The organism is Pedobacter faecalis (genome assembly GCF_030182585.1).
Taxonomy (GTDB): domain Bacteria; phylum Bacteroidota; class Bacteroidia; order Sphingobacteriales; family Sphingobacteriaceae; genus Pedobacter; species Pedobacter faecalis.
Genome location: NZ_JARXOW010000001.1, coordinates 749,727 through 807,397, shown reverse-complemented (window position 1 = coordinate 807,397; position 57,671 = coordinate 749,727). Strand labels below are relative to the sequence as shown.

Genomic DNA, 57,671 nt, shown 5'->3' with positions numbered 1-57,671 from the left:
GGGTTTATTTTTGCAGTTCGCTGGTGGATCGTATCGTGCCTGGTAAACCAGACGCGGCTACGCTGGCCCGGCTGGAAGGGCAACTGGGCTATAGCGATGATCTCCTCATTATTTGCGAACCTTATCGCCTGTGGGCCATAGAAGGCGATGCGCAGGTGGCCGACCTGATTGGGCTTACAGGTGTGGATGATGGTTTTATTGTGACTTCAGATATCGAGATTTTCCGGGAGCTTAAGGTGAGATTGCTCAACGGGACGCATACGCTATCCTGCGGGCTGGCGGTACTCTCTGGCATCCCAACGGTGAGTTCGGGCATGACGGACCAGTCGCTCCGCAACTTCATTTCTGTTGTGATGCAATCGGAGATCGTTCCTGCAATCCCGTATGCCGTAGAGCCGGAAGTGGCTATGGCCTTTTCGGCATCGGTCATTGACCGCTTTGCTAATCCGTATATTGAGCACCTCTGGATCAATATTACTTTTCAGTATACCATGAAGATGAAGATCCGCGTGGTTCCGATCATCCTGGAATATTATCGCGTGTTTAACCGGGTGCCTGAAAATATTGCGTTAGGCTTTGCGGCTTATTTGCATTTTGTGCGCCCGCGGGAGTTTCGCGATGGCAAGTATTACGGCACTGCCAGTGGGCATGCTTATGTGATTACAGATGATGCAGCTGCCTACTTTTTTGATAAGAGGGAGCTTGCAGACCAGGAATATGTGCATACGGTGATGGCTGATGAGGTCTTGTGGGGCACAGACCTGACCAAATTAAATGGCTTTGCCGGGGCAGTTGAGGCAAAATTTTCTTATATTTCGGAAAAGGGCGTGAAAGCTGCGCTCGCCGGTGCGAACAGCGTTTAAACCAAACAACCAAATAATACCCAATGAAAGGAAAAAAAGCATCTGGCTACAGGTGGACCATCTGTGCTTTATTATTTTTTGCGACGACCGTTAATTATCTGGACAGGCAGGTATTGAGTTTGCTGAAACCCCGGCTGGAAGAGATTTTCGGCTGGTCGAACAGCGACTACGCCAATATTGCTTCTGTATTTCAGTTTACTTATGCCATCTCTATGCTGTTTGCCGGACGTATTATTGACCGGCTGGGCACCAAAAGCGGTTTTGCCTGGGCGATCGTGATATGGTCGATAGGTGCTATAATTCACGCTTTCGCTGTTCCTATCGGTCAGAGTATCGCCACAGTACTGGGTTTTGTAGGTATCGCCTCTGTTTCTGTATCGGTAGCCGGATTTATGTTGTCCAGAGCGGTGCTAGGTTTTGGAGAGGCGGGCAACTTTCCGGCGGCTATTAAGGCTACGGCGGAGTATTTCCCCAAGCGGGAACGTTCGTTTGCCACAGGCATTTTCAATTCAGGGACTAATGTGGGCGCCATTCTGGCGCCGCTGACCGTGCCTTTTATTGCGACGGAATTGGGCTGGGAGGCGGCGTTTATCATCATTGGAGGGGTAGGCTTCTTATGGCTTTTCTTCTGGTTCCGCTTGTATGATCGTCCGGAGCACCAGAAACGCCTATCGAAAGAAGAGCTGGCGTTTATCCGTGACGGTGAGGCAGAATATGAACTGCCGCAAAAGGAATCGGTAGTTCCGGAGGCGAAGATATCCTGGATTAAATTATTAACCTACCGGCAGACCTGGGAGTTTACGGTGGGCAAATTTATGACCGATGGCGTGTGGTGGTTTTTCCTTTTCTGGCTTCCAGCCTATCTGAAAGATCAGTATGGCATGGTGGATACACAGATTATGCTGCCCCTGGCGGTATTGTATAGTATGACGATGTTTGGAAGTATAGGCGGGGGATGGTTTCCGATGTATTTCATTAAAAAAGGACTTGAGCCTTATGACGGCAGGATGAAGGCAATGCTGGTCATTGCAGTGTTCCCGCTGGTGGTATTGGCTGCGCAACCGCTCGGCCATCTTACGTTCTGGGTTCCGGTGATCCTGATCGGTATCGGTGCCTCAGCGCATCAGGCCTGGTCGGCCAACCTCTTTACCACGGTGTCTGACATGTTTCCGAAAAAAGCAGTCGCCTCTGTGGTAGGTATTGGCGGTATGGCAGGCGGACTGGGCGGCGTGCTTATTACCAAGCTTGGGGGAGCGCTATTTGACAAGTACAAGGCCTTGGGGCATATTGAGACGGGTTATACCATCATGTTTACGATTTGTGCGCTGGCTTATCTGGTGGCCTGGGTCATCATGAAGGCTCTGGTTCCGAAGTACAAGCCGATTACTGATTTGTAATTTGATCTGAAGGGTTGGTTATGAATGGGTTTAGCCGATTGATATGCTTTTTGTTTGCGCTTCTGCAGGTCACTGTCTGTTCCGCGAAGCAGATCATCATTCCTTTTGGCAGCGAAGGCAAAATTGTTTACCACTCGGAATCTGGTCTGTATGATGTAATGGCTGGCGACAATAAAGTAATCTCTTCGGCACGAGGCGCAGCTAAGAATGGCGGGTTGCTGCTGAACAGTACAGACTATATGTATGCTGGTCACCGCCTGACAAACATTACTGACGGGTTTGGACGCGGACTTAAATACGTGTTTAATCTGCGGCGTGACGGCCAGCCTGACATGGAGCAGGTGTTCTATGTGTACCCCGGACATGACTATTTTTTTACGGAACTGGCGATAAGAGGCAAGCGCCTGGTGAGCAATTATTTATCGCCCATACAGGCCGGGGCAGTTCAGGTTTCCGCCAGCGGCGGGAATAAAGTACTGTTTGTGCCTTTTGACAACGACGCTTTTGTAAGATATCACACGGAGGCTTTGCGTCGGGGCCTGACAACGACGAGTTCGGAGGTGGGCGTAATATTTGACGATCGAAGCAGGGCAGGACTGGTGGCTGGTTCTGTGGCGCACACGGAATGGAAAACGGGAGTTAAAACGGCGGGCTTGAATGATAAACAGGCGCAGTTTGAAGTCACCGCCGGGTACACCGATCCGCAGGTAACCCGCGATCAGTTGGAGCATGGTAGTCTGACCGGCAGTGTGATCCGTTCACCAAGAATTTTTGTAGGCTATTTTGACGACTGGCGGGTGGGTATGGAGGCTTACGGTAAGGCCAACAGGATTCACGAAAAGCCCTTTGTGTTCAACTGGGACAAACCAGTGCCCTTTGGCTGGAACAGCTGGGGGGTGATACAAACCAAACTGAGCTATGAAAATGCGACTGGTGTGGCGGACTATTTTGCGGAGGAGCTTTCTGGTTTCAGAAATGACCATACGGCTTACATCGACCTGGATTCCTTCTGGGACAATATGACCGGCGGGATGCGCGGCGACTATACCAAACTTAAAGCGTTTGCGGATCACTGCAAGCGGAAAGGCTTGCAGCCTGGCGTGTACTGGGCGCCGTTTACCGACTGGGGTTTTGCCTCAGGAGGTAACAGGACAGCCGAAGGCAGTAAGTACAGGTTTGCCGACATGTGGACCAAGGTGAAGCAAGGCTATCATGATTTTGACGGTGCCAGGGCACTGGACCCTACACATCCCGGGACGCAGAGGCGGATTGACTTTATTGTCGATAAGCTTAAAGGCTGCGGATTTACCATGATCAAGATCGATTTTCTGGGGCATGCCGCGGCTGAGTCGGACGCCTTCTATGATAAATCTGTAACCACTGGAATGCAGGCCTATCGTGTAGGCATGGAATACCTGGTGAAGCGGCTGGATGGACAAATGCTGATCTACGCGGCCATATCGCCCAGTATGGCTACGGGCCGCTATGCGCACATCCGGCGGATTGCCTGTGATGCCTGGAAGAGCATGAAAGATACGGAGTACACGTTGAACAGCGTGACGTATGGCTGGTGGCAGACGTATGTATACAATTTTATCGATGCTGATCACGTTGTATTTGGAGATGAAGCTGAGGGGGTTAACCGGGCAAGGCTTGCTTCGGCGCTTGTTACCGGTACTTTGATTACGGGAGATGATTTTGCCTCGCCAGGCAAATGGGATTTGACGGCGAAAAAGTTGCTGCAAAATAGTGAACTTCTGGACATCGCACGGCATGGGGTAGCTTTCAGGCCGGAACCTGCGGAAAGTGCAGATGGTGCTGCTGAGGTGTTTACGTCGAAGCGAAACGGATATATGTATGTGGCCGTGTTTAACTATACGGGCAAGGTAAAACGTGTTGTGATTCCGCTTGGGGATATAGGTTTAAAACGCGACAAGTACGAGGCTGAACCTCTTTTTGGTGTTGTGGCTTCGCCGTTGAAGGCATCTGGCAGACTGGAGTTTGCGCTTGCCGCTTCAGATGCGGAAATATTTAAGATAAAGTTATAAACAGGATGATTTATAAAGGATTGTACAAATGAATAGACGTTTAGCGATAAAGCAGATCATGATCTTTGGCGGGGGACTAGCCCTGTTGCCTTCAGGATTGAAGGCTGCAGGAAAGGCTTCTGTGTGGCTTAATCATGTGCGTATGGATGCGGCTGAAGAGAAGTTGCTCGGAGAGATCGCGGAGATCATTATTCCGAAGACGACGACCCCGGGGGCGAAAGATTTGGGGCTGCATCTGTTTGTCATGAAGATGGTGGATGACTGCTACAAACCGCAGGACCAGAAGCGTTTTATGTCGGGTTTGGCCGCTTTCAAAGGTCTGGACCCCTCGGCGCTGAACGAGATGGTGGTTCAGGTGAATGCTGGCAAAGCGGAGTCTGATGATATTAAGGCGTTTTTCCGCATCATGAAACAACAGACGATCAATGGTTATTTGAATTCTAAGTATGTAATGACCAACCTGGTGAAATGGGAGCTTGTACCAGCCAGGTATAATGGATACTTTCCAGTAAAATCTTAACGAATATGTCAAACCTTAATATAAATAGCGTAAAGAACAATACTTACGATGCGATCGTTATCGGTTCGGGTATAAGCGGCGGCTGGGCCGCTAAGGAGTTCACCGGCAAGGGCCTGAAAACGCTTGTGCTTGAGCGGGGAAGGGACGTAAAGCATATTGTCGACTATCCTACCACAAATAAATATCCATACGATTTCGAACATCGTGGGGAGCCTTCTTTGAAAATAAGAACGGAGAGTCCGATTGTAAGCAGATGCTATGCCTTCAGGGAGGATGCCATGCATTTCTTTGTGAAGGACAACGAGCACCCTTATGTTCAGGAAAAGCCGTTTGACTGGATAAGGGGTTATCAGGTAGGGGGTAAGTCGTTGTTGTGGGCGCGTCAGACCCAGCGCTGGAGCGACCTTGATTTTGAGGGGCCTATGCGTGATGGTTTTGCGGTGGACTGGCCCATCCGGTATAAGGACATTGCTCCGTGGTACAGCTATGTGGAACGCTTTGCGGGGATATCGGGAAACCGTGACGGTTTGGCCGAACTGCCGGATGGGGAATTCCTGCCTGCTTATCCGCTGAATGCTGTGGAGGATCATTTTAAAAAATCGCTTATCAGCAAATACGGGAACCGGCACGTGATCAGCGCCCGCGGCGCACATATCTCCAAGGGCAGCGACGTGTTTTATGAGCAGGGAAGGGCGCAGTGCCAGAACCGCAGGCTTTGCCAGCGCGGGTGCCCATTTGGAGGTTATTTCAGCAGTAATGCTTCTACCTTGCCCTGGGCGCAGAAGACCGGCAAGATGACGCTAAGACCGAATTCTGTGGTAGAATCGATCCTTTACGATGATAAAGCAGGTAAAGCTACCGGGGTTAGGGTTATTGATGCCAACACGAATGAGGTGATGGAGTTTTATGCCAAGGTGATCTTTGTGAACGCCGGGGCGATCAATACCAACCTTATATTGCTGAATTCTAAGTCGGCCCGCTTCCCCAACGGTTTGGGCAACGACAATGGCTTGCTTGGGAAATATGTCGCTTTCCATAATTACAGTGCACGTATAAGTGCACAATATCCTGGTTTGAAGCAGTTTACCACCGATGGACGCAATCCGGTAGGCGGAGGGTATATTCCGCGGTTCCGGAATCTGCATAAGCAGGAAACAAATTTTATGCGAGGTTATGCGGCCGGGTTCAGTGCATCCAGAGGCTCTGATTCGGATACCTCAGGGATAGGAGCGGAATTGAAAATGCAGCTGCAGCATAAAAAGCTTGGTCCGTGGCGGGTAGGTTCTCACATGATGGGAGAAACGATTCCGAAGGAAAGTAACTATGTGCAGCTCGATAGTGAGCAAAAAGATAAATGGGGCATTCCTCAGCTGAAGATTTCGGTTGACTACGACGACAACGATGTAAAAATGAAGAAAGATTACATTGAGCAGCTATCGGAGATGTTTACCGCTGCAGGGTTTACTGACATTCGGGTAAACGCTGCAAGCCAGGCCCCTGGGCTGGACATTCATGAAATGGGTGGTGTAAGGATGGGACACGACCCAGGCACATCGCTCCTGAACAAGTGGCACCAGCTTCATCAGTGCAAGAATGTTTTTGTAACTGACGGCGCCTGCATGACAAGTACCTCGACACAGAATCCATCGCTGACTTACATGGCTTTTACGGCAAGGGCGGTTGACTACGCCGTGTCGGCCATGAAGCGCTTGGAGCTTTGATCGGGAAGCAGTAGTTTAGCGGTATGTCATAATAATGCAAAATAATTGCTGAAAATTATCTTATTATTTAAATCGCGTAAAAAAAAGTCAATTCCATTAGCTTTTTTAATACGATTTACCTTAAATTTATTTCCAATATAATTGAGGGATTATAAAAAGCAAAATTATGAAGACATTAGGTGAGAAGTTTAAAATCTTACGACAGCGTAAAGGCGTTAATCAAAAGGCTATGGCCGACCTGTTGGATATTTCGATACCCGCATATTCTAAACTGGAAACAAGTATTACTGACCCGAACTTTAGCAGGATTAATCAGATCGCCGAGGTGCATAACATTACGTTAAGGCAGCTGCTGGATGTGGGGGAAGAGGACGCTAATGAGCAAACTGTTCTTGTTGACCAGTTGAAAAGCCGTATCGCCGAACTCGAAAGTACGGTGATCCGTTTACAGGGAAAACTTATTGAACTGTATGATCAGGAAGATAACCGGAGAAAAAACGCATAGTTGCTAAAAGCATTAAGGTAAACAGGTCTATTTCCTGTTTACCATCTTTAACAGTTCCTGACATCTGCTGCTAAGCCAGGCAAAACCTGGTGTTTCGCTGTCTGGTCGGGCAAACAGCTTTGAACCAAAGCCTATAGCCGAAACACCTGCATTCAGCCAACTGCTGATGCTTTCATGAGTCAGCTCTACCCCGCCGGTAGGCATGAACTTCAAATCCGGGAACAGAGGTTTTATCGATTTCAGGTATGCGGGACCGAGAATGTCTCCCGGGAATAATTTGATGAGTGTGGCACCGAGCTCTTCTGCCAGGGATATTTCGGTGGGTGTCATGCAGCCGGGAATCCAAAGCTTATTTTCTTTTTGTACAGCCTCCGCTATTTCGGCTTTTACTATAGGGCTTACCACGAAGTCGGCCCCTTTTTCTAAAAACGTCCTGGCCTGATCTGCTGTTTTGATGGTTCCGATACCTAATTGGAGGTCGGGATACTGCTCGTCGCGGAGCCTCATCAATATGCTGAAATTTTCAGCTGCATTGACGCCGCGATTGGTGAATTCAAAGATCCTTATACCGCCTTCATAGCAGGCTTTGAGTACTGAACTACATACTTCCGGGTCATCATGATAATATACGGGAATGACCGGATACTGTTCTATACTGGATATGGTGCTTAAATGTGCTTTCATATACATTAGATTGTGCCGTTGCCGAAATCGCCTTTTACGAATAACTTCTGGTACCCGGCATTTGTTGCGTATTCCGCTATTTTTTGTCCACCGGCATTACTTAATAAGGCCGCAATAAACCCGGCCATAAAAGCGTCGCCGCTTCCGATCCGGTCTACCACCCGCTGTGTTTCATGAACAGGGGAGTGATAATGTCCTTCACGATTATGGTAGGTGCCGTGGAAAAGGTTGTGTGTGGGTTGGTCCATAAACCGGAATGTTTGTGCGATATGTTTGCAGCGCGGGAAAAGGTCAAAGATCTCGGTGGCGCATTTGGCAGCTTCCATACGCAGATCATCTACGCTGGTATGTCGCCCCACAGAACTGTTGATGCTTGTGCCAAGCATTTTGCTGGCCGCCCAGATATTGCCCATGACCACATCGCAATGATCCACAAGGCCGGGCATGACCACTATGGGTTCTTTTCCGTAATCCCAAAGCCTGCTCCGGTAGTTGAGATCGACCGATATGGTAAGATTATTGGCCCGGGCAGCCTGAAGCGCCTCCTGACAAAGCAAGGCAGCATGTTCGCTTAGCGCCGGGGTAATGGCGGTCCAGTGAAACCATGTATGCCCCTTCATCACCTCGTTCCAGTCGATCGTTCCAGGTTTAAGGTTACTGAATGAGGAGTGCTTTCTGTCGTACACCACCTCACCGCTGCTGAGCCCGTTGGCCGACAGCAGAAAATACAGTCCCAGCCTTCCTTCAGCTTTAATGGTTTTGGAGATGTCGACATTCAGTTCTTCCAGATAGCTGAGGACGTTGGAGGTCAGTGGATTATCCGGAACACAACTCAGGTAGGAGACGGGAATACCCCACTGTCCGAGTGATGCCGCGACGTTTGCTTCCGATCCGCCGGGATAAATCGAAACCGCCTGGTCGGACGCAATGAAGTGTTCTGCGGCAGAGCTAAGACGAAGCAGTAATTCGCCAAAAATAAGTACGTTATCTTTCGTTTGCATCTATTGGTGTCTCCCGATACAATTATACAAGATTATGCGTAGCTTTCTGCATCTGCCTGCAGCGATTCACGAAATCGTTTTCGGGTGGAGGGTTCCCTTCAGCTTGAATTCCGAACCATCAGAACGGTGTCTAAAACCTTAGTTTCGTGGGATATCTCACCTGATTTGTGTTCAATCAGTGCGATAAGCTTTTCGGCAGCAAGTTGTCCAATTTCGAACGCAGGCTGGTGAACAGTGGTTAGCGCCGGGTTTAATGCATCGGCCAGATCTGTGTTGGTGAAGCCTACCAGGCCAAGATCAGCGGGAATTTTTATACCTCTCTTATTGAGGATAGCGAGGCACTGTGTGCTGATCTGATCCCCCGCAGTGAAGATGGCATCGGGCGCGGTATCAAGTTTCAGCAGCTCGTCTATCGCGTGCTCCAGATCTGTCCTTATACTGGAGGAATCTGAATAGCTGCAGTATTTGACAAGCTCGGGGCGGTAGGTGATTCCTTGATCCTGTAAGGCTTGCTTATAGCCGTTCAGGCGATCGGTGGAAATGCTTAAAGTGGTATTTGTAGTAATATGCGCAATATTACGGTAGCCCTGGTCTAACAAGTGAGTTGTCGCTTCGTAGGCTCCCTTAAAGTTGTCGGCCCCAACCTTGTCGGTATGCATCTGCTCACTGAGCCTGTCGAAAAGCACGATAGGCAATCCGCCCGCCTGCAGGGATTTCAGGAAACTGAAGTCGCTCGTTTCGCAGGCTGGTGAAATCAATATGCCGTCGACCCCGCCGGCATGAAGCAGTTCGAGACAAGCCCTCTCCTGTAGGTACGATTCCTTGCTCTGCATAATGATGGTCTGATAGGCGCGGGCAGTGCTCACCTGATCGATTCCATCGAGCATCTGTGCAACAAAATTGTTGTTCAGCGAACAAACAACCACACCGATGGATCTGCTCTTTCCTTCCTTTAAGCCTTTAGCCAGGCGGTTTGGGGAATAATGATGTTCGCGGGCGTATTCCAGTACCCTGGCCTTGGTATCTGTGCTGATCTCATAACTGTCGTTAAGAGACTTTGATATGGTAGAGATAGATAAATTAAGCGCCTTGGCAATATCTTTAAGGGTAACGCTGCTTTTCATTCTGACTCTTGTTTGGTGCTACCTGGCGAAGTTGCAATTATTAAACCTGAATACGATATTTTTTCGGCACTTTTTGAAATGACAAATAGATGATAGGGATTTTAAAAAACGTATTTACATTTGCTTAACAGTGTTAAATTATTTACAGGTTTAGCGAAAAGGTCATGGGAAGTAAGGAGCGAATTGCACGACTTAAGGAAGAAACAAGGTTGAATATTCTTGATGCCTCACTTGATATTGTGAAGGAGGAGGGCTGGCAGGCGCTTAGCATGCGGAAGATAGCGGATAAGATTGAGTATACCGCGCCGATTATCTATGAATATTTTCCGAACAAGGAGGGGATCCTTCTGGAGCTTACCCGCAGAGGCTACTTGATACTGGCTGGTGAAATTAAGGATGCAAGAGCCAGGTTTAACACGCCCGAAGAGCAGTTGGAGGCTATGTGGATTGCATACTGGGATTTCGCTTTCAAATATAAGGAGCTTTATCAGCTGATGTACGGTGTAGATATGAACTGCTGCGAGATGAAAAAAACCATGCCGGAAGCAGAGCTTGCCGACGATCCTATATACGAGGTGATTGAACAGCTGGTGACACGCGAAAACCCTTCGGAAGATTTTATTTGTACAAAGTTCTATACGTTCTGGTCGATTATTCATGGTTTGATTTCGATCAACCTGGTGAACAAGGGACGGAATGAAGAAATGAATCAAAAGATATTAAGAGATGCTATTAAAGGTATTACTCGGTATATAAACGACTGACCAAGGGGTTAGCGCCCTTTTTTTATCGCTATCACTTAACGACGTTAAACGGATTAAGGCCGTTATTTTTTGCCCATTATTAATAATTATATATGAAAACTCAAGTCAATTACACACATCTACTTAACAGTGTTAAACGGTATAATGTTGTTAATTACGTTATGCTTAGTCTGTTATCGGTTGCATTATATGGTTGTGCCAGCGGCGATGCGGCACCGACGGCGCCACCCCCGGTAGCACTTCCGGTGGCAGAAGTGCAGAAAACTAATGAAACCACCTACGTGGAATATCCTGCAGCTATAGAAGGTGCTGTGGATTTAGAAATACGTCCGCAAATATCTGGCGCACTGGAGAAAATCTATGTGAGCGAAGGCGCACTGGTTAAAAAAGGTCAGCCATTATTTAAAATCAATGAGCAACCTTTTATCCAGGCACTAAACAATGCGAAAGCATTGTTACAGTCGGCCAAAGCAGCCCTTTTGAACGCTTCGCTCGAGGTAGACAAGCTTACCCCGCTCGTTGCAAATAAGGTGGTTTCAGATTTCCAGTTGAAAAGTGCCAAAGCGGCATATGCAGTGGCATTGGCAAATGTTGAGCAAGCGAAGGCGGGCGTGGGTGCAGCCAGTATCAATCTGGGCTATACGCTTATAAAGGCGCCTGTGGGCGGTTATGTAGGTCGCCTCCCTAAAAAGCCGGGAAGTCTGGTTAACCCTTCTGATCCGCAACCGCTGACTCTATTGTCGGACGCTCACGACGTGCATGTCTATTTTTCACTTGGCGAAGATGACTTTATAGACTTTAACAACCGCTATCAGGGCAAAACCCTGGCTGAACGGGCGAGGCAGATTCCGGAGGTTTCACTTTTGCTGGCCGATCAAACCGTGTATCCTTATAAGGGTAGGGTGGATATGGTAGACGGACAGTTTGACAAACAAACCGGTTCAATATCGATGCGGGCAACTTTTCCGAATGCGGAGGGACTGCTGAGATCGGGCAATACCGGGAAAATCCGTCTGGGCGTTTCACACCGCGATGCCATCCTGGTTCCGCAATCGGCCACCATAGAGATGCAGGACAAAATATTTGTTTTTGCTGTAGCCGACAGTAACAAAGTGAAAAAAGTGCCGATCACTGTTGCTGCAAAGAGCGGTACAAATTATTTGGTAAAGGAGGGGATCAAGACCGGCGATCAGATCGTGCTGAGCGGCATTGACCGCTTGCAGGAAGGGCAGGCGATTAAGCCAGAAAAGGCTGCCCAGAAGGTTGCGAAACTCTAATAATGCATATATAAAATAGAAATAAGATGTTTAAAATATTTATACAAAGACCTGTACTTGCTACGGTGATCTCCATCCTACTGGTGATTCTGGGCGTATTGGGTTTAACACGATTGCCGCTTCAGCAATTTCCCGATATCGCGCCGCCCTCCGTGTTGGTTACCGCGATGTATCCAGGCGCAAGCGCCGAGACCGTGTTGCGGTCAGTTGCCCCCTCCATAGAAGAATCCATAAACGGGGTGGAGAATATGAGCTATATGAGTTCTACAGCCAGTAACGACGGCTCGCTGGCTATAACGGTGTACTTTAAGCTGGGCACCGACCCGGACCAGGCGGCTGTAAATGTGCAGAACCGTGTTGCCCAGGCTACTTCGCAATTGCCCGTTGAGGTGGTACAGCAGGGAATCACTACGGCAAAGCAGCAGAACAACTTTATTATGGCGATTGGGCTGTATACGAACGATGAAAATAAGTATGACCAGACGTTTGTAGCTAACTATGCGCAGATCAATATTATTCCTGAAATAAAACGTATTCCTGGTGTAGGCGCAGCCAGCATTTTTGGTGGTGTTAAGGACTATTCGATGCGGGTGTGGCTAAACCCTGCGCAGATGGCTGCTTATAAAGTGACGCCTAATGAGATCATGATGGCGATTCAGGATAAAAGTCTGGAGGCAGCGCCGGGCAGGTTCGGCGAGAAAAGTAAGGAGGTGTTTGAATATGTGATTAAGTACAAAGGCAAGCTGAACAAGCCGGAGGAGTACGAGAATATTGCCATAAGGGCCAATGATGATGGTACGATTCTGCGTTTGAAAGATGTAGCCAGGGTGGAGTTTGGTGCATATTCATACTCAAGTCTGACGAGTTTGAACGGAAAGAAAGGCGTGGTTATCGGTGTGGTTCAGCTCGCAGGATCAAATTCAAACAATATCCAGATCGCGATCAATAAACTGCTGGAAAAGTCGGCCAAAGATTATCCGTCGGGCATTGAACATAACGTTTTCTACAGTACGAAAGTTGCGCTTGACCAGTCGATTGACCAGGTGAAGCATACCCTTATTGAAGCCTTCGTGTTGGTATTTGTTGTGGTGTTTCTTTTCCTTCAGGATTTCCGGTCGACACTCATACCCGCGATTGCCGTTCCGGTGGCCATATTGGGCACGTTTTTCTTCATGCAATTGTTCGGCTTCTCCATTAACCTGCTGACATTATTTGCCCTGGTTCTGGCCATCGGTATCGTGGTGGATGACGCTATTGTGGTTGTAGAGGCCGTGCATGCGAAAATTGAACGTAAGGGGCTTTCCGCAAAATCGGCCACCACGGAAGCCATGCATGAGATTACCGGTGCCATCATTTCGATTACCTTGGTGATGGCAGCTGTTTTTCTCCCCGTGGGATTTATGGAAGGCTCTACCGGCGTATTTTACCGTCAGTTTGCCTTTACGATGGCAATCGCCATCGTGATCTCAGCAGTCAACGCCCTCACCTTGAGTCCGGCACTCGCTGCCTTATTTTTAAAGGACGGGCACGCGGGGCATGGCGATGAGGGTTCGCAGCCACAAGGCAAAAGAACCTTCAGCCAGAAATTCTTTACCGGATTTAACCGGAGTTTTGATGCGATGACCAAACGATATGTAGGGAGCTTGAAATTCCTTATCCGCAATAAATGGGTGAGTCTGGGTGGACTTGTAGTGATCACCCTGGGTACCATTTGGATGGTACGGTCGACACCCACCGGTTTTATCCCGACTGAGGACCAGGGTTTTATTGCTATTGCGGTAAACACCCCTTCAGGTACTTCGCTGGAAGGCACCTCTAAAGTAATGCAGGAGGCGGAAAATGCGCTCCAAAAGATGGGGACCTTTAAGTTTGTGACTTCAATACCTGGATTTAACCTATTGACCAACTCGACCAGTCCCTCGGCTGCCATATGCTTTGTGTTGCTGAAACCGGTGGAAGAAAGGGGCGAAGTGAAAGATATCAATGCCATTATGGGGCAGGTGAACGCCACCCTGAGCACAATAAGCGGCGGCACGTTTTTCGCATTCAGTTTCCCAACTGTACCAGGGTTCAGCAATGTGGAGGCGCTCGACCTTGTGCTGCAGGACAAAACAGGCGGTAAACTGGATAAGTTCAGCGGTGTTGCTAACGGATTTTTAGGCGAGCTGATGAAGCGTCCTGAGATCGCCGTGGCTTTCACCACATTTAAAGCGGACTATCCTCAACTGCAACTGGACGTTAATGAACAGAAGGCAGATCAGCTTGGTGTCTCTGTTAGGGATATCCTGCAAACGATGCAGACTTATTTTGGAAGTGCACAGGCTTCAGACTTTAACCGTTTCGGAAAATACTATCGGGTTATTGTCCAGGCTGATGTGGCAGACCGTGCAGAACCGTCGACCATTGACCGTGTTTTTGTGAAAAACAAGAATGGTGAAATGGTGCCGATCAATACGCTGGTAAAACTAACCCGCATCTATGGTTCAGAGACCGCATCGCGTTACAACCTGTTCAACTCCATCCAGGTCAACGCAATACCAAAGCCGGGCTTCAGTTCAGGTGATGCCATTAAAGCTATACAGGAGGTGGCGGCAGAACAGCTTCCGCAGGGATATGCATATGAATTCTCCGGCCAAACCCGGGAGGAAATATCTTCCGGTGGCCAGTCGACCATCATTTTTCTCCTGTGCCTGGTGTTCATCTACTTTTTGCTCGCTGCCCAATACGAGAGTTATATTCTGCCTCTGGCGGTTATCCTTTCTATTCCTACCGGTATTTTTGGCGTGTTTGTAGCCATCGGGCTGACTGGTATAGAGAACAATATTTATGTGCAGGTAGCGCTGATCATGCTTATTGGTTTGCTCGCTAAAAACGCGATCCTGATCGTTGAGTTTGCTGCGCAGCGCCGCCGTGCCGGTCAGCCACTTGTAGCCGCGGCTCTCGAAGCGGCCAAGCTCAGACTGCGTCCGATCATCATGACCTCATTGGCTTTTGTCGTCGGATTGTTTCCGATGAGTATCGCCACCGGGCCATCTGCACAGGGCAACCATTCCATCAGTATCGGTGCGGCCGGTGGTATGCTGTCGGGCGTAGTACTCGGCCTGTTCATTATCCCTGTCTTGTTTGTTGTTTTCCAATACCTGCAGGAGCGGGTAAGGAGAAACCCGGCACCTAAAATTCCAAGAGAAAACCATGTTAAAGAACTTATTCATGAAATTGCCTGATTATTCATATGTATTTTTGCTGCTGCTTGCCTTATCTGCAGGTTGCAGCGTTTCAAAAGACGTAGCGCTTCCGAGAGACGCTGTGCCTAGCACTTATCGAGGTGCAGCACAGCTCGGCGATACAGCTGGTGTTGGATCATTGTCTGTGACAGACTTTATAACCTCGGCGGAAATCCGTCGACTGATAGACACAGCCCTGGTCAGAAATTACGATATGCAACTTGCGCTGAAAAATATCGAAGCTGCCGATCTGCTTTTCAGGCAGGCCCGGTTGGGTAATCTTCCCAGCCTGGGCATGCAGGTGTCGGCCAATTCTACCCGGCCGTCAGACAATAGTCTGAGTGGGCTGAGTACCGGTCAGTTTTTAGGTACCCGGCACATTGAAGATTTTAATGCGAGCCTGAACCTTGTCTGGGAGGCGGATATCTGGGCGAAGATTAAAAACCAGAAGCAGGCTGCACTGGCGGGATATCTTCAAAGTGCCGAAGCAAGAAAGGCAGTTCAGACCCGACTTGTAGCCAACATAGCGAAAGGCTATTATCAATTGCTTATGATGGACGCCCAACTTGAGATCGCCCGTAAAAATCTGTCGCTGAATGACAGCACGCTTACGATCATCAAATTGCAGTTTGAGGCTGGTCAGGTTTCTTCATTGGCCGTGCAGCAGGCAGAGGCCCAACGCCTGGTAGCCGCCCAACTTGTACCTCAACTGGAGCAACAGATTGTGATCCAGGAGAACGCGATCAAGTTGCTCACCGGTAGCTTGCCTGGCCCCGTAGAACGGCTGTCTGATCTTGATCAGATCAGCATCCCGCCAGCCTTTAGTGCTGGTTTGCCCTCCAGTATGGTAAGCAGGAGGCCTGACGTCAAAACTGCTGAACTCTCGCTGGCCATCGCCAATGCACGCGTAGGCATCAGTAAGGCAAATATGTATCCTACCCTGAGTATTTCGGCCAGCGGCGGACTTAACTCTCTAAAGGCGAGCAACTGGTTTAACGTTCCGGCCTCGGTGTTCGGTATTGTGGGTGGCAGTATCACCCAACCCATTTTTCAGCGGAAGGAATTGAAAACGCAATTTGAGCTTGCCAAAATTGATCGAGAAAAGGTGGTCATACAGTTCCGGCAGTCGGTTTTGAGCGCCGTAGGCGAAGTGTCGGACGAGTTGGTGAAGCTGGAAAAGCTGAAGGACCAGTATGATATCTCGGCACAGCGTGCGGAAACTTTATCGCGTGCAGTTAAAAATGCTGGCCTGCTGTTCCAGAACGGCATGGCTACATATCTTGAGGTGATCACCGCGCAAAGCAATGCCCTTCAAAGTCAGCTGGAATTAACCGCGCTTAAAACCGCCAGATTGAATGCTTCGGTGGAATTATATCGCGCTTTGGGCGGAGGTATTTAAGCTTGATGCTTACCTGTTGTAGAAGGCTGGCCGATAAGGGCCAGCCTTAGTATTTTAGGATTCTGTCTAGAGTGGATAGGCAGTATCACTTTTGGTTTCTGATAAGACGAAAAAGCTTTGTACTGTGCTTACGTTTGGGAGGGTAGCAAGTTTATTGCGCAGAAACAGGTGATAAGCATCCATATCGCTTGTTGCAATGCGCAGGATAAAGTCGTATGCACCAGTCATCTGAAAGCATTCCATGACTTCGCTGAACTTCGCGACTTCAGTTTCGAATTCGCCCAGCGTTTCTGCCGTGTGTTCTTTCAAAAATACGTGGGAGAAAGCGATCAGGCTCCGGTTGACCTTCTTCCTGTCGAGAATCGCGACGATCCGCTTAATATATCCCTGTTCCTTAAGCCTGCGCACCCGTTCATGGATGGTAGCAATGGACTTGTTCAGTTTGAAAGCAAGTTCCTTGTTTGTTAAGGTAGCGTCCCTCTGCAGGAACTTGAGAATTTGAAGGTCTGTATGATCTAAATCTGTTTGCGTACTCATCTGCTTAATGGAAAAAAGTCATCATTTGGTGCTATCAGCATGCTAAAATAGAAAAACACACAATAATATTTAAGTTTTCCGAATAATTTCTTGTTTTTACCGCTATGTATTGATAATACGTCTAACTGTGCTGAATTTTGTTATTGATATTTAAAGGCAGACTATGTTAGTGGAAACCAAAGTTGCTGAAGCTTTCAGCACAGATCTGGAGAAGAAATTTGCGCACTTGTGGCACCTGGTGGGAAATACGCCGATGCTGGAATTGCAGTATACCTACAAGGGAAATCCCGGAAAAATATATGTCAAGTGTGAACACTATAATCTCACCGGAAGCGTTAAAGATAGAATGGCGCTCAATATTATGTCTGAAGCTTATAAAAGCGGAGTAATTAATCCAGGTGATACGATTATAGAGGCTACCAGTGGAAACACAGGTATTGCGTTTGCCGCTATAGGAAAGGCCTTAGGCCATTCTGTTAAAATCATTATGCCCAACTGGTTGAGCAAAGAGCGTATCGATATTATAAAAAGTATGGGTGCCGAAGTTATTCTTGTAAGCAGGGAAGAAGGTGGGTTTCTGGGCAGCATACGGATGTGTGAGGAAATGGCTGCTAAGGGTGGTGTGTTTTTGCCCAGACAGTTTGAAAATCGCTACAACGAAGAGGCTCATGAGAAAACGACAGGAAGGGAGATCTGGGAGCAGCTTAAAATGAATGGGATGACACCTGATGCGTTCGTGGCCGGAGTAGGAACGGGAGGAACAGTAATGGGCGTGGGCAAGGGATTGAAGGCACGCAATCCGAAGATTAAGATACATCCCCTTGAACCGGCTGAAAGTCCGACGCTTACTACCGGTTATAAGGTAGGCAGTCACAGGATACAGGGAATCTCTGATGAGTTTATTCCTGCTATCGTTAAATTGGATGACCTGGATGAGGTTATCCAGGCTAACGACGGAGATGCTATTATCATGGCGCAGAAGCTGGCGAAAGAGCTGGGGCTGGCTGTAGGTATCTCGTCGGGCGCAAATGTGATCGGTGCAATTAAACTAAAAGAGGAAATGGGAGTCGAATCTGTTATAGTAACGTTATTGAGTGATAGTAATAAAAAGTATCTTAGCACCGATTTAGTGAAAGAGGAACCAGTAAAAGACAATTACATCTCGACGGATACTGTTTTCACCGGGTATAGTACCATTTGTAGATTATAGAGAGAATAAACTTAAACAAATCAACTAACACATAAAAACATGAAAAATCTATTTTTGTTAGCCGTTGGATTACTTTTCAGCATTTCAGCGAGTAGTCAGATCCAAAAACCTGTAAAGTGGAGTTATGCTGCAAAGAAAACTTCTAAAACTGATGCGGTAGTTTTAATTAAAGCTACTATTGAGGATGGCTGGCATATTTATTCACAAAATATGGCTGATGGGGGTCCTGTGAAGACCAGTTTCACCTTAGCCCCTTCGAAATCTTTCAAGCCAGTAGGTCCGGTGACTGAACCAAAGCCGATCACAAAGTTCGAGAAGACCTTTGATATGAATGTGAGCTATTTCGAGAAGTCGGTTGTGTTTCAGCAGAAAGTTAAGCTCACAGGTGCTAACCCTGTTGTGAAAGGATCTTTGGAATACATGGTATGCGACGACCAGAGCTGCCTTCCGCCAGAAACTGTAGAGTTTTCAATTCCTGTAAAGTAATCGATAATGTTTCTTAAGAATTTTAGCACAGGCATCATGGTGCTTGTGCTAACTATAGGTATTTTTTTCGCCGGTACAACTGTTGTATTTGCGCAGGATCAGGATACCACGTTTGATGATATTGAGTTTACGGAGATCGTGGCCGACACGAGCTCTGTTAGCGATTCTGCTGCCGTGGTTGCATCTGACAATACAAGTACCGATTCGTCTGTGGTTAAAGCAGAAGCCGCGAAGGCTGGTGCTACAGTTGAAAAGGCTGAACAAAAGAAAAATCTTTGGGAAACATTTATAGCCGGCCTTGTGGGCGGGTTCTTAGCATTTTTAATGCCATGCATTTTCCCGATGGTACCATTAACCATCAGTTACTTTACCAAAAAAGCGGGCAGTAAAGGGAAAGGAACCGGCCTGGCTTTAATATATGGACTTTCGATCATTGTAATTTATGTAGCTTTCGGGTTGCTGATCACTGTGCTGTTCGGCTCGGCAGGATTGAATGCGTTGAGCAGCAGCGGGTTGTTCAATTTCTTTTTCTTTGTTCTGCTGGTGGTATTCGCAATCTCGTTCTTCGGGGCGTTTGAGATCACACTTCCAAGCTCGTTTGTAAATAAAATAGACCAGAAGGCGGACAACAGCAAAGGCTTAGGCGGTATCTTTTTTATGGCCGCTTCGCTTGCCTTAGTTTCGTTTTCATGTACTGGACCAATTATCGGTACTTTACTGGTAGACGCAAGTTCTAAAGGAGAGCTGCTGGCCCCGGCCATTGGTATGTTCGGCTTTGCGCTGGCATTATCGCTTCCGTTTACATTATCGGCCATTTTCCCGGGCTTCTTGAGCAGCATGCCGAAATCAGGTGGCTGGCTTAACAGTGTCAAAGTTTGTTTAGGCTTCCTTGAACTGGCGCTGGCCCTGAAATTTTTATCGGCGGCAGACCTCGTTTGGCATTGGGAATGGTTTGATCGTGAAGTATTCTTCGTTTTATGGATTGTTATCTTCGTGTTGATGGGCATTTATCTGTTAGGTAAGCTCAAATTCGCACACGACAGCGATCTGCCCTATGTTTCGGTGCCGCGTTTGTTCCTGGCCATTCTATCGTTCTCTTTTGCAATGTATATGGTTCCCGGATTGTGGGGTGCACCTGTAAGTGTACTAAGCGGCCTCGCACCTCCGATGAATACGCAGGATTTCATTTTGAGTAATGGCGGTGGTACTGCCGGCAGTCGTTCGGCAGAGGGCTTTCCAGCTTCGGTGAAATATAGTGATGTATTACATGCTCCGGTTGGATTCCATCCTTTCTTTGAGCTGGAAGAGGGACTGGAATATGCAAAGCAGGTGAACAAACCAATACTCCTGGATTTTACGGGGCATGCTTGCGTAAACTGCCGTAAAATGGAAGACAATGTCTGGATTAAACCTGAAGTGAAAAATTTGATCAACGACAAGTACGTATTAATCCAGCTTTATGTAGATGAGCGCACGGTTAAGATGCCTGCGGAAAAGGTTCATTTTTCAGATATCCTTAAACGTAAAACAGACGATTTAGGTTATTGGAACCTGGATTTTCAAGCAACGAAGTACGGATCTAACGCCCAGCCTTATTACGTGCTGGTAGACCATGACCTTAACACGCTTGTTAAGCCTCAGGGCGCAATATTTGACGTTGCTGAATATGCTGCTTATTTAAAAAGCGGAGTTGACGCTTTCGAAGCAAAAAAGTAAGAAAACAATTTAGGTAGTTAATAGATAAACTCAGGTCGGTGGATGCCGACCTGGTTTATTAATAGTGCTGCAGGATGGTGGTGTCGAACACAGTGTATCCTGTGGTAGCGGTCTTTGTAAAGATCAGAAAGCGCTTATCATCAGGCTTGATCCTATGCTTCTTTAAAAGATTATCTGCCCGTTCCGGGTAATTTCTCGTAATAACATTTCCTGATAAATCTTTTTCTTTTTTTAACTCAGTCGCCTTCAGTACACGCTCGACTTTAAAGATTCTTCCGGGGAAATCTGTATTTGCTGTGCGGCTCCAAAATAACTGAGACTGCTGGTGAAGCTTAACAATACCATAACGGTCGCCAATCAGATTAAAGGCGCCGCTTTTCAGTACTGCGGCATCCGGTTCGTAGAGATATTCCCCTGTGGCAATCTCCGCTTCCAGGAGAGCAGCCTCTATGCGGTCCTCGCCCCATGCAAAGCTAAAGTGCTTATGAGGGTTGTTGAGCATGATACTATGGATGTGGAGGCCTTCTGTGCGCTGCTTGTCAATAACCCAAAGCAATTCTTTGCATTCATTTTTTACACTGACAATGTAAATAGAAGACACCTTTTTGAGTTCAGCAAGTCCGGCAGAAAGATCGAGAAGAGGTGCTGTCTTTATGATCAGACGGGATGAGCGGGCCAAAAGCATGTCTAGATGAGTAGTTACGTCAGGAACGCAATCTTTCAGCATAAATACCTTACCGCTGCTGCTCCGTCTTGCCGGGTCCAGATATATCGTATCGAAACTGCTGGAACTCTCCTGAAGGTAACGCATTCCGTCGGCAGCCATAAAATCGACATTGGATCTTTGAAGTACACCGGAATTATGCGATGCGATAGCAGATAATTCCGGATTGATCTCGCAATGCAATATCCTGCTGACATTTTTGGAAAAATAATGGCTGTCGACTCCAAACCCTCCCGTAAGATCGAGCAGGCTTTCGCCTATAGCCAGCTGCGCCTTAAATGCTGCAGTGGTTTCCGACGAGCACTGTTCAATAGATAGAAGAGGGGGGTAACAGATGCCAGTCGCGTTAAACCAGGTAGGAAGCTTCTTTCTTGACTTTCGTTTGGCAGCGATCTGGTTGGCGAGTTCGGCACTGCTCACATTGACGAATGGACTTTTTGAAAGCGCAATCTTACCAGCATCGTCATGTAAATGTGCATTGATGTAATCCTGTACTTCCGGTGTCAGTAAATGGATGTTCAAACCGCAACGTTATTTACAGGTGCCTTATCTCTCATCACGATCTGGCAGGTATGACGACTCTTAACTTCGAGCAATATAGCCTTATTGACGGTCACCCTGTCGATGGTTTGCTGATTATAGTACCTAATGGTTACCAGTTCCAGTCCCGTGTTGTACTTAACCTTGTAAGAGGCAGACAGCTCTGTAATCAGGCTGTCCATTTTTTGTGCGTCGAAGTCGAAACTCACCGAAAAGCTGATCGCAGAGTTCAGCATCGTGTTAATCTTAATCTTATGCTTGTGAAAAACGCTGAATATATGGCTCAGGTTCTCTTCTATGATGAAGGAAAAGTCTTTAGGGAAAATGGATATGAGGGCTTGGTTAACCTTGAAAATAAATGAAGGCACCGGCAAATGGTTATTCATTCCGGTGATGTCCGTTCCGGGAGCCTCTGGGTTTAGAAAAGATCTTACGAATAAGGGAATGTTTTTGTTTTGAATTGGTTTGATGGTTTTGGGATGGATGATGGTGGCGCCATAATAGGCCAGTTCTATGGCGTCATGATAGGAAAGCTGAGGAATTCTTTCTGTCTCATCGAACCATTTGGGGTCGGCGTTTAATACGCCGGGGACATCCTTCCATATGGTTAAAGAGGAGGCATTGAGGCAGGAAGCAAATATCGCCGCAGAATAGTCGGAACCGTCCCTGCCCAGTGTAGTCGTGAAGTTTTCGCTCGTGCTGCCGATAAATCCTTGTGTTACTGCAATACCTTTCTCCAGGATGGGTGCAAGATGCAGATTAATTTCCTTTTCAGTCTTGTCCCAGTCGACCGCCGCCTCACGATAGGTATTGTCGGTATGAATGTAGTTTCGCGCGTCGACCCACTTGACGCTGCAGCCCACTTCATTGAGGTAGGCCGCTATTATTTTGGTAGACACGATTTCACCAATGGAGACGATCTGATCATAGATATAGTCTGCCGCATCTGCTGGCTCTTCCTCGAGCAACCACTCGATCTCGACAAAGGTGTTGGATATATCGTTATAAACCGGATGCTGCGAATCATGAAAAAGTTCATTGAGTATGTTAAAGTGGAACTGCTTGATGTCGTTAAGCACTTCCAGGGTATTTGATGCACTGTAGAGGTACGCCTGGGTTAGCTCTTCGAGTTTATTGGTCATCTTTCCCATTGCTGAAATAACAACGAGCAATTGGCTCTGCTCGCAATTGACCATGATATTTGCCAGGTTGCGTACACCATCAGCATCTTTTACGGAGGCACCTCCGAACTTATATATTTTCATCCTGCTCTTTACTTTACTTGGCTTTGAAATGCTTGATAATGCGTTTTCCGAATATACTACTTCCAATCCTAACCATGGTGCTCCCTGCTTCAACAGCCAGTTTATAGTCGCCCGACATGCCAATGGACAGTTCCCTGAAGCTGTCTTCCTTTCTGAAGAAGCTTACTTTGATGCCATCAAAGAGGACTTTCAGCTCCTGGAATTCATCGCGGGTTTGCCGCTCTGAGGCGTTGTTGCTTGCAATGCCCATCAAACCAACGATTCTTATGTTTTTGAGATTTGCATACTCCTCTGATCGAAGAAGATCAACAGCCTCATCAAAACCAAGTCCGAATTTTGTTTCCTCGTCGGCGATATAGATTTGCAGCAAGCAGTCGATCACCCTGTCGTGCTTGACAGCCTGTTTGTTTATTTCGATCAGAAGTTTAAGGCTGTCGACCGAATGGATAAGTTTTACAAAAGCAGCGATGTATTTTACCTTATTGGTTTGCAGGTGACCAATGAGATGCCATTCGATATCGTCTGGAAGCTGTGGTTGTTTTTCCACCAGTTCCTGTACGATATTTTCTCCGAAAGCGCGCTGTCCTGCATCATAGGCCTCCTGGATTGCCTCGACCTGCTGGTATTTTGACACAGCAACAAGTTGCGTACCTGTTCCCTCCAGTTCCTTTTTATATTTTAATAAGTTATCTGCTATACTCATTTATCAGTATTTTTGGGTAAAATTAACAACCTTAGTGAACTTTGGCTAAGAAAAAGAAGACGATTTAACTGAATGAGAAATTTTATAGTTCTTGGTACGCTAATCTTCCTGATGGCTGGTTGCAAGCCTGGAATCCCTAAAGATATTGTACAGCCCGATCAGATGGCTAGCGTTTTGCACGATATTCACCTGACCGACGGATATATCAATACGATTGCGAATATAGATACCGCCAAAGTGCTTGCCGCGGCTTATTATAAGGGGATTTACAAGAAATACGGGATAGACTCGGCCTTGTATGCCAGGAGTATGGAGTATTATTATTCGGATCCAAAGACGCTTGATGAGATATACAAAAAAGTCGGGACGCAATTCGAGAAAGAGAAAAGGCAGATCGTTCGGGCAGACTCGCTAAAGAATGTTAAAATAGAGCAGGCAGCCAGAAAAAAAGCAAAGGCCGACAGCGCTAAGGTCGCAGATTCGCTCAAGAATTTGCCGGTCGCCAGGCAGAAGAGGCGCACAGACTCGATAAAGCGGGCAGACTCTCTGGAGAAGGTAAAATCTCGGAGAATATTGAAGAAGAAATTGTCTTTCAAAAAAGCAGAAAAGAGTTAAAGATGTTATATCCGGAGAATTGTACAGAGCGGTTGGGTTTTAATGAGATAAAACAACTTATTCACCGTCATTGCCTGAGCACCATGGGGCAACTTATGGTAAGTAAGATGCAGGTAATGAACAAGTTTGATCAGATCGATAAGTTCTTGAGGCAGACTTATGAGTTCAAGAATATTCTGCAGAACCAGGAACCTCTGCAGATCAGCACATTTTTCGATGTGAAGGTTCTTGCCGATAAGATAAAGGTTGAAGGTACCTATTTGGTTGAGGAGGAACTTTACCAAATGTATGTTTCGCTGCAGACTGTTTTTTCTGTACTGCGCTTCTTCGACGAACGAAAGGATGTGTATCCTGCATTGGAAGCTTTGCTGGAGCACTTACCTGTGGAGAAAAATATACTCAGGCGCATAGAAGCTGTGCTGGATGCAAAAGGCAAAATTAAACCCAATGCTTCCCCGGAACTTCAACAGATTTTGGGAGATATCGCTAAAACCGAGCAGGATGTTAGAAAGCGTATGGACTCGGTGTATAAGCAAGCTGTAGCCAACAATTGGGTTGCTGATGGTAGCCTGACCATCAGGGACGGCAGAATGTGTATACCTATACTGGCGGAGAATAAGCGAAAACTGCGGGGTTTTGTGCACGACGAATCGGCAAGCGGACAGACGGTATATATTGAACCCGAGGAAGTTTTTACATTGAACAACCAAATCCGGGATCTGGAATTTGATAAACGGCGGGAGATTATTAAAATATTAATTGGGCTTACCAACGATCTTCGGCCTTACACACCTTTGCTCTTGTCTTACCACGGATTTCTGACCAAGCTGGATTTTGTGCGGGCAAAAGCCCTTTTCGCACTTGAGATTCAGGGTGAAATGCCGATCCTGACCAAGGAACCAAAAACAAAACTGGTAAATGCCCGTCATCCTTTGTTGTACTTATCTTTCAAAGAAGAAGGGAAAACAGTGGTACCGCTGAACATTCACATACACAATGAACTACGTATTCTTTTGGTTTCAGGACCAAACGCGGGCGGTAAATCTGTCTGCATGAAAACCGTGGGTTTACTGCAGTTAATGACCCAGGCCGGATTACTTATACCGGTAGATGAAGCGAGCGAGGTGGGTGTTTTTGACCAGATATTCGCTGATATAGGCGACGATCAGTCGATAGAAAGTGATTTAAGCACGTATAGTGCTCACCTTACAAAAATGAAGTATTTCGTAGCGCATGCTACGCCCAGATCGCTCGTGCTCATCGATGAGTTCGGTACCGGGACAGACCCTCAGTTCGGTGGTCCGATGGCAGAGGCTGTACTGGAAGTGCTGAATAACAAAAAGACTCGCGGTGTGATCACAACGCACTATTCTAACCTGAAGCTGTTTGCCGGGAATACCGAGGGTTTAGAAAATGCCTCGATGTTGTTCGATAATGACCGGATGAAGCCGATGTACGTTTTGGAAATCGGCAAACCGGGAAGTTCCTACGCTTTCGAAATCGCCCAGAACATTGGGCTGCAAAGGGAGGTACTTGATTTGGCTAGGACCAAGACGGGTGCAGATCAGAATCGTATTGATAGTTTGCTTGTAGATCTTGAACGCGAAAAGAAGCAGATTTATGACGCCAGGGTGCAGTTGGCCAACCAGCAGAACAAAGCTAAAAACCTTGTCGCCGAAAACGAAAAGTTAAAACAGCATCTGGAAGAAAACAGGAAAGCACTGATCCGCGAAGCTAAACTGGAAGCGCAGAGCATCATAAAGAATGCCAACAAGCTGGTGGAACATACGATAGCCGAGATTAAGGGCACAAAGGCAGACAAAACTGTGACCCGTAATTTACGCCAGGATTTGAATAAACAACTTTTGCAAAATCAAGTCAGAGAGGAACCAAAGGCGCCGGCTCAGCTGGTAAATACGCCAATTGAGGTGGGCGACTGGGTGCAACTGAATAATAGTGAGACTGCGGGACAGGTCTTGGAGATCAACCGGGATAACCTGGTTGTTGCACTCGGGGATCTGAGGTCTGTTATCAAGAAGAACCGCGTGCATAAGATCAGCAACAAGCAGGCGAAAAAGGTGGTACAAAGCAATTCTTATACTGGTCGTATGACTGAGGCAATTTCCGGCTTCAGTGCAGAACTTGATCTGCGCGGCAGGAGGGGCGAGGATGCGTTGTATGAGCTCGAACGTTATCTGGACAAGGCACTTATGCTGGGATTCCCTTTTATCAAGATCATTCATGGAAAAGGGGATGGGATCCTCAGGAAGCTGATCAGGGAATATCTTAAAAAATACAGTCAGGTAGATCGTCTGGAGGATGAACATGCTGACCGAGGCGGAGATGGAATCACCTACGTGTATTTCAACTAAAAACATATTCAATTTCAGGTTGTTTTTTATAGCAAATAAAGTGTTATGAAACAGCTTGTTATTTTACTTCTGGTGTCGTTTTGTGTCCTTGGATGTAAGAAAAGCAAATCTCCAGGCCCTGTGGAGGAATTGCCTGATGCAGAAATTAAAACCCGTGTTGTTAGCAGCGGCTTGTCGCATGTATGGGAAATGATATATGGCCCGGATGACCATCTATGGGTTACGGAGCGTTCGGGTAAAATCAGCAGGGTGAATGTGCAGTCGGGCGCAGTTTCATTGGTTTATACGTTAACCGATGTTGTTGCTACCGGAGAGGGAGGATTGCTTGGAATGGCTCTGCACCCTCAATTTAGCACAACACCGTGGGTATACCTGGTTTATAACTACGGATCTCCCTACCGCGAAAAAGTCGTGCGTTTTGTATACCATAATAACACACTCACATCGCCGTCGGTCGTTATCGACGGTATTCCGGCCGGATCAGTTCATAACGGTTCAAGACTGCTGATCACGTCGGACCAAAAGCTGCTGGTGACTACCGGCGACGCAGGTAACGGAGCGGCTGCGCAGAATATTCAGAGTTTATCGGGTAAGATATTGAGATTCAACCTTGATGGGTCTATTCCCTCAGATAATCCTGTTGCCGGAAGCCCTGTATGGACGTTAGGGCACCGTAATCCGCAAGGGCTGACCGAGGGGAACGGGCGCATATATGCATCAGAGCACGGACCAAACAATGATGACGAAATTAATATAATCGGCAAAGGAGCCAACTATGGATGGCCAAACGTAGAAGGTTATTGCGACAAAAGTAATGAAGGCGGTTTTTGCACCGCCAATAATGTGGCTGAGCCCATTATGGCATGGACACCGACGATTGCGGTGTGCGGTCTGTTGTACTATAACTCTGATTATATTCCGCAATGGCGAAATGCGCTTTTACTTGTTACCCTCAAGGGATCGAAGATGTTGCAATTAACACTTAATGAAGCCGGTGATAAAATAGTGGATACACAGGAGTACTTCGTGAATGCATACGGCCGGCTACGGGCGATCTGCAGTTCGCCAGACGGGAAGGTTTACATCGCCAGCAGTAACGGAAACGCCGACAAAATTATAGAAGTGGGCAAATAACTTGGTTCGAATAAAGAATATCATATACTTTAGCAGTCAAAGTATTTTAAAATGATTAATAAGGTTGTTTCAGGAGCTGATGAGGCCATCCGCGATATCGAAGATGGCACCACGCTCATGCTTGGCGGGTTCGGACTCTGCGGTATCCCCGAGAATTGTATCGCTGCCCTCGTAAAAAAGGGCGTGAAAGATCTGATCTGCATATCCAACAATGCGGGGGTAGATGATTTTGGTATTGGTTTGATGTTGAAAGAGCGCCAGGTGAGGAAAATGATTGCTTCTTATGTAGGCGAGAATGCGGAGTTTGAAAGACAATTGTTGAGCGGAGAACTTGAAGTGGAACTGATTCCTCAGGGTACCCTGGCCACACGGTGTATGGCTGCCGGCTATGGGATGCCCGCCATTTTTACCCCAGCGGGCGTGGGCACCGAGGTGGCGGAAGGGAAGGAAATTCGCAACTTTAACGGCAAAGACTACCTTATGGAGTACGCATTTGAAGCAGACTTTGCCTTAGTGAAGGCCTGGAAAGGGGACAAGGCAGGGAATCTGATTTACCGGTATACAAGCAGAAATTTTAATCCTGTTATGGCCATGGCAGGCAAGATCACCATTGCCGAAGTGGAAGAGCTTGTAGAAACGGGCGAACTTGATCCGGACCAGATCCATACACCAGGTGTATATGTCCACCGCATCTTTCAAGGTGCTGCGTACGAAAAAAGAATTGAGCAAAGAACAGTAAGATCAGAGAAATAATATGCTGGATAAGAACGGTATCGCAAAGCGAATTGCCAAAGAGCTGCAGGATGGCTACTATGTAAATCTGGGTATTGGTATTCCGACTTTGGTGGCCAATTATATACCTCAGGGAATAAATGTTGTACTCCAGTCGGAAAATGGCCTTCTGGGTATGGGTCCGTTTCCCCTGGAAGGCGAGGAAGACGCCGATCTGATCAATGCCGGCAAGCAAACAATAACCACTTTGCCCGGATCGGCCGTATTTGATTCTGCTTTAAGTTTTGGAATGATCAGAAGTCAGAAAATAGACCTAACGATCCTGGGTGCGATGGAGGTTTCAGAAAATGGTGATATTGCCAACTGGAAAATTCCAGGAAAGATGGTGAAAGGGATGGGGGGGGCGATGGACCTGGTAGCATCTGCGAAAAATATTATTGTTGCTATGCAGCATATTAACAAAGCCGGAGAGAGCAAATTATTAAAGGAGTGCACCTTGCCGCTTACTGGCGTGCGTTGCATTAAAAAGGTGGTTACCGAACTGGCCGTATTGGATATTTTGCCCTCGGGAGGATTTAAACTGCTTGAGCGGGCGCCAGGTGTTGGCCTGGATTATATCCGTGATGCGACAGCAGGCAAACTATTCGCGGATGCTGACGTGCCGGAAATGCAGCTGAATGATTAACAGTTATCTAGCTGTTGCAGCTTGAGCTCCCTGCAGATCGCGTCTGTTAGCTCAATGATTTTTTCCGGCGTATTATCATTGTTTACGACAATTCTATGGCAGGACGACTTGTACGGAAGAAGATATTCCCTGTAGGCCGGAACTACGTGATTGTGCCATTTATAAAGCACATCCTCTTTTGGGTAACCTCGTTCAACATCATCGCGACTGATCCTGCGTTGCAGTGCTACGGACCCTTTGGCTTCGATAAAGATAGAGTGATCTAGCAAGGCGGCGATATCCTGAAAATGGAGTATGAACAAGCCTTCAATGATGAGTACCGGTGCAGGTTTGATTTCGAGGGTCTTCACAACTGCAAGGGGATTGTTAAAGTTGTATTCCTTTTTATAAACGATCTCACCGTGAACCAGCTTGCTGATGTCATGGACAAATTGCTTATGGTCTATAGCTGAAGGAAGATCAAAATTAAAAAGCTTGTTCTCTTCCATAGACATCACCCCCGCGTCAATGTAGTAGTCGTCCTGAGACACCAGCGTTACTTCACCTGGTTTGAAATGATTAAGAAAGGATTTTAGAAAGAAGGTCTTGCCCGAGCCGCTTCCCCCTGCTATTCCGATGATAAAAGGTTTATTGCTCTTCCTCATGAGTAACTTCGGAAGCTCCGTAAGTCAGGTTACAATAAAATCTTTTATCCAATGCTCCAAGCGCGTCGGCCACAGCTTTGGTCATCACGATAATCACGTCTTTCGTCGACTCATTTTCAGTGAATTTACCTACCACTTTGGCAAAAGTGGACCTGTTGGTCATGGGGTTTGTTATTTTGATAATTCCCCCTATGGGTGCGTTCCGATGCAGCACCAGCATTTTAGTCGGGTCGAGATCAGCGTCTGCTATCCACACTCCAGTACCTTTTTCATCAATTTGATTTAATCCATAACGGCTTGCCGGATAGCGCAGCTTGGGATCGGTAATAGAATTAAGCGTGTCTGACGCAGTTGCAGGTTCCGGAACTGGCACAGCAGGATATTCTCCCTTAATTAAGAGTCTTTGTCCAACACGCAATGAACTGCTTGTTAAATTGTTTTTAGCCTTCAACTGGTCGATACTCAGCTTATAACGCGTAGCTATGGAATATATCGTTTCATTGGAGGCAACCGTATGTACGATAAGTTCTTCTGAAGGGTTGGAAGGCGTAACCGATGGCGAAGAAGCTGAGGAACTCACAGGAGGTTCGGGCGCTGTAGAACCGGCCGGCATTTTTAGAATCTGGCCGATCTGAAGGTTAATGGACCTTAGATTATTAATACGCTTAATTTCGTTGACCGTGGTGCCATAACGCTCGGCAAGCATATTGAGATTCTCCTTCCGCTGAACAACATGTTCAATGGTTCCAGATGTTTGGTCGCCAGCTACCTCGGAGCCAGGCGCTCCTGTCGCCGTTGGCGCAGTACTTTCAAATGGCAGATCTGTAGGTACCTTAATGAGCACACCGACCTGCAAAAATTTGCTGTCGTTGAAATTTAAAACGTCTTTTGGGTTAACCTTATACCTTCGCGCTATGGAATAATAAGTGTCTTTTGCCACCACCTGGTGCACAATGAGTTTTTTACCGTTATAATTTTCTACTCCTATGGAATCGCGTTTACCGGCTGCTGAGGCATCGGCTATGTTAAGCGATAACGCTATAGCAGCAATTATATAATATCTATACATTCAATCTTCCCTGTAATGATGTGTCGTAAAAATACGATTTAAAAGCAAGCCTTCGAAATCGTATATATTAACGTCGTTTGTTAAACACTATTGTATGCCAGCCGAACGCCTCTGATCGGCACAATAGTTGTTGTGACATGCAATATGGTATTTTGCCAAAATAATGAATATTAAGCCATGGACCCAAAAGAAATCAGTTTAAATGAAAAAGAGGTAAAGCCTGTCGTAGACATGCTGAATGAATATCTTGCTAACTATCATATTCATTATCAGAAATTAAGAGGCTGTCACTGGAATATCAAAGGCCAGAACTTCTTTACCCTTCACCTTAAGTTTGAAGAACTCTATACTAACGCCCAATTGACCATCGACGAAATCGCCGAGCGGGTGTTAACTTTAGGCAAACCGCCTCACAGCCGTTTCTCGGATTATATACAGGAGTCGACTATACAGGAAATCGACACCATCGGCATGAAAGACATGGATATGGTTGAGGCGGTGCTCGACGACATGTCGAAGTTAATTCAACTGGAACGCGAACTGATGGAAGCCAGTGAACAGGCGGGCGACGATGGTACCAACGATATGGTGAACCGGTTTATGCAATTTAAAGAAAAAACAACCTGGATGCTGCGTTCGTTTGCGGGTAAAAAGTAGCTTGCAATCCCTAAGCTGATAACTTTGGTTATATTTGAACGGTATGGGATATAACAGCTTATCAGCGTGTGTGGCCGATTTGGAACGGCACGGTCATTTGATCAGGATTAAGAAAGAGGTAGATCCTTATCTGGAGATGGCGGCGATCCATCTTCGTGTATATGAACAACAAGGGCCGGCTATTTTATTCGAAAGGATAAAAGGCAGTCAGTTTCCAGCGGTGTCAAACCTTTTTGGTACGCTGGAGCGGTCGAGGTTTATATTTCGGGACACCCTGGCGAATGTTGAAAAGCTAGTTCAGTTGCGCTCAGACCCGATGAAAGCAATTAAACAGCCGCTAAAGCTGGCTTCTACAGCTATGGCGGCTCTAAAGGCCATTCCCTTACAGCAACGTTTATTTAAGAATACGTTTCAGAAAACTACCATCAGTGCCCTGCCGCAGATTGTAAACTGGCCACTTGATGGAGGTCCTTTTATCACCATGCCACAGGTGTACACGGAAGATCCGGATAGGCCTGGAATTATGAATGCCAATTTGGGGATGTATAGAATTCAGCTAGGCGGAAATGACTATATCCAGGATAAAGAAGTCGGTTTGCATTACCAGATTCACCGCGGGATAGGGGTACACCAGTCCAAAGCCAACGCAAAGGGACAGCCGTTAAAGGTCAGCATTTTTGTGGGAGGACCACCGTCACACCCTTTGGCGGCTGTGATGCCTCTCCCTGAGGGACTGTCTGAGATGACCTTTGCCGGCGCTCTGGGCAACCGGCGGTTCAGGTATTACTATGATGACGAGGGCTTTTGTATCTCAGCTGATGCCGACTTTGTTATCACGGGAACTGTTGAGCCGGGCGAAAATAAGCCGGAGGGGCCTTTCGGCGACCATCTTGGCTACTATAGTCTGGCCCATCCGTTTCCTCTAATGAAGGTACATAACGTATATCATCGCAAGGATGCTATATGGTCGTTCACCGTAGTTGGCCGCCCGCCTCAGGAAGATACCAGTTTCGGGGCGCTTATCCACGAGATTTCGGGATCGGCACTGCCGAAAGAAATCCATGGTCTTAAAGAAGTAAATGCCGTGGACGCTGCCGGCGTTCACCCTTTGCTGTTTGCGATAGGAAGCGAGCGATACACCCCTTTTTTAAAGGAGCGTCGCCCTCAGGAGATACTTACGATCGCGAACCACATTTTGGGGAAGAACCAACTTAGTCTGGCGAAATATCTGTTCATTGCAGCACATGAAGATGATAAAAGTCTAAGTACGCACGACATTTCCGGATTTTTACAGCACATGCTGAGTCGTGTGGATTTTGGTCGGGACCTGCATTTTCATACCCAGACTACCATAGATACGCTGGATTATACCGGCACCGGACTTAATGCCGGTTCGAAGGTAGTCTTTGCCGCAGCCGGTAAACCTGTCCGCGAACTTTCTTCTTCCTTGCCGGATCATTCCAGACTGCCTGCGGGTTTTGGCCCTGTTGCCTTGGCGTTACCAGGTGTGCTGACAATATCTGCCCCAGCGTATGTTAGTGCTAACGAAACCGAAAAGGAACTCCTGTTGTTGGGTACTTTTCTTTCAGAAATTGGCGAAGGAATCGCTATGGTGGTTTTATGCGACGATGGACAATTTGCTGCAGCCTCCATTAATAATTTTGTCTGGGTGACGTTTACCAGAAGCAATCCGGCCTCCGATATTCATGGACATAAAGCGTTTTCTATAGATAAGCATTGGGGATGCGAAGGACCCGTTATCATTGATGCCCGCAAAAAGCCTCATCATGCCCCGGAGCTGATCAAAGATTCCTCGGTGGAGGAGCGACTAGACGCCATGGAACTACGCTGGTGATGATGTGGTAAAGAAAAAGGAGCAATCTTTTCCGATCGCCCCCTTTGACAGAATCGAATTTCTCTTGAAAGGTTAAAACCTGACACCAAAAGTCAGGAACACATTGTTTCTTTGCGTCTTAATGTCTGCTACGGGTTCTTCCGGATTTTCCGCTGTACCCACTTCATATGGCGCAAGCTCCGTGTTGGTGTTCAGGTGCTGATAAGCAACATCGAAGTAATAGTTGTTCACCCTGTACCCAAGACCGCCGGTATAAATTTTCGTGGCGAAGTAATCACTATCACCTTTAATTGCACTGCCGTTCAAGCCGTATCCACCGCGGATACTTAACGCATTGTCGATTTTGTATTCAGCACCAACGCGGTAGTTGGCTGTGCTCTTGTAGTAGTCTTTGACCAGCCTGTTTTCTGCGGCAATAGTTCCTGGTTCCACACCTTGATCCGTAGAAAACCTGATAGACGAATAGTCAATATAGTCGACGTCGGCCGAAACCAGAGCTTTTCCAGCAATCACATAACTGGCACCCAATGAGCCTTTCAAAGGAGTTCTAACTCTGTACGTAAACAAAGAGTTTATCGGTTCGATATCGTAATTTCTGTTCGTTCCTATTGACGTGTTTAATTTGAATGAAGTATTGTCCTCAATAAGCATCCATGAAGGTGTTTGCAGCGTACCACCAATCCGGAAATTGTCCGCCGGCCTGAAAATCACACCCAGGCGTGCGTTTATACCTGTTCCCGTGGTTTCCTGGTTTCTGCGGAAAACCAGACTATAATTGGCATCCTCTGCAAAGTTGTAACCCGACTCCCGGAATTCACCGTCGCTGATATACCGCACATTAACTAATCCTACACTTGCCCCAATATATACCTGGTTGGATATATTGAGCGCTCCGGCCACATTCAGCTCAGAAGTTGAACCGGATCTTATCTCATTTTTATATTGGCTATTGCTGGCTGATTGCGCGTTGGAATTGTTTCGGGTTGAAGAAAGGAATTGTCCGTTTGGCTCGTCAAAATCAATTAGATAACCCTCGTAGCCCAGGCTGCCCAGACTGTTCACCGGAAGATCGTCAGGTCCAGCACCGGGGCGCTGAGGCAAATTGAAATTTGCGTCATCCCTGAAATAGTCTGCGATGGAATTGCTCGGGTTTGTACCCAAATAGGAAAACTCTGCACCAAAGTCGTTATTACGATTATATCCGATTCCGAAAACCGTGCTGATAACACCTTTTTTTGTGTCCTGACCTTTAGCTCGCCAGGAGGGACTATAGAATACGACGCCGGCATTGTTCAAGTTTAAAACGCTCTTGGATGACTCAGTATTCTGGTTCAGAAAGTTTGCCTTTCCCGTCATACCGTTAAATTCGGGGGTAAAGGTAAATTCCGATCTTGTGAACAGCCCCAGGCCAGCCGGATTCGATCCCAGGGAACTCATATCGCCTCCCACACCAATCTGCGCACCGGCCATGCCTTTAAATCTGGCTGTGCTGCCATAATTGGTCTGCGAAAATTTTAAAACGTCTGGGGTATAACTCTGACCGTATAAGGTTCCTGTTGCAGCTGCTAAGGCAGCTACAGATAATAATAATTTTTTCATTAGATACAAAACAAGGTTAAAAGTAACCCTGCGCATCATACGCAGGGCATTACATCTTATCCTCTGCCACCTCTTGATGACCGAGAGCCGCTGCTGCTTCCGCTTCCACTACTGCTTCTTCCCGAAGAACCTTCGCTGCTTCGTGAAGGTGGCGGAGTGTAAGTAGGCCTGCTGTCTGTGCGCGGCGCAGGGGTTGCACGCTCCCTTGAAGGTGCTGTACTACGTGTAGGAGCGGGCTGCTGTACGCGGCCAGGAGCCGCTTCCCTTCCGCGTTGCGTCCTGCTGGAGCTTTCTTCTCCGTTGCGATATCTTTCGGCGCGGCTTGTCCTGGAGACCACGTTTCCGTTAGCGTCTGATCGGGTTACCCCAGGTCTGACGTTTGATGAAGCGTTGCGGTAGGTACCGCCTACACCGTTCTCGCGACCGATTGATGGTCTGGACCGGTAGTCAGGAACGATTGTGGTGCGGCCTGTATAGTACCCGCCACCATAATATCCGCCGCCAAGAAATCCTCCACCATAGAAGCCCCCGCCATAATACATGCTATTCCAACCCCAAGGGCTATAGCTCCAGAATGGTGAATAATAATGGCCCCAGCCGGCGTACGGTGAATTCCAGAAATTGTTATAGAAAGGTCCGAATCCTATTCCTACTGACCATCCGCTATACGGATAAAAGCCACCGTAGAAATATGGATCGTAATAGCTTCTCCATGGAGTTCCATAATAAAACCTGTTTATCCTTGACGAATAATCCATGTCATAGTACGGATCGCTTGTTCCATAGTAATCACTTTCTTCATAAGTTTCCTCGCTCTGTTGTGTGTTTTGAGCGGAGGGCGTACTTTCGGAAGGCCTGATCGGAGCGGGCGTATAAACCCGGGCTGTAGCCTCGCTATTGTAAACATCATCATCCGAGCTGTTTTGCGCCAGCCGCGGAGCGGAGCAGGACGTAACAACGATCGTTGCCAGTGCAAGCACACTTGTGTATAAATGGTTCGGTTTCATAACTGTATGTATTGATTGTGTGAAGCGATTTTTTTGTAGGTATAAATTTATAAATTTGTGGCCAACTACACAAGGTATTTAACGACAAAAAACGTTCCAATGACATATGAGTAAAGGTATTACAAGTAAAAACGAAGATTATTCCCAGTGGTATAACGATATTGTTATAAAAGCAGACCTGGCTGAGCATTCATCCGTAAAAGGATGTATGGTTATTAAGCCTTATGGTTATTCAATCTGGGAGAAAATGCAGTCTGTATTGGACCAGAAATTTAAGGATACTGGTCATAGTAATGCCTACTTTCCTCTGTTCATTCCTAAGTCTTTTTTTTCAAAGGAGGCCTCTCACGTTGAGGGCTTTGCTACGGAATGCGCTGTGGTTACCCACTATCGGTTAAAGAACGACGGCACGGGCAATATCATTGTGGATGAGACTGCCAAACTAGAAGAGGAACTTATCGTACGGCCTACTTCAGAAACGATCATTTGGAATACCTATAAGGGATGGATCCAATCATACCGCGACCTGCCAATTCTGGTGAATCAATGGGCGAACGTGGTACGCTGGGAAATGCGGACGAGGTTATTTCTGCGTACTACAGAGTTTTTGTGGCAGGAGGGACATACCGCTCACGCGACGGCCGAGGAAGCGGTTGAAGAAACTCGTCGGATGCTCGATGTATATGCCGACTTTGCAGAAAACTGGATGGGCGTGCCGGTGGTAAAAGGCGTAAAAACGCCTAACGAGCGTTTTGCAGGAGCGCTGGACACGTATTGCATAGAAGCCTTGATGCAGGACGGCAAAGCGTTACAGGCAGGAACCTCACACTTTCTGGGGCAAAACTTCGCCAAAGCGTTCGATGTAAAGTTTACCAACAAAGAAGGTAAACTGGATCATGTGTGGGCCACTTCCTGGGGCGTGTCTACCCGCCTAATGGGTGCATTAATTATGGCCCATAGTGACGATGCAGGCTTGGTTCTCCCTCCAAAACTGGCGCCAATACAGGTTGTCATTGTTCCGATCCATAAGAACGATGAGGAATTGAGAAATATATCTGCTTTTGTGGATGAACTAACGCTCAAGCTTAAACAAAAAGGAATTTCTGTTAAATATGACGACCGGGATACGCAGCGTCCTGGTTTCAAATTTGCTGAATACGAGTTGAAAGGTGTGCCGGTACGGCTTGCTATTGGCGCACGGGACATGGAAAACGGGACCGTTGAAATTGCCAGAAGAGACACCCGTGAAAAACAGACCGTACAGCAGGAAGGTCTGGAGGTTTTCATCCCGCAGCTTTTAGACGAGATTCAGCAGAACATTTATAAAAAGGCTTTGGATTTCCGGGCCGACCATATCACACCTGCTGATTCTTATGAGGAGTTTAAGTCGTTGCTCGACGGAAAAGCTGGTTTTGTTTCTGCACATTGGGACGGCACACCTGAAACAGAACAAAAAATAAAAGAGGAAACAAAGGCAACGATCAGATGTATACCTTTAGATAACCCCCTTGAAGATGGAGTTTGCATTTATTCGGGTAAGCCGTCTAAGCAACGCGTACTTTTTGCAAGGGCTTACTAAAATCAAATCATAAAAGCTATGAAATTTGCAACTAAAGCGATCCACGCGGGTCAGGAGCCTGATCCGACCACGGGTGCGGTAATGACCCCAATATACCAGACTTCCACGTATTGGCAGAAGTCGCCGGGCGATAATAAGGGCTTCGAATATTCCCGCGGCACAAATCCGACAAGGAAGGCACTTGAGGACTGCCTTGCTGCTTTAGAAAATGCAAAATATGGTCTGGCTTTTTCGAGCGGAATGGGCGCAACAGATGCGGTGCTGAAATTGTTGAAGCCGGGAGATGAAGTAATAACCGGTGATGATTTATATGGGGGGTCTTATCGGATATTTACCAAAGTCTACGAAAAATACGGTATCAAATTCAACTTCATTGATCTGTCCGATCCAGAAAACATTTCAGCTTACATCAACGGCAATACGAAGCTGATATGGATTGAGACACCCACCAATCCGACAATGCGTATCATAGATATTGCAGGGGTATCAAAGATCGCCAAAGCGCACAATGTCCTGCTGGCAGTTGATAATACTTTTGCGTCACCTTATTTACAAAATCCGATAGACCAGGGCGCTGACATCGTGATGCATTCTGTAACCAAATATATCGGCGGGCATTCGGATGTTGTTATGGGCGCATTGCTTGTAAACGATGATCAGCTTTACAAAGATCTTTGGTTCGTTTACAATGCGTGTGGAGCAACTCCTGGTCCGCAGGATGCTTTTCTTGTGCTCCGAGGAATTAAGACACTCCATTTAAGGATGAAAGCACATTGCGAGAATGGCGAGCGTGTTGCAAGACATCTTAAAAACCATCCGAAGATTGACAAGATTTTCTGGCCGGGCTTCGAAGATCATCCTAATCATCAGATAGCTAGGGCGCAGATGCGCGGATTTGGGGGCATGGTGTCCATTACATTAAAGGACGCCGACCTGCAGGAAACTTTTCGCGTAGCATCATCTTTTAAAGTATTTACTCTGGCTGAATCGCTGGGAGGAGTGGAATCCCTGATTAATCATCCGACCACGATGACACACGGTTCAATTCCCAAAGCGGAGCGTGAAAAAGTGGGGGTAACTGATAATCTTTTAAGGCTTAGCGTGGGTGTTGAAGACATTGAGGATCTGCTCGAGGACCTGGAACAGGCGCTTAAATAGAAAGATTTGGATCATCAGCAGTTAAAGGATTTTATGGACTTGAAGGCAGCCCAGTACAACAGGCCAGACTTCATCGAAAATGATCCTATCTGCATTCCTCATCAGTTCAGTCTGAAGCAGGATATCGAAATCACGGGGTTTTTCGCAGCAGTATTGGCCTGGGGGCAGCGCAAAACGATCATTAATAAATGCCGGGAATTGTTTCATCGCATGGACAATGCCCCGCATCAATTCGTGTTACATCATTCTGATGAGGATCTGAAAAGACTTCTGGGTTTTAAACACCGAACGTTTAATGATACCGACTTGTTGTATTTTGTGGCGTTCCTGCGTGAGCATTATCAACAATCGGAGACGCTTGAGACTGCATTCCGACCGGCAGTTTCTGCTTTAAATGAAGATTATCTTCCGGATATGCCTGAGCTCGGTTCTAGCAAAGCCCTGGCGTCTTCTGCCTGTATGCTTTCTGAAGTTCCGGCCAGTGATATCCGCATTGAGGGCGCTCTGAACTATTTTAGATCTTACTTTTTTTCCTTGCCCGATTTTCCGAGGCGAACCATAAAACACATATCTTCCCCGCTCCAGAAGTCGACCTGCAAGCGGCTTAATATGTTTCTGAGATGGATGGTCAGGAAGGATAGTAAAGGCGTCGACTTTGGCCTGTGGAATAATATAAAGCCTTCTGATTTGATCTGCCCTTGCGACGTTCATGTAGACCGTGTGGCACGGAGGCTGGGATTGATCAAGCGGAAGCAAACTGATTGGCGCACGGCAGTTGAGCTTACCCGCGAACTGAGAAAATTTGATGCGGATGATCCGGTAAAATACGACTTCGCTCTATTTGGCCTTGGCGTTGAAGAAAAGTTTTAAATCGTATCTTGTGTATCATGATCACATTGAAAACAGAGATTGAACGTTATGGTGAAATGGGTGAGAAGACCGGATGGAGTTATGTTTTTATACCCGAGACTGTCGCCAACCAAATTAAACCAGGTTGCCGAAAGAGTTTTCGTATTAAGGGAAGTATAGACCAGGTAATCATTTCCGGCATGGCCACTGTTCCCGTTGGGGATGGAAACTTCATACTGGCATTAAAATCAAGCCTGCGTAAGCAATTGAAAAAAGAAGCAGGTGCCTCTGTAATCCTCAATATGGAAGAGGATAGAGATTTTAAAATCGAAGTGCCCGAGGATCTGGAGCTATGTTTGTCAGACGAACCAGAATTAATGGAACGATTTATGGCTCTTCCTAAATCACACCGAAACTGGTATATCAATTGGCTAAACTCTGCCAAAACAGAATCAACACGAACAAAACGATTGGTCAAAATTGTATCAGCGATGCACAGAAAGCTCAGCTTCGGTGAAATGATGCGGGAAGACAAGCAGGCTAAGCTGTAGTCCTGTACTTTGTTTTGCTACTTATACTTCCTGAACCAGCTTTCCACCTTCATTTGAATAACCCCGAAAAAAGCTTCTCTGAAGATTCTTGTACTCATTTTTGAAGTTCCTTCAGTGCGGTCCGTAAAAATGATCGGAACTTCTACCACTTTAAAGCCATATTGGATGGCGGTAAACTTCATTTCAATCTGAAATGCATAGCCTACAAATCTGATCTGGTCCAACGGAATCTTTTCCAGTACCCTACGTCTGTAACATTTAAAGCCCGCGGTCGCGTCCTGAATATTAATTCCAGTTATTAACCGGACGTACATGGAAGCGAAATATGACATCAGCACACGACTCATAGGCCAGTTGACGACATTAACGCCACGCACATATCGCGAGCCTATAGCTACGTCCGATCCTTCCGCACATGCGTTGTGGAGTCTGACTAAGTCGTCCGGATTATGAGAAAAATCGGCATCCATTTCAAATATATATTCATATTGAGGCCGCGCCAATGCCCATTTAAAACCGTGTATATAAGCAGTTCCCAAGCCCAGCTTGCCAGTTCTTTCTTCAAGATGTAATTGCGGATATTCGAGTTGCAGCTTCTTCACAATATCAGCAGTTCCATCAGGCGAACCATCATCGATGATAAGCAGCTCAAAGGGATGGCTTAATGAAAAAATCTTCCTGATAATTTTTTCGATATTCTCCCGCTCGTTGTAGGTGGGAATAATAACTAAACTGTCTGACACGAATGATAAATTAATCAGCTAAAATAATTATTCTCATTGAATAAACAGACTATTTTACCTCCTGCATCAGTTTTCTGACCACAGGTGCGATCACGATCAACACCACGCCGGATATTAAAGCGTAAATTGCCAGTTGCCGGTATCCGTCTGTGAAAGTGAGGAGCTTTTGTGTAAGCGTATCATTCTCACCAGCTTCAGACATGCCCGCGCCCAATATACCAGCTACATACTGACCGTAAGCGCTCGCCAGAAACCACATGCCCATCATTACGCCCTGCAATCTGGCTGGAGATAATTTTGTCATAATGGAAAGTCCGATTGGAGAGAGGCAGAGTTCTCCGAAGGTTATAAATAAGTAGGCCAGCGTAAACGCGTCCAGAGAAGTTATTCCCTGGGCGTTTGCAAAGAAACGTGTAGCATACATCACAAAGAACCCGGCAGATAAAAAGATAAAAGCCAGTCCGAATTTGACAACCGTATTAGGTTCAATCTTTCGCTTTGCAAGACCTATCCAGATGTATCCGAATATAAAAGCGAATATGATTACAAAGAGCGAGTTTGCAGAATTATTTACGCCGTTTGGATCCAGCGTGATGACACCGAGCAACTTATCGTCAAGATTCCGTGCGGCAAATAATGACAGTGAACCACCACTTTGTTCAAATATTCCCCAAAAGATTATCGAGAAGAAAATAAATACAAGCGCTGCCAACAGCTTTTTGCGTTCAGCCCATCCGTATCTGGTCATTTCATAAACAAGGTAAAGCAATGTTGCGGGACCTATTACATACATAAACCAATCAGTGTACTGGGTTTTGGCTACCATAGTCATTACCACCGGAATGGCTGCAAGTGACCCTGCGTATACGGCGTAATCGTACCACCGCGTGTTTGCTTTTGCGCCAGAAGAATCGGATGACTTCAGTGGCGACAAACCGATAGGACCCAGACTTCTCTGAGTGACGAGAAAGGTGATCAGGCTGATAGTCATGACAATACCTGCCAGACCAAAAGCCAGGTGCCAGGAATAAGCCTTACCTATAGCAACGCAGGCATATCCGCCAAGTAAGGCACCTATATTAATCCCAGCATAAAACAAGGAAAATCCAGCATCGCGTCTTGCATCGTTTCCTTTATACAAGGTGCCTACCATTGTAGATATATTTGGTTTAAAAAATCCGGTACCCACAACGGTGAAGCTGATGCCGAGAAAGAAAAATTCATGCGGATCAAAGGCCAATATCGCGCTCCCGATAATCATCAGCATACCACCCCAAAACAGGGACTTCCTAAACCCAAGTATTTTGTCGGCAAAAAGCCCGCCTATGAAGGTAAAGGCATAAACAAAAGCCTGAGTAGCCCCATATTGAAGGTTAGCTTCTACATCATTCATGAAGAGTTCTGTAACCATGAAATACGTAAGCATGCCCCGCATTCCATAGAAGCAAAAGCGCTCCCACATTTCTGAGAAAAAAAGCGACCATAGCTGCTTAGGGTATTTACCCTTGAAGTTCTGGATCTGATCTAAAGTAATTTCATTCTGCATATTGCCGTATATTAAAAAAGCCTCCTGGTTTACAGGAGGCTTGAGTTATTTATTTTACACCATGCATTAATCTTTTGATAAGCGGATGTAGCGCTGCAATGATAATTCCCGCTGCTATCGGTATCAAGGTGAAGATCAAAAAGAAAGTAGACAGGCTGTATTTGCTTGTTATTTCCTCAATCATACTGCCCGAAGCACCGGCGAGCTTGTTACCCATTGCAATAAAAAGGTAGTATACACCAAACATGAAACCAATCCATTTCGCAGGCACCAGTTTGCTTACGTACGAGAGTCCAACAGGTGAAATACAAAGCTCGCCAAGCGTGTGGAATAAGTAAGCAAAAACCAACCATATCATGCTGACTTTAATCTCCGGTGACGTAATGGACATTGCAGCATAAGCGAGGAAGCCAAACCCTAGACCCAGTAAAGTTAATCCCAGACCGAATTTCATGGATGCTGGCAGATTGTATTTACTCTCCCACCATTTCGAAAACCCGGGCGCAAAGCAAATAATGAAAAGTGAGTTCAGGATATTGAACCAGGAAGCTGCTATTTCCGTTGTTTCTGCCGAGAATTCACGCTGAACCTTCCATAACACAATACACCAAATGATAATAAAGCTAAGGGACAGGACTATGTTTCCTGTTTTAAATCTGCGGAATGTATTTGAAAAGAGTTTAGAAAGCACATATGTGATAATCATCAACGGTACTATGGTAAGTACTGCGTCTACCACCTTGAAAGTTGTTCCAGCTGTACCAGTTAAGATTCGGGTAGTGTTCTCCTTCGCAAAAATGGTCATACTTCCACCAGCCTGTTCAAATGCCGCCCAGAAGAAGATTGTAAAGACGGAGAAAATAAAAACGACAATGAGACGATCCCGGATGATATGGCCCGGAACCTTTTCCTCTTCAACGACCTCTTTAATGTCTGTAGCTTTTTCGGCAGCCTTCAGTTTTCTCTCTTCGCTGGGAAGCAGGCCGATATTTCCGAAAATACCCTTGGTAAAATAGAACTGAAGCATTCCAAGGAACATAAATATCCCGGCCAAACCGAAACCCCAGCTCCAGGATATTTTCTCGCCGATGTAACCACAAAGCATGATTCCTAAAAACGCACCAGCGTTTACGCCCATGTAGAATATCGAGTATGCGCCGTCCTTCTTCTCAGGAAAATCCTTATACATATTGGAGACTATTGAAGTCATATTAGGCTTAAATAATCCATTGCCTATCATCAGACATCCCAAACCAACATAAAGGAAAAAAGGAGTTTCTACAGCCATACTAGCATGGCCGAGGGTCATTATCAACGCCCCCACGATTACAGCCCAACGGTATCCCAACAAGCGGTCAGCAATTAAACCGCCCAGAACCGGTGTGAGATATACGCCCATGGTGTACGTTCCATACAACGAAATAGCTTCTGCGCTTGACCATGCCCAACCCCCGGTTGCAATGCTTGAAGTCAAAAAAAGTACCAGCAGGGCACGCATTCCATAGTATGAAAAACGTTCCCACATTTCCGTGAAGAAAAGTACAAACAAACCGGCGGGATGCCCAAGTACTTTATTCTCGAAAAAGTCATTTGGCGTCCCCAAATTTTTTGTAGTCATGTTGAATCAGTGAAAAATATTTAGAATGTTTAGTTAGTTTATTGCGCAAGATAGGTACATGCAGTCAAACTCCCAAATGCTGCTACAATTTCTTTACATGAGTTGTGGATTTGTCTTCAGGGTCTATATAAAAGTCGTCCATTTCGTTGGGCTCGTTCTTTAATTCGACGTTTTCAACAAGTCTAAGCTTACTGTTTACAAATTTGAAAGCATCAAAGCTGAGATCAGAGGCGTAATACTCGAAATTACCCTCCATATCCGGCGTAAATGGTGCAAGGTGATCAAAAACAAGGAGGTTAACGCTCTTATCTATAGTGAGCGTCATGGAATTCAATTTGTTGTACTCAAAAATGATCCGGTTTTTGCTGGCAACAGACTTACTTCCTTCAAATACAGGTTTGCCAAATACCGGAAGGTCTTTTTCAAAAGAAAGAACTTCTATTACTTTTTTGGTTGTCTTCTGATCGTTACCCTTCCAGCCCAGGAGTACGTAGTATGGCTTAATTCCAGGCACAAAACCTATTTCGTAATACCTTGCCCCATACCAGCGTTGGTGGTCGGTTACTTCATAAGGAGTTTTTAGATTATCAGTCTGGTCAATAAGCGGATATAACTTTAATTGGCCATCAGTTGTTGCCATTTGTATCGCCCCAAAAAAACGATACGACCCGTCATCAGCGGGTACCGACCAGGAAAAAATCCGCAGCGCATTGTCGGACGACTTAACCACTGATATGGTCTTTAGCGAATCGAAGGGGAAGGCAAACGAAAAAGGTGTTTTCAAAGCGTTTACCAACGTCTTAATGAATGCAGCATTATGCTCAAACCGGCTGGCGTTATTTTCAGATGCAAGTATAAGGCTGTTAAGAGCCACCAAGCTGTCCTGATATTTAGCTAATACAGGTTCATTATTAAACGAAAAGCTGTGCTGGGCCCGACCTACAGTAATAGACGTAAGTAAAATGCTGATACCAAGTATATGCTTTAAGGTCTTGATCATCTGACTAGTCCAAACGTTCAATAACAATCGCACTGGCGCCGCCTCCGCCGTTACATATTCCTGCTACGCCAATTCTTGCCTTGTTTTGTGCCAGGACTGACAGCAAAGTAACAACAATGCGGGCCCCGGATGCGCCGAGCGGGTGACCTATCGCTACAGCGCCACCATTTACATTTACCTTATCTTCACTTAAACTGAGTTCGCGATTGTTTGCCAGCGCAACTACGGAAAAAGCCTCGTTAATTTCATAGTAGTCCACGTCCGAAGCCTGAATTCCTGCTTTCTGAATAGCCAGAGGGATAGCTTTAGATGGTGCAGTAGTGAACCATTCCGGCTGCTGTTGTGCATCGGCATAAGACAGAATTTTTGCCAGAGGCTTTAAACCCATCTCTTTTGCTTTATCAGCGCTCATCAGCACAAGGGCAGCAGCTCCGTCATTTAGCGTCGAAGCGTTTGCCGCAGTAACTGTACCATCTTTTTTAAAAACAGGCTTCAGTCCCGAGATCTTCTCAAACTTAACAGAGAATGGTTCTTCGTCTCTGTCGATAGTCGTTTCCGCACCCTTACGGTCGGCCAGCGTTACCGGTGCTATTTCCGCATCAAACCTGCCTGACGACTGTGCTTCCTGTGCTCTCTTGTATGAGGAAATAGCGTAAGCGTCCTGATCCTCACGACTAATATTACATGTGGAGGCACATAATTCAGCAGCTGACCCCATGTGATAGTCATTGTAAACATCCCAAAGTCCATCTTTCACCAAACCGTCAGTAACCTGTCCATGCCCTAATCTGTATCCTGTCCTGGCTTTATCAAGGTAAAATGGAACATTGCTCATGCTTTCCATGCCACCTGCTATAATAATATCCTGCTCTCCTAAAGCAATACTTTGAGCGGCCAGCATGATGGCTTTTGTGCCTGAAGCGCAGACTTTGTTAATGGTGGTAGCCGGGACGTCAGGCAGGCCGGCGAGTTTAGCAGCCTGTGTGGCAGGAGCCTGACCGAGGTTCGCAGACAGCACGTTTCCCATATAAACCTCTTGAATATCAGAGGAAGTAAGACCTGCCTTCTCAATTGCAGCTTTAATCGCAAAGCCCCCAAGCTGTGTTGCTGATAAACTTGACAAAGAACCTCCAAAACTTCCTATTGGCGTTCTCACTGCTGAAATAATCACTACTTCTCTCATTTATATGCATTTAAGTTAGTTGGAAGCAAAGTTATGCAAATTGCCGCTATAGGTGGTTGATTTTTACTTAACTTTATCTAAGTTTGGATTTGAATTAACAGAAGACTAGATTGGCTAAGATCAGGAAAAATTCACATAAGGTATTGTACCGCAAGTACTCATCAAACTTCAAGTACATTATGATGATACTTTCTGTATTTATCATAACAGCATTTTTGCCTAAACAGCCCCGGTTCAGGTACGAGTTTGAAAAAGGTGAGATTTGGAAGAATAAGGATCTTGTTTCTCCTTTCAGTTTTGCTATCCTTAAAACAAGTCCGCAGGTAAACACAGACAGGGAGGAAGCGCTGGCTAACGTTTTGCCCATTTATGCCCTGAACAAAAACATGTTCAATGGGATAGAAGAAGCTTACATCAGCGAATTTGAGGTTAAGTGGAAAAGCAATTCGCTACCCGAGAACGACCGGATACCTGAACGGGACCGAAGCCTGAAATTGCTGCGCGCAATTTATCAGAAGGGTATTATTGCCATCAACAACAAGCATCAGGGAGAGGAGCCGTATTACGATTTCTCGCTGATGAACGGCAATGTTGCTACCACAATGAGTACCCAGGACGTTTTCACTGTTTCTACAGCGCTCGCGTATTTCGGAAAGAACTATATCTCGGTCAACCCGAACGCCAGGGAACTGATTCTTACCATGGCGGAAGACCATTTAAGGCCCAATATCATATTTAATGAGCGTCTTACACAGATTGTTCAGGAAAATACAGTTAACAGCTTGTCGACCACCAGGGGGATGGTTCAGAAGGGTGAACTGATTGTTGCCAAAAATGCAGTGATTGACGAAGACACCTATCAGAAGCTGCTTTCCTTCCGAGAAAGCTATGAAGCCCAGACGAAAACCGTGGGCGATAGCCGTGAAGTATATTTGGGCCAGGTTGTACTTGTTGGTTTTATTGTGAGCTTGCTCATGATTTTTCTTAAACTTTTCAGGAAAGACATCTTTGCAGATAACCGTCAGCTCTCCCTGCTCTTGCTGGTAACAGTAATTATGCTTTTATCGCTCACCTGGGCTATTAAACTCAACCTGCCCAGCTTGCATTATATACCGTTTTGTATTGTGCCGATCATTATCCGGATCTTGTTTGATACCCGGCTTGCCCTGTATCTGCATCTTCTGGTTATTCTTATCGCGGGCTTTTTTGTGCCAAACAGCTTTGAATTCGTGTTTTACCAAACCACAGCCGGTATGGTGGCCATTTATAGTATACGAAATCTGGTAAAACGCGAGCAATTGCTCGTATCGGCCCTTTATATATTATCCGCGTATTTTATTTCCTTTATTGGTATTGCCCTGCTGAGAGAAGGGTCGGTGCGGCAAATCGAATGGCTCAACTTTGTGCCTTTCCTTATCAGTGTCTTGTTGTCACTGCTCGCTTATCCGCTAATCTATGCGTTTGAAAGATTATTCGGTATAACCTCCGACGTCGCACTTATTGAGCTTACCAATACCAACAATAAGCTGCTGCGTGAACTTGCCTTTAAAGCGCCGGGTACATTTCAGCACTCGCTGCAGGTAGCCAATCTGGCTGAGGCAGCTATTTTTAAGATAGGTGGAAACTCATTGCTGGTACGGGCAGGTGCGCTGTATCATGACATTGGTAAAATGGAGAATCCGCAGTATTTTATTGAGAACCAGAACATCGGTGCCAGTCCGCACGACAAGCTTCCTTATGAACAAAGTGCCCAGATAATCATAAAGCACGTTCATAAAGGAATAGAGATCACCAGACGGCACCAACTGCCGGAAAGTGTAATTGATTTCATAAGAACGCACCACGGCAATACACGCGTCGACTTCTTTTACCAATCCTTTCTTAAAAATTCGCCGGAGAAGTTCGTGGATGAAAACATTTTCCGCTACCCGGGCCCCATCCCTTTTTCAAAAGAAACGGGCGTATTAATGTTGGCCGACTCGGTCGAAGCTGCTTCAAGAAGTCTGAAGAATCCGGATGCTCAACGTATCAACGACCTTGTAGAACGCATAATTGATTATAAACTCGAACAAAATCAATTAGACAACTGCGATCTTACTTTAAAGGACATTGAAACTATAAAGCTGATATTCAAGACGATGCTTATGAGTATTTACCACGTCCGAATTGATTATCAGCAAAACGTCTAAATTTTATCCCCAAAGCCATCGATTTTTTTTTGCATAGTTCAATGAATTACTATATTTGCAAACCCAAAAACGAAGTTTTTAGGTAAAAGGAGAGGTGCCTGAGTGGCCGAAAGGAACAGTTTGCTAAACTGTCGTACTGGTAACGGTACCGCGGGTTCGAATCCCGCCCTCTCCGCGAAAAGGGTTTCATTAGTGAAGCCCTTTTTTATTTGACACATATGACTACCAGCGTCATAATTCGGTGAGTAAGCTGTTCAAATCAAGCATTCTGGTATACATCTCAATAGATCCATCAGCTTTGAGCGGCCACTGTTCCCTCGGGCGATCCCAATAAAGCTCAACACCATTACCGTCCGGATCGTTAAGATACAACGCTTCCGATACACCGTGGTCAGAAGCCCCCGTAAGCGGGTAAGGGGCACGGCGAAGGCGATCAAATATGACTGCGAGGTCACGCCTGGTAGGGTAAACGATGGCGGTGTGAAACAGGCCGACGCCTTCAGCACGCGCAGGCGGCGCATCTTCACTATACCAGGTATTTAATCCAATATGGTGATGGTAGCCTCCGGCCGAGATAAATGCTGCCTGGCTGCCATACATGGTGATCAGTTCAAAGCCCAGCAAACCCTGGTAAAAAGCTAAGGCCCGGTCGAGGTTAGCAACCTTTAAATGGACGTGTCCTATCCGGGTATTTGCCGGTACAATATAGTTCTGTTCTGTTTGCATGTTTTATCTTTTGACGTTTGTTAATATACAGAATCTGTGCTTATATTTAAAAAGCAATGGAGCAACTTCACACGCTGTACTATTTTCTTGATCTTGCTGGTGCTTTTGTTTTTGCGATAAGCGGGGCAGCGGCCGCCAGGCAGCGTGGTATGGACCTGTTTGGTATCTGTGCCATAGCATTTACGGTAGCATGTGGAGGCGGAATTATCAGAGATCTGTGTATTGGGGCTATACCGCCTGCGGGTCTGGCCAACTGGCGGTATCTTGTTGCAGCTATAATTGCCGCCGGCATGACGATAAGCTTATATCCATTGGTACAGCGGCTCAATCACCCGGTACTCTTTTTTGATGCCCTGGGCTTAGCGCTTTTTGCCGTTACCGGCGCACAAAAAAGTCTGGCCTACGGACATAATGACCAGGTCGCTATCCTCTTGGGTATTACCACAGCCGTAGGCGGAGGCGTCCTGCGTGATATCCTGCTCAACAGAGTGCCTGTCATTTTGCAAAGGGAGGTGTACGCCTCTGCCGCTCTTATTGGTGCCGGACTTGTTGTGCTGGGTCGTCATTTTAAATGGTTAAGCAGCGATCAAACCTCTCTTCTCGCACTGGTAATATGTTTCATCATCCGGTTGCTCGCGCTACGCTATCGATGGAATTTACCCGTCTTCGCCCGAAAACAGGTCTAGCATCTTTGATATTTTTTTGTATATTGACAGCTCGAAACCGCTTTAATCAAATATATTTTCAATTATGCTCCGCTATGAACGATTTTTTTAACGATACGCTGATCTGGTTTTGTATCGGGTTTGCCTTTTTTCTACTTGAATTTTTACTACCGGGCTTTATCCTGTTTTTCTTTGGTGTCGGGGCCTGGATAGTTGCCATCATGACACTTATGGCCGAGGTGTCTGTGAACACACAGATTTTGGTTTTCATTGGCAGTTCCGTTATCACCGTACTGCTGCTGAGGAATTGGTTGAAAGCAAAGTTCGGTACCACGGTAAACGACACAGAGCTGGAAGATGAGTTTGTAGGTAAAGTGGGACAGGCAGAGACAAACATTGGTCCCAATCAGCAGGGAAAAGTTGAGTTTAAGGGAACGATGTGGGATGCAATATCTGACGAGCCCATTCTCGCCGGAGAAAATGTGCTGATAACTGGCACAAAGAGTATAAAATTAATCGTAAAACCAATACAAAATAACTAATCCATGAGTCCAGCAACCTATATTCTTATTATCCTAGCGGTCTTTCTATTGATCGCCTTTACATCAACGTTCAAGGTGGTACCGCAGCGAACAGTTTTCATCATTGAGCGCCTGGGCAAGTATAGCCGTTCTTTGGATGCAGGATTCCATATTCTGATACCTTTCATCGATAAAGTTGCCTACAAGCAGAATCTCAAGGAGCAGGCTATAGATGTGGCTTCCCAGATATGTATAACGAAGGACAATATCGCAGTGGAGGTGGACGGAATTCTTTACCTCCAGGTTATTGATCCTCAGAAAGCCTCGTATGGCATTGATAATTATCGCTTTGCAGTGATCCAAATATCTCAGACAACCATGAGAAGTGTCATTGGACGTATGGAACTTGATAAAACTTTTGAAGAGCGGGAAACGGTAAATGCAACCATCGTAAGTGCGGTTGACAGGGCCAGCGATCCATGGGGTATAAAGGTATCCCGCTATGAAGTGAAAAATATTGCTCCGCCTCAAAGTATCCGTGATGCCATGGAAAAGCAAATGCGTGCCGAGCGTGAAAAGCGTGCCCTTATTGCAGAGTCAGAAGGAGATAAGCAGGCAAAAATAAACCGTGCAGAAGGAGACAAGCAGGAAATGATTGCCCGTTCGGAAGGTGAAAAAATGCGGAAGATTAATGAAGCGAGCGGAACCGCCGCTGAAATTGAGATGGTAGCCGTGGCAACCGCCAAGGGTATTATCGAGATCGCCAAGTCCATCAATCAGGAAGGTGGCGTAAACGCAGTGAACCTTCGAATTGCTGAGCAGTACCTTACAGAGTTTGGTAAGCTGGCGAAAGTAAACAACAGTATGATCGTTCCGGCCGATTTGTCCAATATCGCCGGCGTGATTTCAAGCGTTACTTCCGTCCTTAATACAGCGAATGTAAACGGTCCAGCGCCGGGCACAAATATTGGTCGGAAGGCATAACATTAGCCGCGCTTAGCCAGGGCCGCGAACTCAGACGGCGTAGAACCGAACTGTTTTGCAAAGCTCCGGCTAAACTGAGCAGCAGAACTGAATCCTGTCATCGACGCAATTTTTAATATTTTGTGTTGACCTTCGGCGAGTAGTTCGGCGGCTTTTTTTAAGCGCGTAATGCTAATGAGTTCATGTGGTGTAAGGTCGGAAATTTCCCTGATCTTACGGTAAAGCGTAGGCCTGCTCATGTTCATGACGTTTGCCAGGAAATCCACGTCTAACATGCTGTTATCAATATTCTTTATGATGCACTCGTTAAGCTTTTCCAAAAAAGCCTCATCCGCTTTGTTGTAAGCCATGGTCTTGATGTGAACGAGAGGAGAGCGCGAAAAGTAGTTTTTGATTTTATCACGGGTCACCAGCAAGTTGTTGATTTGGGTTAGCAGGTGATCAGGAGAAAAGGGTTTTTCAATATACGCGTCTGCACCAGCCTCCAGACCCTGAATTTTAGATCCCAGGGTATTCCTTGCCGTAAGTAGAATAATTGGGATATGGGCAGATTCTATGTTCCCTTTAAGCAGTTTGCAAAGTTCAATGCCGTCCATTTCGGGCATCATAATGTCACTTACTATGAGTTGTACCGCTCTTGTGGCGAGCATTGCCAGAGCTTCTTTTCCATTACCTGCATATATAAGTTCGTACTCATGTACAAGTCGGGAGCCGATAAACCGGCGTATCTCCAGATTATCTTCCACCAGTAATACAACAGGTAAGTTGACAGCGCGTTCGGTATCATCATCAGCATTTTCCTGAGCCAAAGTTTTTCCTGGTCGCTGCGTAAGATTAAATTCCTGAGCGTGGTGAAGAGGAAGACGTAAAATAAATCGGTTCAAAATACGGTCCGTCGCGGCTAGGGATAAAGAACCTTCATGCAGTTCAGCAAGAGAACGCGCCAGTGGTAGTCCAATCCCAGTTCCACGAAGTTCTTTGCTGGTATTTATCCTATAAAAGGGTTCAAAGATCTTTTCACGGTGCAAGGCATCAATTATTTTTCCGTCACTTGACACTTCGATAATAAACTCCTCGCTGTTTACACTAAGCGTAATCTCAAGAGTCTGCGCTGCATATTTGCATGCATTGTCCAGCAAGTTGCTCAGAATCTTGTTAAGCGCTTCAGGATCAGCAAAGGCGTATACCTCTTGCTTAGGGATGTCGATAGCTACAAGCAGTTTTCGGTCCTCAGCGGCAACCTTAAACCGATCTATATTTTCAAGCAAAATTTTACTTATACTACAGTATATAAAGTTCAGACTAAAACCCTTTATTTCTGTCTTTCGAAAATCCAGCAGCTGATTAGTGAGTTCAATAAGACGATCTGTGTTTCTTTTCATCACCAGAATATCTTCCTCAACCCCATCTATGCCGGATATCTTCTTACTTATATCGTCAAGAGGCCCTTTTATGAGGGTAAGTGGCGTCCTGATCTCATGCGTCACGTAAGTGAAGAAGTTGATTTTCGCTTGGTAGAGCTCTTTATCCTTTTGTGTTTCCCACCGTTCAATTCTGCGGGTATGCCGCTCCTTCATCCAGTGGTTATAATACCGAAATCCATAGTATATCGCCGTACCAGCTAAAACGAAGTAAACAAGAAATGCCCAGCTACTTGCCCAGAATGGCGGACGGATTGTAATTCTGAGCGTTTTTATTCCCTCACTCCAGATGCCGCTGCTGTTCGCCGCCCTCAGCTTGAATAGGTACGAGCCAGCTGGAAGTTGGGTAAAATACACTTTACGGTTTTCATTTAAATGAGTCCAGCTTTTCTCAAGGCCGTCCAGCATATACTCATATTGTGTTATTTCCGGCGCTGTAAAGCTCAAGGCGGCAAAATCAATACTAAAGGTCGACTGATTGTAATTAAGAGAAATCTCGTCTGTAAAATTAATGGACGTTTTCAAAGCTGAATTATTTGCGTCTATTTGAAGGTCCTTATTATGGACCTGGAAGCCGGTAATAAATAGCGGAGCATGGTGCCGGTTCACTGCAAACCGATTAGGATCAAACCTGATCAATCCTTTTACACTCCCGAAGTACATCCGTCCCTGCCCATCCTGAAACGCAGAGCTATAGTTAAACTGATCGCTGAGAATGCCGTTCGAACGATTATACACATGGGTACTTTCCGTTTTTAAATCGAAACGAACCAGCCCTCTCGCCGTGCTTATCCACAGGCTGCCGCGTCGGTCTTCCAAGACTCGGTAAAATACATCACTTGGAAAACCATCAGACGAGTTATAATTTTTAAAGGTCTTTTGATCATGGTTTAATCTGCATAAACCGGTTTCCGTCGTTATCCATATCGTGCCGCTGCTGTCCTGAAAAAGGCCGTTTACATAATTGCTTGCTAAGGTATTGTTCCTTTCAGGCTGGTGTTTGAATGCTGCAGCCCTGCCGGTAGAAGGATTAAATACGTAAAGCCCGTCACGCAGTGTTCCAGCCCAAATATTGCCTTTGCTGTCTTCCATTAGCGCGGTGTAATGCAGATGCTCAGGCAAAGCGTCTATCAGGCTAAAGTTATCGTGGCCACGGTTATAACGGTAAAGTCCACTGGCTGTTCCAATAAGTATCTCCCCCGAACTCGTACGAAGCAGGCTTTCCACAAAATTGCTCCCTAGGCTACCGGGCCCGTTACCTCTCCTGTAGCTTCGGGTGATTTTTGAACTTCTGATGTCCATCACATCCAGTCCGTGTTCAAATGTTCCGATCCAGAGTTCGCCGCCGACAGCCAAAAGGCCATGAATGTTAGAGTGCGATAAGGAGGTCGACCGTCCTGTCGGGCCATAGTGCTGGAACGTTCCTGTTTCTGGATTGAATTTATTCAGACCAGCGTCTTCCGTACCAATCCAAATATTTCCGAAATCATCAGTGCAAATTTCTCTAACCGCATTACCACTCAATGCCCTTCCGTCCTCCTGAGCAAAAAACTTCTCAAAGGGCGTATACTGTTTCGGAAAGTAATTGATGCCTCCAAAATAGGTTCCTGCCCATATTCCGCCCTCTCTGTCGCGTGTAAGCGTATACACCGCGTTGTCGGAAAGGGAATAAGGATCATTAAACCGATGTCTTAGGTTGATGTAGCTGCCCGATTTTAAATTGTATATAAAGATACCCGATTCAGTTGCAATCCAAAACTCGTCACCCTGGTAATGCAAAAAATCCCTGACGTAGATCGGGGTATTATCGAAACTTTGAATGGAAATGTCTTTATAGCTGCCCGTTTGCGTATTCAGGATTTTAAACCCCTGGTTTGAGGTTCCTACCAGCATCATGCCTTGTCCGCCATCCAAAATGCACTCTATTCGGTTCGATATTGCCTGCCTTGAACGGTTAAAGACATTCAGGGTTTCTATTCTGCCCAATCCGGCATCAAAGCGATGTAATAAACCGGACTCCGTCGATACCCATACGGCCCCGTCGGAATCAACATCAATAGCACTACAGAGAGATGACAACGGGCCATCAAACGTTCGGACACGCTGCTCCGCAAAGATATACTCGCAAAGCATGCCGTTCCTTATATACCAGATGTTTCCGTTTTTTCCTGTTTTAACATCGCGTATAATTCCTCCGTTCGTAGTCTTAATTAAAGAAAACCTTTCGGTTAGCGGGTCAAAACGATATAAGCCATTTAAGGTGCCCACCCAGATTGATTTATCCTGGGCCTCGGACAGACTCTGAATAAAATTGTGACCTATTGTGCCGCGCAACTCAGGATCGTGCCGGAAAACTTTGAATTTGTATCCGTCAAACCTGTTGAGGCCATCCTTTGTTCCGAACCACATAAATCCAGTGCGGTCCTCCATACTACAGATTACCGAATTATACGAAAGTCCGTCTTCAACTTGATAATGTCTGAAATTAAAGGGTTGGCCCTTTGAAATCTTAGCATTTATACAAAATACAAGAATCAAGATTACTAGAAGTCTGCTCACGGTCATTGTCTGGTTAGTTCTAAATATAATAGTTTGAGGGCGATAAACAGCTTTATGGTTCGTTTCAGACCTCAATATTCGAAAACTGAGACGAATTGAGAAGTATTTGATCAGATTACGCAAATCCTAAACCTCAACTTAGCCTAAGGTTTGACGCACATAGCGTCATTCCCCTAACCAAATAAAATTTAAATCGTATGAAAGAAAAGTTACCATCGTGGCGCGAGCACCATTCCCGCCAGACGTTCCTTCTTCTAAGGAATTTTGTTAATTATCCAAGGCAAGCCATGCTACTACTTTTGCTCATCCTGGGTAGTTACGCAAACGCATCAGCACAAAACAGCATTAGCGGAAAGGTTACCCACAATGGGGCACCCTTACCGGGCGTAGGTATCTTGTTAAAAGGAACTGCTTTGTCTGCAGTCACAAATCCTGAAGGCAGGTTTACCATAACCGTTCCGGACGGATCAACTGCGGTATTAATATTTACCTATGTAGGCTTTGCCCAACAGGAAATACCGGTAAACAGCCGGACGGTCGTCGACGTGGCCCTGGTTGAATCAGACTCCAATCTGAGTGAGGTTGTTGTAGTAGGTTACGGCACACAGCGGAAACAGGATCTTACCGGTGCGATATCGGTGGTAAAAGCTCAGGACGTACAAAAAAGACAGGCGACCACAGTGGCAGAATCATTACAAGGTCTTGCTACAGGAATCCGCGTGCGTGGAGGCGGACAGCCTGGTTCCGAAGCCCAGATTCAAATAAGAGGCCTTAAAAATCTTTCGGGAACAAATCCGCTCTACGTTGTAGACGGACTTGTAACAACGGCGAACCGGGATTTCAATCCGGCAGATATCGAGTCGGTTCAGATATTGAAAGATGCCTCTGCAGCAGCTATTTACGGCTCCCGGGCTGCTAATGGTGTAATCATCATCACCACCAAAAAAGGCGCAGAAGGCCCCATGCGGATCGATTTTAACGGTAAATCAAGTCTTCAGACCATCCCGAGGTTTAATCTGGCCGGAACGGAAGAATTTGCGCGGCTCAACTATATGGCCTACGATAACTCCGGTACCCCCCGTCAAAATCTTGATATGTCAATAAACACCGACTGGCAGGACGTTGCGTTCAGAACCGGAAATCTACAAGATTATTCCCTGAGCTTTTCGGGAGGTGGTCAAGGCAGTAGTTATTACGTTTCTGGCGGTTATTTCAAGAACAAAGGAACAGTAATCAGTACCGACTTCGATCGTCTGAGCTTTCGTGTAAATACAAAAGGCACAAAAGGAATTTTTACCGTTGGTGAGAATCTGGCCATTAGTAGTGCAAATGCAAATGAAATGTCGGGCAACCCAATCATTGACGTGGTACGTCTGTTACCGACAATTCCGGTCTACGACCCGGCAAATCCAGGTGGATATGGATATGGCAATGAGGCACGGGCCAGAACCTTTGCTACCAATCCCGTGGCTATCGCCGATTTAGACGACCGCAGTAATGCTAATCTGCGAATCCGGGGGAACGTATTCTCAGAATTGCAGCTCTTGCCACAGCTAAAATACCGGATCAATCTGGGATACGAAACCAGCCGAGATCATTTTCAAAATCTGCGTAAACAAGGTAACTGGACGTTAAACCAACCATTCGATCCTTCCATATATCAGGAAAATCGTGCGCAGTCATCTACCGGACTCGTCGAAAATACACTAACGTTCACAGAAGATCTGGGTAAACATCGCGTGAATGCTGTTGCCGGACAATCTTATCAGCGGAACCACTATGCTCAGATATGGGGCAGAAAGCGAAATATTCTGGCCAATCCGGCGGGCGGCTACTATAATGTGCTTGATCAGGGAAATGAACCGCAGACTGGCGGGTTTAAGGAGCGTACCGATCTGATCTCCTACTTCGGTCGGATAGAGTATAATTATGCTGACAAGTACCTGCTAAACGGAGTAATACGAACGGACGGTACATCGAGATTTGGTAAAGACTATAAGTTCGGCTCTTATCCTTCAGTTTCTGCCGCATGGCGGATCAGTAAAGAGGATTTTTTTAATAATTCATGGGTCAGCGACTTAAAGATCCGCGCAAATTACGGGACACTGGGCAGCAGCAATATTGGCCCCTACGACTACATTGCAACCATCAATACATTTTCGACCATCGCGATGGGTCCCGGACAAGTTATCATTCCCGGTTCCACCCAAGTACAACTTGTCAATCCGGACCTAAGGTGGGAAAAGGTTATCCAGCAAAACTATGGTCTGGACGCTGGTTTTCTTAACGACAGGATATCGGT

47 protein-coding genes and 1 tRNA gene (2 of these 48 cut by a window edge) are annotated in these 57,671 nt (G+C 46.3%); 30 read left to right on the top strand and 18 right to left on the bottom strand.

The window, feature by feature from the left end; genetic code table 11:
- The 6 genes from QEP07_RS03540 to QEP07_RS03515 form a co-directional block, all read left to right on the top strand.
- Nucleotides 1-863 carry the 3' portion of a tagaturonate reductase gene (locus QEP07_RS03540; protein WP_285008547.1) on the top strand. It extends 640 nt beyond the left edge of the window, so 863 of the gene's 1,503 nt are visible here — the last part of the coding sequence; the start codon falls outside the window, past its left edge; its stop codon occupies nt 861-863.
- A 23-nt stretch (nt 864-886) separates the two neighbouring features.
- Nucleotides 887-2,260 (top strand): MFS transporter, encoded by a 1,374-nt coding sequence (locus tag QEP07_RS03535; RefSeq protein ID WP_285008546.1) that lies wholly within the window; start codon nt 887-889, stop codon nt 2,258-2,260.
- A 20-nt stretch (nt 2,261-2,280) separates the two neighbouring features.
- Entirely contained in the window at nt 2,281-4,308 is a 2,028-nt protein-coding gene (locus tag QEP07_RS03530) for an alpha-amylase family protein (RefSeq protein WP_285008545.1), read from the top strand.
- A gap of 28 nt (nt 4,309-4,336) precedes the next feature.
- Nucleotides 4,337-4,828, top strand: coding sequence for a gluconate 2-dehydrogenase subunit 3 family protein (locus QEP07_RS03525; RefSeq protein ID WP_285008544.1), 492 nt, complete (start codon nt 4,337-4,339; stop codon nt 4,826-4,828).
- Nucleotides 4,829-4,833: 5 nt separating this feature from the next.
- A complete protein-coding gene (locus QEP07_RS03520) occupies nt 4,834-6,549 on the top strand; it encodes a GMC oxidoreductase (protein ID WP_285008543.1) in 1,716 nt (571 codons plus the stop codon).
- A gap of 166 nt (nt 6,550-6,715) precedes the next feature.
- Nucleotides 6,716-7,054: a helix-turn-helix domain-containing protein gene (locus QEP07_RS03515; protein WP_256005365.1), complete on the top strand. Its 339-nt coding sequence runs from the start codon at nt 6,716-6,718 to the stop codon at nt 7,052-7,054.
- A 27-nt stretch (nt 7,055-7,081) separates the two neighbouring features.
- Here QEP07_RS03515 and QEP07_RS03510 read toward each other — a convergent pair whose 3' ends face one another.
- From QEP07_RS03510 to QEP07_RS03500, 3 genes are all read right to left on the bottom strand, one after another.
- Nucleotides 7,082-7,738 carry a beta/alpha barrel domain-containing protein gene (locus tag QEP07_RS03510; RefSeq protein ID WP_285008542.1) on the bottom strand — a complete coding sequence of 219 codons (657 nt, stop codon included), beginning with the start codon at nt 7,736-7,738 and terminating at the stop codon, nt 7,082-7,084.
- 5 nt (nt 7,739-7,743) lie between these two features.
- Nucleotides 7,744-8,739, bottom strand: coding sequence for a sugar kinase (locus tag QEP07_RS03505; protein WP_285008541.1), 996 nt, complete (start codon nt 8,737-8,739; stop codon nt 7,744-7,746).
- 98 nt (nt 8,740-8,837) lie between these two features.
- Entirely contained in the window at nt 8,838-9,863 is a 1,026-nt protein-coding gene (locus QEP07_RS03500) for a LacI family DNA-binding transcriptional regulator (protein ID WP_285008540.1), read from the bottom strand.
- Nucleotides 9,864-10,027: 164 nt separating this feature from the next.
- Here QEP07_RS03500 and QEP07_RS03495 point away from each other — a divergent pair, with 164 nt between their 5' ends.
- The 4 genes from QEP07_RS03495 (at nt 10,028) to QEP07_RS03480 (ending at nt 16,527) form a co-directional block, all read left to right on the top strand.
- A complete protein-coding gene (locus QEP07_RS03495; RefSeq protein WP_285008539.1) occupies nt 10,028-10,627 on the top strand; it encodes a TetR/AcrR family transcriptional regulator in 600 nt (199 codons plus the stop codon).
- 92 nt (nt 10,628-10,719) lie between these two features.
- Nucleotides 10,720-11,904, top strand: coding sequence for an efflux RND transporter periplasmic adaptor subunit (locus QEP07_RS03490; RefSeq protein ID WP_285008538.1), 1,185 nt, complete (start codon nt 10,720-10,722; stop codon nt 11,902-11,904).
- Between the two features lie 26 nt (nt 11,905-11,930).
- A complete protein-coding gene (locus QEP07_RS03485) occupies nt 11,931-15,128 on the top strand; it encodes an efflux RND transporter permease subunit (RefSeq protein WP_285008537.1) in 3,198 nt (1,065 codons plus the stop codon).
- Nucleotides 15,115-16,527: a TolC family protein gene (locus QEP07_RS03480; protein ID WP_285008536.1), complete on the top strand. Its 1,413-nt coding sequence runs from the start codon at nt 15,115-15,117 to the stop codon at nt 16,525-16,527. Before QEP07_RS03485 ends, QEP07_RS03480 begins: the two co-directional genes overlap by 14 nt.
- A 66-nt stretch (nt 16,528-16,593) precedes the next feature.
- Here QEP07_RS03480 and QEP07_RS03475 read toward each other — a convergent pair whose 3' ends face one another.
- Entirely contained in the window at nt 16,594-17,064 is a 471-nt protein-coding gene (locus QEP07_RS03475; RefSeq protein WP_256005383.1) for an Lrp/AsnC family transcriptional regulator, read from the bottom strand.
- Nucleotides 17,065-17,227: 163 nt separating this feature from the next.
- On the opposite strand from QEP07_RS03475, the gene QEP07_RS03470 reads away from it, so the two are divergent.
- From QEP07_RS03470 to QEP07_RS03460, 3 genes are read left to right on the top strand one after another with little or no spacing between them, the layout of a single operon-like run.
- Nucleotides 17,228-18,274, top strand: a complete 1,047-nt coding sequence (locus QEP07_RS03470) for a PLP-dependent cysteine synthase family protein (RefSeq protein WP_285008535.1) — start codon at nt 17,228-17,230, stop codon at nt 18,272-18,274.
- 39 nt (nt 18,275-18,313) lie between these two features.
- Nucleotides 18,314-18,760 carry a protein-disulfide reductase DsbD N-terminal domain-containing protein gene (locus QEP07_RS03465; protein ID WP_256005386.1) on the top strand — a complete coding sequence of 149 codons (447 nt, stop codon included), beginning with the start codon at nt 18,314-18,316 and terminating at the stop codon, nt 18,758-18,760.
- A gap of 6 nt (nt 18,761-18,766) precedes the next feature.
- Nucleotides 18,767-20,476 (top strand): protein-disulfide reductase DsbD family protein, encoded by a 1,710-nt coding sequence (locus QEP07_RS03460; RefSeq protein ID WP_285008534.1) that lies wholly within the window; start codon nt 18,767-18,769, stop codon nt 20,474-20,476.
- Nucleotides 20,477-20,534: 58 nt separating this feature from the next.
- On the opposite strand, the gene QEP07_RS03455 is transcribed toward QEP07_RS03460, so the two are convergent.
- From QEP07_RS03455 to QEP07_RS03445, 3 genes are read right to left on the bottom strand one after another with little or no spacing between them, the layout of a single operon-like run.
- Nucleotides 20,535-21,722 (bottom strand): THUMP-like domain-containing protein, encoded by a 1,188-nt coding sequence (locus QEP07_RS03455; RefSeq protein WP_285008533.1) that lies wholly within the window; start codon nt 21,720-21,722, stop codon nt 20,535-20,537.
- Nucleotides 21,719-23,005 carry an aspartate kinase gene (locus QEP07_RS03450; RefSeq protein WP_256005393.1) on the bottom strand — a complete coding sequence of 429 codons (1,287 nt, stop codon included), beginning with the start codon at nt 23,003-23,005 and terminating at the stop codon, nt 21,719-21,721. Before QEP07_RS03450 ends, QEP07_RS03455 begins: the two co-directional genes overlap by 4 nt.
- A 13-nt stretch (nt 23,006-23,018) precedes the next feature.
- Nucleotides 23,019-23,708: a YggS family pyridoxal phosphate-dependent enzyme gene (locus tag QEP07_RS03445; RefSeq protein WP_285008532.1), complete on the bottom strand. Its 690-nt coding sequence runs from the start codon at nt 23,706-23,708 to the stop codon at nt 23,019-23,021.
- Nucleotides 23,709-23,780: 72 nt separating this feature from the next.
- Between QEP07_RS03445 and QEP07_RS03440 the strand changes: the two genes are divergently transcribed.
- From QEP07_RS03440 to QEP07_RS03420, 5 genes are read left to right on the top strand one after another with little or no spacing between them, the layout of a single operon-like run.
- On the top strand, nt 23,781-24,323 hold the full coding sequence (locus QEP07_RS03440) for a DUF4296 domain-containing protein (protein WP_285008531.1): 543 nt from the start codon (nt 23,781-23,783) through the stop codon (nt 24,321-24,323).
- Nucleotides 24,324-24,325: 2 nt separating this feature from the next.
- Complete coding sequence (locus QEP07_RS03435) at nt 24,326-26,695, top strand: endonuclease MutS2 (RefSeq protein WP_285008530.1); 2,370 nt, start codon at nt 24,326-24,328, stop codon at nt 26,693-26,695.
- Between the two features lie 45 nt (nt 26,696-26,740).
- Nucleotides 26,741-27,829, top strand: a complete 1,089-nt coding sequence (locus tag QEP07_RS03430; protein ID WP_285008529.1) for a PQQ-dependent sugar dehydrogenase — start codon at nt 26,741-26,743, stop codon at nt 27,827-27,829.
- 51 nt (nt 27,830-27,880) lie between these two features.
- Nucleotides 27,881-28,582, top strand: coding sequence for a CoA transferase subunit A (locus tag QEP07_RS03425; RefSeq protein ID WP_285008528.1), 702 nt, complete (start codon nt 27,881-27,883; stop codon nt 28,580-28,582).
- A gap of 1 nt (nt 28,583) precedes the next feature.
- The gene (locus QEP07_RS03420; RefSeq protein ID WP_285008527.1) at nt 28,584-29,246 is read left to right on the top strand and encodes a 3-oxoacid CoA-transferase subunit B; all 663 of its coding nucleotides are present in this window, start codon (nt 28,584-28,586) and stop codon (nt 29,244-29,246) included.
- Here the strand turns inward: QEP07_RS03420 and QEP07_RS03415 are convergent.
- Together QEP07_RS03415 and QEP07_RS03410 are read right to left on the bottom strand one after the other, a co-directional pair.
- A complete protein-coding gene (locus QEP07_RS03415) occupies nt 29,243-29,890 on the bottom strand; it encodes a uridine kinase family protein (protein WP_285008526.1) in 648 nt (215 codons plus the stop codon). The two genes, QEP07_RS03420 and QEP07_RS03415, sit on opposite strands and share 4 nt — an antisense overlap.
- On the bottom strand, nt 29,874-30,959 hold the full coding sequence (locus QEP07_RS03410) for a LysM peptidoglycan-binding domain-containing protein (protein ID WP_285008525.1): 1,086 nt from the start codon (nt 30,957-30,959) through the stop codon (nt 29,874-29,876). Before QEP07_RS03410 ends, QEP07_RS03415 begins: the two co-directional genes overlap by 17 nt.
- 177 nt (nt 30,960-31,136) lie before the next feature.
- Between QEP07_RS03410 and QEP07_RS03405 the strand changes: the two genes are divergently transcribed.
- Nucleotides 31,137-31,616, top strand: coding sequence for a Dps family protein (locus QEP07_RS03405; RefSeq protein WP_256005408.1), 480 nt, complete (start codon nt 31,137-31,139; stop codon nt 31,614-31,616).
- Between the two features lie 43 nt (nt 31,617-31,659).
- Nucleotides 31,660-33,471 carry a UbiD family decarboxylase gene (locus QEP07_RS03400; RefSeq protein ID WP_285008524.1) on the top strand — a complete coding sequence of 604 codons (1,812 nt, stop codon included), beginning with the start codon at nt 31,660-31,662 and terminating at the stop codon, nt 33,469-33,471.
- Between the two features lie 72 nt (nt 33,472-33,543).
- Here the strand turns inward: QEP07_RS03400 and QEP07_RS03395 are convergent, their stop codons facing one another.
- Nucleotides 33,544-35,070 carry an OmpP1/FadL family transporter gene (locus QEP07_RS03395; RefSeq protein WP_285008523.1) on the bottom strand — a complete coding sequence of 509 codons (1,527 nt, stop codon included), beginning with the start codon at nt 35,068-35,070 and terminating at the stop codon, nt 33,544-33,546.
- A 56-nt stretch (nt 35,071-35,126) separates the two neighbouring features.
- Nucleotides 35,127-36,077 (bottom strand): hypothetical protein, encoded by a 951-nt coding sequence (locus QEP07_RS03390; RefSeq protein WP_285008522.1) that lies wholly within the window; start codon nt 36,075-36,077, stop codon nt 35,127-35,129.
- A gap of 106 nt (nt 36,078-36,183) precedes the next feature.
- Here QEP07_RS03390 and proS point away from each other — a divergent pair, with 106 nt between their 5' ends.
- From proS to QEP07_RS03370, 4 genes are read left to right on the top strand one after another with little or no spacing between them, the layout of a single operon-like run.
- Complete coding sequence (proS, locus tag QEP07_RS03385) at nt 36,184-37,656, top strand: proline--tRNA ligase (RefSeq protein WP_256005416.1); 1,473 nt, start codon at nt 36,184-36,186, stop codon at nt 37,654-37,656.
- Nucleotides 37,657-37,674: 18 nt separating this feature from the next.
- On the top strand, nt 37,675-38,814 hold the full coding sequence (locus QEP07_RS03380; protein ID WP_285008521.1) for a cystathionine gamma-synthase: 1,140 nt from the start codon (nt 37,675-37,677) through the stop codon (nt 38,812-38,814).
- 33 nt (nt 38,815-38,847) lie between these two features.
- Nucleotides 38,848-39,684, top strand: coding sequence for a TIGR02757 family protein (locus QEP07_RS03375; RefSeq protein WP_437126690.1), 837 nt, complete (start codon nt 38,848-38,850; stop codon nt 39,682-39,684).
- A 17-nt stretch (nt 39,685-39,701) separates the two neighbouring features.
- Nucleotides 39,702-40,214: a YdeI/OmpD-associated family protein gene (locus QEP07_RS03370; RefSeq protein ID WP_285008519.1), complete on the top strand. Its 513-nt coding sequence runs from the start codon at nt 39,702-39,704 to the stop codon at nt 40,212-40,214.
- A gap of 17 nt (nt 40,215-40,231) precedes the next feature.
- Here the strand turns inward: QEP07_RS03370 and QEP07_RS03365 are convergent, their stop codons facing one another.
- From QEP07_RS03365 to QEP07_RS03345, 5 genes are all read right to left on the bottom strand, one after another.
- Nucleotides 40,232-40,957 (bottom strand): polyprenol monophosphomannose synthase, encoded by a 726-nt coding sequence (locus QEP07_RS03365; protein WP_285008518.1) that lies wholly within the window; start codon nt 40,955-40,957, stop codon nt 40,232-40,234.
- A 49-nt stretch (nt 40,958-41,006) separates the two neighbouring features.
- Entirely contained in the window at nt 41,007-42,503 is a 1,497-nt protein-coding gene (locus QEP07_RS03360) for a peptide MFS transporter (protein ID WP_285008517.1), read from the bottom strand.
- Nucleotides 42,504-42,552: 49 nt separating this feature from the next.
- Nucleotides 42,553-44,121, bottom strand: a complete 1,569-nt coding sequence (locus QEP07_RS03355) for a peptide MFS transporter (protein ID WP_285008516.1) — start codon at nt 44,119-44,121, stop codon at nt 42,553-42,555.
- A gap of 82 nt (nt 44,122-44,203) precedes the next feature.
- Nucleotides 44,204-45,121: a hypothetical protein gene (locus QEP07_RS03350; RefSeq protein ID WP_285008515.1), complete on the bottom strand. Its 918-nt coding sequence runs from the start codon at nt 45,119-45,121 to the stop codon at nt 44,204-44,206.
- Nucleotides 45,122-45,125: 4 nt separating this feature from the next.
- Nucleotides 45,126-46,304, bottom strand: coding sequence for an acetyl-CoA C-acyltransferase (locus QEP07_RS03345; RefSeq protein WP_285008514.1), 1,179 nt, complete (start codon nt 46,302-46,304; stop codon nt 45,126-45,128).
- Nucleotides 46,305-46,486: 182 nt separating this feature from the next.
- Between QEP07_RS03345 and QEP07_RS03340 the strand changes: the two genes are divergently transcribed.
- Together QEP07_RS03340 and QEP07_RS03335 are read left to right on the top strand one after the other, a co-directional pair.
- The gene (locus QEP07_RS03340; protein WP_285010723.1) at nt 46,487-48,493 is read left to right on the top strand and encodes an HD family phosphohydrolase; all 2,007 of its coding nucleotides are present in this window, start codon (nt 46,487-46,489) and stop codon (nt 48,491-48,493) included.
- An 88-nt stretch (nt 48,494-48,581) separates the two neighbouring features.
- Nucleotides 48,582-48,668 (top strand) — tRNA-Ser (locus QEP07_RS03335).
- Nucleotides 48,669-48,724: 56 nt separating this feature from the next.
- Here QEP07_RS03335 and QEP07_RS03330 read toward each other — a convergent pair.
- Nucleotides 48,725-49,219, bottom strand: a complete 495-nt coding sequence (locus QEP07_RS03330) for a VOC family protein (protein WP_285008513.1) — start codon at nt 49,217-49,219, stop codon at nt 48,725-48,727.
- A 56-nt stretch (nt 49,220-49,275) separates the two neighbouring features.
- Here QEP07_RS03330 and QEP07_RS03325 point away from each other — a divergent pair, with 56 nt between their 5' ends.
- The 3 genes from QEP07_RS03325 (at nt 49,276) to QEP07_RS03315 (ending at nt 51,389) form a co-directional block, all read left to right on the top strand.
- Entirely contained in the window at nt 49,276-49,905 is a 630-nt protein-coding gene (locus QEP07_RS03325; RefSeq protein ID WP_256005437.1) for a trimeric intracellular cation channel family protein, read from the top strand.
- Nucleotides 49,906-49,979: 74 nt separating this feature from the next.
- Complete coding sequence (locus QEP07_RS03320; protein ID WP_285008512.1) at nt 49,980-50,426, top strand: NfeD family protein; 447 nt, start codon at nt 49,980-49,982, stop codon at nt 50,424-50,426.
- Nucleotides 50,427-50,429: 3 nt separating this feature from the next.
- Nucleotides 50,430-51,389: an SPFH domain-containing protein gene (locus tag QEP07_RS03315; protein WP_285008511.1), complete on the top strand. Its 960-nt coding sequence runs from the start codon at nt 50,430-50,432 to the stop codon at nt 51,387-51,389.
- Between the two features lie 2 nt (nt 51,390-51,391).
- Here the strand turns inward: QEP07_RS03315 and QEP07_RS03310 are convergent, their stop codons facing one another.
- Nucleotides 51,392-55,375 (bottom strand): hybrid sensor histidine kinase/response regulator transcription factor, encoded by a 3,984-nt coding sequence (locus QEP07_RS03310; protein ID WP_350223359.1) that lies wholly within the window; start codon nt 55,373-55,375, stop codon nt 51,392-51,394.
- 191 nt (nt 55,376-55,566) lie between these two features.
- Here QEP07_RS03310 and QEP07_RS03305 point away from each other — a divergent pair, with 191 nt between their 5' ends.
- Nucleotides 55,567-57,671, top strand: the 5' portion of a protein-coding gene (locus tag QEP07_RS03305; RefSeq protein ID WP_285008509.1) for a SusC/RagA family TonB-linked outer membrane protein. Its footprint extends 952 nt past the window's final position; the window shows 2,105 of its 3,057 coding nt (coding positions 1-2,105); it begins with the start codon at nt 55,567-55,569; its stop codon lies beyond the right edge, outside the window.

Bases quoted from the DNA above. Each gene is read 5' to 3' on its own strand.
- QEP07_RS03520 (WP_285008543.1), top strand. From the start codon at position 4,834: ATGTCAAACCTTAATATAAATAGCGTAAAGAACAATACTTACGATGCG.
- QEP07_RS03450 (WP_256005393.1), bottom strand. From the start codon at position 23,005: ATGAAAATATATAAGTTCGGAGGTGCCTCCGTAAAAGATGCTGATGGT.
- QEP07_RS03400 (WP_285008524.1), top strand. From the start codon at position 31,660: ATGGGATATAACAGCTTATCAGCGTGTGTGGCCGATTTGGAACGGCAC.
- QEP07_RS03480 (WP_285008536.1), top strand. From the start codon at position 15,115: ATGAAATTGCCTGATTATTCATATGTATTTTTGCTGCTGCTTGCCTTA.
- QEP07_RS03325 (WP_256005437.1), top strand. From the start codon at position 49,276: ATGGAGCAACTTCACACGCTGTACTATTTTCTTGATCTTGCTGGTGCT.
- QEP07_RS03415 (WP_285008526.1), bottom strand. From the start codon at position 29,890: ATGAGGAAGAGCAATAAACCTTTTATCATCGGAATAGCAGGGGGAAGC.
- QEP07_RS03510 (WP_285008542.1), bottom strand. From the start codon at position 7,738: ATGAAAGCACATTTAAGCACCATATCCAGTATAGAACAGTATCCGGTC.
- QEP07_RS03515 (WP_256005365.1), top strand. From the start codon at position 6,716: ATGAAGACATTAGGTGAGAAGTTTAAAATCTTACGACAGCGTAAAGGC.
- QEP07_RS03360 (WP_285008517.1), bottom strand. From the start codon at position 42,503: ATGCAGAATGAAATTACTTTAGATCAGATCCAGAACTTCAAGGGTAAA.
- QEP07_RS03340 (WP_285010723.1), top strand. From the start codon at position 46,487: ATGATACTTTCTGTATTTATCATAACAGCATTTTTGCCTAAACAGCCC.
- QEP07_RS03310 (WP_350223359.1), bottom strand. From the start codon at position 55,375: ATGACCGTGAGCAGACTTCTAGTAATCTTGATTCTTGTATTTTGTATA.
- QEP07_RS03320 (WP_285008512.1), top strand. From the start codon at position 49,980: ATGAACGATTTTTTTAACGATACGCTGATCTGGTTTTGTATCGGGTTT.
- QEP07_RS03490 (WP_285008538.1), top strand. From the start codon at position 10,720: ATGAAAACTCAAGTCAATTACACACATCTACTTAACAGTGTTAAACGG.
- QEP07_RS03375 (WP_437126690.1), top strand. From the start codon at position 38,848: ATGGACTTGAAGGCAGCCCAGTACAACAGGCCAGACTTCATCGAAAAT.
- QEP07_RS03485 (WP_285008537.1), top strand. From the start codon at position 11,931: ATGTTTAAAATATTTATACAAAGACCTGTACTTGCTACGGTGATCTCC.
- QEP07_RS03475 (WP_256005383.1), bottom strand. From the start codon at position 17,064: ATGAGTACGCAAACAGATTTAGATCATACAGACCTTCAAATTCTCAAG.
- QEP07_RS03530 (WP_285008545.1), top strand. From the start codon at position 2,281: ATGAATGGGTTTAGCCGATTGATATGCTTTTTGTTTGCGCTTCTGCAG.
- QEP07_RS03380 (WP_285008521.1), top strand. From the start codon at position 37,675: ATGAAATTTGCAACTAAAGCGATCCACGCGGGTCAGGAGCCTGATCCG.
- QEP07_RS03395 (WP_285008523.1), bottom strand. From the start codon at position 35,070: ATGAAAAAATTATTATTATCTGTAGCTGCCTTAGCAGCTGCAACAGGA.
- QEP07_RS03460 (WP_285008534.1), top strand. From the start codon at position 18,767: ATGTTTCTTAAGAATTTTAGCACAGGCATCATGGTGCTTGTGCTAACT.
- QEP07_RS03410 (WP_285008525.1), bottom strand. From the start codon at position 30,959: ATGTATAGATATTATATAATTGCTGCTATAGCGTTATCGCTTAACATA.
- QEP07_RS03425 (WP_285008528.1), top strand. From the start codon at position 27,881: ATGATTAATAAGGTTGTTTCAGGAGCTGATGAGGCCATCCGCGATATC.
- QEP07_RS03345 (WP_285008514.1), bottom strand. From the start codon at position 46,304: ATGAGAGAAGTAGTGATTATTTCAGCAGTGAGAACGCCAATAGGAAGT.
- QEP07_RS03465 (WP_256005386.1), top strand. From the start codon at position 18,314: ATGAAAAATCTATTTTTGTTAGCCGTTGGATTACTTTTCAGCATTTCA.
- QEP07_RS03315 (WP_285008511.1), top strand. From the start codon at position 50,430: ATGAGTCCAGCAACCTATATTCTTATTATCCTAGCGGTCTTTCTATTG.
- proS (WP_256005416.1), top strand. From the start codon at position 36,184: ATGAGTAAAGGTATTACAAGTAAAAACGAAGATTATTCCCAGTGGTAT.
- QEP07_RS03525 (WP_285008544.1), top strand. From the start codon at position 4,337: ATGAATAGACGTTTAGCGATAAAGCAGATCATGATCTTTGGCGGGGGA.
- QEP07_RS03350 (WP_285008515.1), bottom strand. From the start codon at position 45,121: ATGATCAAGACCTTAAAGCATATACTTGGTATCAGCATTTTACTTACG.
- QEP07_RS03500 (WP_285008540.1), bottom strand. From the start codon at position 9,863: ATGAAAAGCAGCGTTACCCTTAAAGATATTGCCAAGGCGCTTAATTTA.
- QEP07_RS03495 (WP_285008539.1), top strand. From the start codon at position 10,028: ATGGGAAGTAAGGAGCGAATTGCACGACTTAAGGAAGAAACAAGGTTG.
- QEP07_RS03420 (WP_285008527.1), top strand. From the start codon at position 28,584: ATGCTGGATAAGAACGGTATCGCAAAGCGAATTGCCAAAGAGCTGCAG.
- QEP07_RS03535 (WP_285008546.1), top strand. From the start codon at position 887: ATGAAAGGAAAAAAAGCATCTGGCTACAGGTGGACCATCTGTGCTTTA.
- QEP07_RS03390 (WP_285008522.1), bottom strand. From the start codon at position 36,077: ATGAAACCGAACCATTTATACACAAGTGTGCTTGCACTGGCAACGATC.
- QEP07_RS03355 (WP_285008516.1), bottom strand. From the start codon at position 44,121: ATGACTACAAAAAATTTGGGGACGCCAAATGACTTTTTCGAGAATAAA.
- QEP07_RS03435 (WP_285008530.1), top strand. From the start codon at position 24,326: ATGTTATATCCGGAGAATTGTACAGAGCGGTTGGGTTTTAATGAGATA.
- QEP07_RS03405 (WP_256005408.1), top strand. From the start codon at position 31,137: ATGGACCCAAAAGAAATCAGTTTAAATGAAAAAGAGGTAAAGCCTGTC.
- QEP07_RS03445 (WP_285008532.1), bottom strand. From the start codon at position 23,708: ATGAGTATAGCAGATAACTTATTAAAATATAAAAAGGAACTGGAGGGA.
- QEP07_RS03330 (WP_285008513.1), bottom strand. From the start codon at position 49,219: ATGCAAACAGAACAGAACTATATTGTACCGGCAAATACCCGGATAGGA.
- QEP07_RS03370 (WP_285008519.1), top strand. From the start codon at position 39,702: ATGATCACATTGAAAACAGAGATTGAACGTTATGGTGAAATGGGTGAG.
- QEP07_RS03430 (WP_285008529.1), top strand. From the start codon at position 26,741: ATGAAACAGCTTGTTATTTTACTTCTGGTGTCGTTTTGTGTCCTTGGA.
- QEP07_RS03505 (WP_285008541.1), bottom strand. From the start codon at position 8,739: ATGCAAACGAAAGATAACGTACTTATTTTTGGCGAATTACTGCTTCGT.
- QEP07_RS03470 (WP_285008535.1), top strand. From the start codon at position 17,228: ATGTTAGTGGAAACCAAAGTTGCTGAAGCTTTCAGCACAGATCTGGAG.
- QEP07_RS03440 (WP_285008531.1), top strand. From the start codon at position 23,781: ATGAGAAATTTTATAGTTCTTGGTACGCTAATCTTCCTGATGGCTGGT.